The 57,671-nt window shown below is 27.4% G+C and carries 60 protein-coding genes and 1 tRNA gene (1 of these 61 running past the window's edge); 25 read left to right on the top strand and 36 right to left on the bottom strand.

All coding sequences use genetic code 11. The features are described 5' to 3' along the window. From ACD570_RS05290 to pheS, 5 genes are all read right to left on the bottom strand, one after another. Positions 1-611: the beginning of a 30S ribosomal protein S1 gene (locus ACD570_RS05290; protein ID WP_200279316.1), read on the bottom strand. 1,063 nt of this gene lie to the left of the window's left edge; 611 of the gene's 1,674 nt are visible here — the first part of the coding sequence; its start codon is at positions 609-611; the stop codon falls past the left edge of the window. 116 nt (positions 612-727) lie between these two features. Continuing rightward, entirely contained in the window at positions 728-1,558 is an 831-nt protein-coding gene (locus ACD570_RS05295) for a 4-hydroxy-3-methylbut-2-enyl diphosphate reductase (RefSeq protein ID WP_337207538.1), read from the bottom strand. Continuing rightward, entirely contained in the window at positions 1,548-2,831 is a 1,284-nt protein-coding gene (gene aroA / locus ACD570_RS05300) for a 3-phosphoshikimate 1-carboxyvinyltransferase (RefSeq protein ID WP_337197399.1), read from the bottom strand. Before aroA ends, ACD570_RS05295 begins: the two co-directional genes overlap by 11 nt. Next, positions 2,828-5,149 (bottom strand): phenylalanine--tRNA ligase subunit beta, encoded by a 2,322-nt coding sequence (gene pheT / locus ACD570_RS05305; protein WP_337198342.1) that lies wholly within the window; start codon positions 5,147-5,149, stop codon positions 2,828-2,830. The genes aroA and pheT overlap by 4 nt, the downstream gene beginning before the upstream one ends. Then, positions 5,146-6,138: a phenylalanine--tRNA ligase subunit alpha gene (gene pheS / locus ACD570_RS05310; RefSeq protein WP_374262807.1), complete on the bottom strand. Its 993-nt coding sequence runs from the start codon at positions 6,136-6,138 to the stop codon at positions 5,146-5,148. Before pheS ends, pheT begins: the two co-directional genes overlap by 4 nt. Positions 6,139-6,265: 127 nt before the next feature. Between pheS and ACD570_RS05315 the strand changes: the two genes are divergently transcribed. Next, positions 6,266-6,601: a histidine triad nucleotide-binding protein gene (locus ACD570_RS05315; RefSeq protein WP_337207838.1), complete on the top strand. Its 336-nt coding sequence runs from the start codon at positions 6,266-6,268 to the stop codon at positions 6,599-6,601. A gap of 1 nt (position 6,602) precedes the next feature. On the opposite strand, the gene ACD570_RS05320 is transcribed toward ACD570_RS05315, so the two are convergent. Beyond that, positions 6,603-7,172 carry a DJ-1 family glyoxalase III gene (locus ACD570_RS05320; RefSeq protein WP_337204689.1) on the bottom strand — a complete coding sequence of 190 codons (570 nt, stop codon included), beginning with the start codon at positions 7,170-7,172 and terminating at the stop codon, positions 6,603-6,605. A 254-nt stretch (positions 7,173-7,426) separates the two neighbouring features. On the opposite strand from ACD570_RS05320, the gene ACD570_RS05325 reads away from it, so the two are divergent. After that, complete coding sequence (locus ACD570_RS05325) at positions 7,427-8,170, top strand: amino acid ABC transporter permease (protein ID WP_337198344.1); 744 nt, start codon at positions 7,427-7,429, stop codon at positions 8,168-8,170. Next, on the top strand, positions 8,163-8,891 hold the full coding sequence (locus tag ACD570_RS05330; RefSeq protein ID WP_374262815.1) for an amino acid ABC transporter ATP-binding protein: 729 nt from the start codon (positions 8,163-8,165) through the stop codon (positions 8,889-8,891). Before ACD570_RS05325 ends, ACD570_RS05330 begins: the two co-directional genes overlap by 8 nt. A 29-nt stretch (positions 8,892-8,920) precedes the next feature. On the opposite strand, the gene ACD570_RS05335 is transcribed toward ACD570_RS05330, so the two are convergent. The 4 genes from ACD570_RS05335 to ACD570_RS05350 all read right to left on the bottom strand — a co-directional run bounded on the left by ACD570_RS05335 (position 8,921) and on the right by ACD570_RS05350 (position 12,926). Then, the gene (locus ACD570_RS05335; RefSeq protein WP_337204687.1) at positions 8,921-10,387 is read right to left on the bottom strand and encodes an alanine/glycine:cation symporter family protein; all 1,467 of its coding nucleotides are present in this window, start codon (positions 10,385-10,387) and stop codon (positions 8,921-8,923) included. Between the two features lie 100 nt (positions 10,388-10,487). Further along, the gene (locus tag ACD570_RS05340) at positions 10,488-10,955 is read right to left on the bottom strand and encodes a tRNA (cytidine(34)-2'-O)-methyltransferase (protein WP_200279348.1); all 468 of its coding nucleotides are present in this window, start codon (positions 10,953-10,955) and stop codon (positions 10,488-10,490) included. Next, positions 10,955-11,944 carry an alanine racemase gene (locus ACD570_RS05345; RefSeq protein WP_417904202.1) on the bottom strand — a complete coding sequence of 330 codons (990 nt, stop codon included), beginning with the start codon at positions 11,942-11,944 and terminating at the stop codon, positions 10,955-10,957. The genes ACD570_RS05340 and ACD570_RS05345 overlap by 1 nt, the downstream gene beginning before the upstream one ends. A 4-nt stretch (positions 11,945-11,948) precedes the next feature. Then, complete coding sequence (locus ACD570_RS05350) at positions 11,949-12,926, bottom strand: L,D-transpeptidase family protein (RefSeq protein ID WP_200279354.1); 978 nt, start codon at positions 12,924-12,926, stop codon at positions 11,949-11,951. Between the two features lie 206 nt (positions 12,927-13,132). On the opposite strand from ACD570_RS05350, the gene ACD570_RS05355 reads away from it, so the two are divergent. Next, positions 13,133-13,573 (top strand): hypothetical protein, encoded by a 441-nt coding sequence (locus ACD570_RS05355; protein ID WP_239820606.1) that lies wholly within the window; start codon positions 13,133-13,135, stop codon positions 13,571-13,573. A gap of 42 nt (positions 13,574-13,615) precedes the next feature. Here ACD570_RS05355 and ACD570_RS05360 read toward each other — a convergent pair whose 3' ends face one another. Next, positions 13,616-13,912, bottom strand: a complete 297-nt coding sequence (locus ACD570_RS05360) for an HU family DNA-binding protein (RefSeq protein WP_200279360.1) — start codon at positions 13,910-13,912, stop codon at positions 13,616-13,618. Between the two features lie 81 nt (positions 13,913-13,993). Next, positions 13,994-15,841 (bottom strand): invasion protein CiaB, encoded by a 1,848-nt coding sequence (gene ciaB, locus ACD570_RS05365; protein WP_417904203.1) that lies wholly within the window; start codon positions 15,839-15,841, stop codon positions 13,994-13,996. Between the two features lie 62 nt (positions 15,842-15,903). Between ciaB and ACD570_RS05370 the strand changes: the two genes are divergently transcribed. Beyond that, positions 15,904-16,317 (top strand): acyl-CoA thioesterase, encoded by a 414-nt coding sequence (locus ACD570_RS05370; RefSeq protein WP_137624340.1) that lies wholly within the window; start codon positions 15,904-15,906, stop codon positions 16,315-16,317. A gap of 34 nt (positions 16,318-16,351) precedes the next feature. Here ACD570_RS05370 and kcuS read toward each other — a convergent pair whose 3' ends face one another. The 5 genes from kcuS to ACD570_RS05395 all read right to left on the bottom strand — a co-directional run bounded on the left by kcuS (position 16,352) and on the right by ACD570_RS05395 (position 21,244). Then, entirely contained in the window at positions 16,352-16,546 is a 195-nt protein-coding gene (gene kcuS, locus ACD570_RS05375) for a KCU-star family selenoprotein (RefSeq protein WP_200279365.1), read from the bottom strand. Further along, on the bottom strand, positions 16,530-18,683 hold the full coding sequence (locus tag ACD570_RS05380; protein ID WP_337207553.1) for a carbon starvation CstA family protein: 2,154 nt from the start codon (positions 18,681-18,683) through the stop codon (positions 16,530-16,532). Before ACD570_RS05380 ends, kcuS begins: the two co-directional genes overlap by 17 nt. A gap of 144 nt (positions 18,684-18,827) precedes the next feature. Continuing rightward, on the bottom strand, positions 18,828-19,757 hold the full coding sequence (locus tag ACD570_RS05385) for a ribose-phosphate pyrophosphokinase (protein WP_200279368.1): 930 nt from the start codon (positions 19,755-19,757) through the stop codon (positions 18,828-18,830). A 137-nt stretch (positions 19,758-19,894) separates the two neighbouring features. Next, positions 19,895-20,680, bottom strand: a complete 786-nt coding sequence (locus ACD570_RS05390; protein WP_337198348.1) for a CheR family methyltransferase — start codon at positions 20,678-20,680, stop codon at positions 19,895-19,897. A 15-nt stretch (positions 20,681-20,695) separates the two neighbouring features. Further along, positions 20,696-21,244: a CheB methylesterase domain-containing protein gene (locus tag ACD570_RS05395; protein ID WP_200279375.1), complete on the bottom strand. Its 549-nt coding sequence runs from the start codon at positions 21,242-21,244 to the stop codon at positions 20,696-20,698. 192 nt (positions 21,245-21,436) lie between these two features. Here ACD570_RS05395 and rpiB point away from each other — a divergent pair, with 192 nt between their 5' ends. From rpiB to ychF, 6 genes are read left to right on the top strand one after another with little or no spacing between them, the layout of a single operon-like run. After that, on the top strand, positions 21,437-21,871 hold the full coding sequence (gene rpiB / locus ACD570_RS05400; RefSeq protein WP_337197376.1) for a ribose 5-phosphate isomerase B: 435 nt from the start codon (positions 21,437-21,439) through the stop codon (positions 21,869-21,871). Positions 21,872-21,873: 2 nt separating this feature from the next. Beyond that, on the top strand, positions 21,874-22,206 hold the full coding sequence (locus ACD570_RS05405) for a hypothetical protein (protein ID WP_200279381.1): 333 nt from the start codon (positions 21,874-21,876) through the stop codon (positions 22,204-22,206). Then, the gene (gene apt, locus ACD570_RS05410) at positions 22,203-22,751 is read left to right on the top strand and encodes an adenine phosphoribosyltransferase (RefSeq protein WP_337204682.1); all 549 of its coding nucleotides are present in this window, start codon (positions 22,203-22,205) and stop codon (positions 22,749-22,751) included. The genes ACD570_RS05405 and apt overlap by 4 nt, the downstream gene beginning before the upstream one ends. An 8-nt stretch (positions 22,752-22,759) precedes the next feature. After that, positions 22,760-23,458, top strand: coding sequence for a DedA family protein (locus ACD570_RS05415; protein WP_200279387.1), 699 nt, complete (start codon positions 22,760-22,762; stop codon positions 23,456-23,458). Continuing rightward, entirely contained in the window at positions 23,458-24,909 is a 1,452-nt protein-coding gene (locus ACD570_RS05420; RefSeq protein ID WP_417904204.1) for a leucyl aminopeptidase, read from the top strand. Before ACD570_RS05415 ends, ACD570_RS05420 begins: the two co-directional genes overlap by 1 nt. Further along, positions 24,906-26,009 carry a redox-regulated ATPase YchF gene (gene ychF, locus ACD570_RS05425; RefSeq protein ID WP_200279392.1) on the top strand — a complete coding sequence of 368 codons (1,104 nt, stop codon included), beginning with the start codon at positions 24,906-24,908 and terminating at the stop codon, positions 26,007-26,009. Before ACD570_RS05420 ends, ychF begins: the two co-directional genes overlap by 4 nt. Before the next feature lie 15 nt (positions 26,010-26,024). Here the strand turns inward: ychF and pckA are convergent, their stop codons facing one another. The 3 genes from pckA to ACD570_RS05440 form a co-directional block, all read right to left on the bottom strand. Next, positions 26,025-27,599, bottom strand: coding sequence for a phosphoenolpyruvate carboxykinase (ATP) (pckA, locus tag ACD570_RS05430; protein ID WP_417904205.1), 1,575 nt, complete (start codon positions 27,597-27,599; stop codon positions 26,025-26,027). A gap of 10 nt (positions 27,600-27,609) precedes the next feature. Continuing rightward, the gene (locus tag ACD570_RS05435; protein ID WP_337204678.1) at positions 27,610-29,388 is read right to left on the bottom strand and encodes a biotin/lipoyl-containing protein; all 1,779 of its coding nucleotides are present in this window, start codon (positions 29,386-29,388) and stop codon (positions 27,610-27,612) included. A gap of 151 nt (positions 29,389-29,539) precedes the next feature. Further along, complete coding sequence (locus ACD570_RS05440; RefSeq protein WP_337207565.1) at positions 29,540-30,889, bottom strand: sodium-dependent transporter; 1,350 nt, start codon at positions 30,887-30,889, stop codon at positions 29,540-29,542. A gap of 237 nt (positions 30,890-31,126) precedes the next feature. Between ACD570_RS05440 and ACD570_RS05445 the strand changes: the two genes are divergently transcribed. From ACD570_RS05445 to ACD570_RS05460, 4 genes are all read left to right on the top strand, one after another. Continuing rightward, positions 31,127-31,477 (top strand): F0F1 ATP synthase subunit C, encoded by a 351-nt coding sequence (locus ACD570_RS05445; protein WP_200279404.1) that lies wholly within the window; start codon positions 31,127-31,129, stop codon positions 31,475-31,477. A gap of 27 nt (positions 31,478-31,504) precedes the next feature. Next, positions 31,505-31,590: transfer RNA gene (locus ACD570_RS05450), tRNA-Leu, on the top strand. A gap of 808 nt (positions 31,591-32,398) precedes the next feature. After that, complete coding sequence (cmoB, locus tag ACD570_RS05455) at positions 32,399-33,271, top strand: tRNA 5-methoxyuridine(34)/uridine 5-oxyacetic acid(34) synthase CmoB (protein WP_337202616.1); 873 nt, start codon at positions 32,399-32,401, stop codon at positions 33,269-33,271. Between the two features lie 72 nt (positions 33,272-33,343). Beyond that, the gene (locus tag ACD570_RS05460) at positions 33,344-33,922 is read left to right on the top strand and encodes a hypothetical protein (RefSeq protein ID WP_239820594.1); all 579 of its coding nucleotides are present in this window, start codon (positions 33,344-33,346) and stop codon (positions 33,920-33,922) included. On the opposite strand, the gene ACD570_RS05465 is transcribed toward ACD570_RS05460, so the two are convergent. Further along, positions 33,923-34,096: a hypothetical protein gene (locus tag ACD570_RS05465; protein ID WP_337198355.1), complete on the bottom strand. Its 174-nt coding sequence runs from the start codon at positions 34,094-34,096 to the stop codon at positions 33,923-33,925. An 8-nt stretch (positions 34,097-34,104) separates the two neighbouring features. Then, on the bottom strand, positions 34,105-34,632 hold the full coding sequence (locus ACD570_RS05470) for a thermonuclease family protein (protein ID WP_337207570.1): 528 nt from the start codon (positions 34,630-34,632) through the stop codon (positions 34,105-34,107). A gap of 58 nt (positions 34,633-34,690) precedes the next feature. Between ACD570_RS05470 and ACD570_RS05475 the strand changes: the two genes are divergently transcribed. After that, on the top strand, positions 34,691-35,959 hold the full coding sequence (locus ACD570_RS05475; protein ID WP_417904206.1) for a M20/M25/M40 family metallo-hydrolase: 1,269 nt from the start codon (positions 34,691-34,693) through the stop codon (positions 35,957-35,959). 3 nt (positions 35,960-35,962) lie between these two features. Here the strand turns inward: ACD570_RS05475 and ACD570_RS05480 are convergent, their stop codons facing one another. Both ACD570_RS05480 and ACD570_RS05485 read right to left on the bottom strand, forming a co-directional pair. Further along, entirely contained in the window at positions 35,963-37,183 is a 1,221-nt protein-coding gene (locus tag ACD570_RS05480) for an MFS transporter (RefSeq protein WP_417904444.1), read from the bottom strand. 26 nt (positions 37,184-37,209) lie between these two features. Next, positions 37,210-38,046: a cysteine ABC transporter substrate-binding protein gene (locus ACD570_RS05485; protein ID WP_239820590.1), complete on the bottom strand. Its 837-nt coding sequence runs from the start codon at positions 38,044-38,046 to the stop codon at positions 37,210-37,212. 147 nt (positions 38,047-38,193) lie between these two features. Here ACD570_RS05485 and ACD570_RS05490 point away from each other — a divergent pair, with 147 nt between their 5' ends. After that, positions 38,194-39,264 (top strand): JlpA family lipoprotein adhesin, encoded by a 1,071-nt coding sequence (locus ACD570_RS05490; RefSeq protein WP_337207577.1) that lies wholly within the window; start codon positions 38,194-38,196, stop codon positions 39,262-39,264. A 41-nt stretch (positions 39,265-39,305) separates the two neighbouring features. Then, positions 39,306-40,052, top strand: a complete 747-nt coding sequence (locus ACD570_RS05495; protein ID WP_337207579.1) for a YaaA family protein — start codon at positions 39,306-39,308, stop codon at positions 40,050-40,052. Here the strand turns inward: ACD570_RS05495 and ACD570_RS05500 are convergent. From ACD570_RS05500 to pepT, 4 genes are read right to left on the bottom strand one after another with little or no spacing between them, the layout of a single operon-like run. Further along, positions 40,045-41,196 (bottom strand): M20 aminoacylase family protein, encoded by a 1,152-nt coding sequence (locus ACD570_RS05500; protein ID WP_337209360.1) that lies wholly within the window; start codon positions 41,194-41,196, stop codon positions 40,045-40,047. The genes ACD570_RS05495 and ACD570_RS05500 overlap by 8 nt on opposite strands. A gap of 1 nt (position 41,197) precedes the next feature. Further along, positions 41,198-41,524 (bottom strand): hypothetical protein, encoded by a 327-nt coding sequence (locus tag ACD570_RS05505; protein WP_417904451.1) that lies wholly within the window; start codon positions 41,522-41,524, stop codon positions 41,198-41,200. Continuing rightward, on the bottom strand, positions 41,436-42,425 hold the full coding sequence (locus tag ACD570_RS05510; protein ID WP_417904207.1) for a CynX/NimT family MFS transporter: 990 nt from the start codon (positions 42,423-42,425) through the stop codon (positions 41,436-41,438). The genes ACD570_RS05505 and ACD570_RS05510 overlap by 89 nt, the downstream gene beginning before the upstream one ends. A 9-nt stretch (positions 42,426-42,434) precedes the next feature. Continuing rightward, the gene (gene pepT / locus ACD570_RS05515; protein WP_337207581.1) at positions 42,435-43,664 is read right to left on the bottom strand and encodes a peptidase T; all 1,230 of its coding nucleotides are present in this window, start codon (positions 43,662-43,664) and stop codon (positions 42,435-42,437) included. A 245-nt stretch (positions 43,665-43,909) separates the two neighbouring features. Between pepT and ACD570_RS05520 the strand changes: the two genes are divergently transcribed. Next, complete coding sequence (locus ACD570_RS05520) at positions 43,910-44,119, top strand: hypothetical protein (protein ID WP_200283013.1); 210 nt, start codon at positions 43,910-43,912, stop codon at positions 44,117-44,119. Here ACD570_RS05520 and ACD570_RS05525 read toward each other — a convergent pair. The 5 genes from ACD570_RS05525 to hemB all read right to left on the bottom strand — a co-directional run bounded on the left by ACD570_RS05525 (position 44,116) and on the right by hemB (position 48,999). Beyond that, positions 44,116-44,844, bottom strand: a complete 729-nt coding sequence (locus ACD570_RS05525; RefSeq protein ID WP_337207594.1) for a DUF5416 family protein — start codon at positions 44,842-44,844, stop codon at positions 44,116-44,118. The genes ACD570_RS05520 and ACD570_RS05525 overlap by 4 nt on opposite strands. After that, on the bottom strand, positions 44,841-46,106 hold the full coding sequence (locus ACD570_RS05530; protein WP_337207584.1) for a (Fe-S)-binding protein: 1,266 nt from the start codon (positions 46,104-46,106) through the stop codon (positions 44,841-44,843). The genes ACD570_RS05525 and ACD570_RS05530 overlap by 4 nt, the downstream gene beginning before the upstream one ends. Continuing rightward, on the bottom strand, positions 46,103-47,458 hold the full coding sequence (gene hemN / locus ACD570_RS05535) for an oxygen-independent coproporphyrinogen III oxidase (protein WP_200283006.1): 1,356 nt from the start codon (positions 47,456-47,458) through the stop codon (positions 46,103-46,105). Before hemN ends, ACD570_RS05530 begins: the two co-directional genes overlap by 4 nt. Beyond that, a complete protein-coding gene (locus ACD570_RS05540; protein ID WP_200283004.1) occupies positions 47,445-47,936 on the bottom strand; it encodes a DUF2603 domain-containing protein in 492 nt (163 codons plus the stop codon). Before ACD570_RS05540 ends, hemN begins: the two co-directional genes overlap by 14 nt. 79 nt (positions 47,937-48,015) lie before the next feature. Further along, positions 48,016-48,999, bottom strand: a complete 984-nt coding sequence (hemB, locus tag ACD570_RS05545) for a porphobilinogen synthase (protein WP_200283002.1) — start codon at positions 48,997-48,999, stop codon at positions 48,016-48,018. 66 nt (positions 49,000-49,065) lie between these two features. On the opposite strand from hemB, the gene ribA reads away from it, so the two are divergent. Together ribA and rsmG are read left to right on the top strand one after the other, a co-directional pair. Beyond that, positions 49,066-49,626: a GTP cyclohydrolase II gene (gene ribA / locus ACD570_RS05550; protein WP_337207588.1), complete on the top strand. Its 561-nt coding sequence runs from the start codon at positions 49,066-49,068 to the stop codon at positions 49,624-49,626. Then, on the top strand, positions 49,623-50,201 hold the full coding sequence (gene rsmG / locus ACD570_RS05555) for a 16S rRNA (guanine(527)-N(7))-methyltransferase RsmG (protein ID WP_337206985.1): 579 nt from the start codon (positions 49,623-49,625) through the stop codon (positions 50,199-50,201). The genes ribA and rsmG overlap by 4 nt, the downstream gene beginning before the upstream one ends. 14 nt (positions 50,202-50,215) lie before the next feature. On the opposite strand, the gene ACD570_RS05560 is transcribed toward rsmG, so the two are convergent. After that, on the bottom strand, positions 50,216-50,788 hold the full coding sequence (locus ACD570_RS05560) for a hypothetical protein (RefSeq protein ID WP_417904208.1): 573 nt from the start codon (positions 50,786-50,788) through the stop codon (positions 50,216-50,218). 89 nt (positions 50,789-50,877) lie between these two features. Further along, the gene (locus ACD570_RS05565; protein ID WP_337207591.1) at positions 50,878-51,966 is read right to left on the bottom strand and encodes a YeiH family protein; all 1,089 of its coding nucleotides are present in this window, start codon (positions 51,964-51,966) and stop codon (positions 50,878-50,880) included. A 152-nt stretch (positions 51,967-52,118) separates the two neighbouring features. On the opposite strand from ACD570_RS05565, the gene ACD570_RS05570 reads away from it, so the two are divergent. Both ACD570_RS05570 and rpoD read left to right on the top strand, forming a co-directional pair. Then, positions 52,119-53,012 (top strand): LysR family transcriptional regulator, encoded by an 894-nt coding sequence (locus ACD570_RS05570; RefSeq protein ID WP_200282989.1) that lies wholly within the window; start codon positions 52,119-52,121, stop codon positions 53,010-53,012. Positions 53,013-53,087: 75 nt separating this feature from the next. After that, positions 53,088-54,953 carry an RNA polymerase sigma factor RpoD gene (gene rpoD, locus ACD570_RS05575; protein ID WP_200282987.1) on the top strand — a complete coding sequence of 622 codons (1,866 nt, stop codon included), beginning with the start codon at positions 53,088-53,090 and terminating at the stop codon, positions 54,951-54,953. Positions 54,954-54,976: 23 nt separating this feature from the next. Here rpoD and ACD570_RS05580 read toward each other — a convergent pair whose 3' ends face one another. Next, positions 54,977-55,495 (bottom strand): rhomboid family intramembrane serine protease, encoded by a 519-nt coding sequence (locus ACD570_RS05580; protein WP_200282984.1) that lies wholly within the window; start codon positions 55,493-55,495, stop codon positions 54,977-54,979. Positions 55,496-55,597: 102 nt separating this feature from the next. On the opposite strand from ACD570_RS05580, the gene ACD570_RS05585 reads away from it, so the two are divergent. Both ACD570_RS05585 and ACD570_RS05590 read left to right on the top strand, forming a co-directional pair. After that, a complete protein-coding gene (locus ACD570_RS05585; RefSeq protein ID WP_337197334.1) occupies positions 55,598-56,014 on the top strand; it encodes a PepSY-like domain-containing protein in 417 nt (138 codons plus the stop codon). A gap of 218 nt (positions 56,015-56,232) precedes the next feature. Beyond that, positions 56,233-56,574, top strand: coding sequence for an AAA domain-containing protein (locus ACD570_RS05590; RefSeq protein ID WP_417904083.1), 342 nt, complete (start codon positions 56,233-56,235; stop codon positions 56,572-56,574). Positions 56,575-57,671 lie beyond the last annotated feature (1,097 nt).

The following is a 57,671-nucleotide window of genomic DNA, read 5'->3' on the forward strand; positions in this document are numbered from 1 at the left end:
TGTTCTTGAGTGATATTATTGATTAATTCTTTACGTCTTTTTCTTTCATCATCTAGAGTTTTCTTTCTGGAAACGATAATACTTTGCTCTTCATGATCAATCTTAATAATCTTTACTTTAAAAGTTTTACCTAAAACATTATTGTTTTCTTTGAAACCATATTGAGATTTAGGTAAAAAGAACTCAATATCATTATCATCAACAACAATAAGTCCTCCTTTATTTTTTCCAACAACTTTAACATTAAATATATTTTCAGAATCTTCTTCTTTATAATTTTTAATAAATCCAATCACTTTTTCTTTTCTCAAAGCTTTTTTATGAGACAATAAAGACCTTCCACTGTAATAACCCACCACAGCAACTTTAATCTTATCTCCAATTTTAAACAATAACTGTCCATCATTATTTTGAATTTCAGCAATTGGCAAAATTCCTTCAGATTTTTTACCTATATCAATATAAACTTCATCATTTTTAATCTCTACGATCACCCCTTCTGCCATTGCTTCTTCTTTTGATTTATCAAAAGCATCTAAAAGTTGTCCAAAATCTTCTTCTTCAAGAAAATCATCTAAACTACTTTGAACCTTATTGTTCGCCTCAATCATCACTGTCCTTTAAAATAATTTTAAATTTCCTCATTCTAAATATTAAAAATTTAGCTTTTGTTAATTTTTTTAAATTGTAGTTTTATTTAGCTTTTAAAAAAATAAAATATTACGCTTTAATCAACAAAAGTTTTAATTTTAGTAATTACCTTATTTATAATCCAATCTGGAGTGCTAGCACCTGCACTAATTCCACAATGTTTTTTATTTAAAAACCACTCTTTTTTTAATTCTTCTTCTGTTTCGATAAGATAACTATCCTCGCAGTGCATTTTTGCTATTAAAAAAAGTTGCTTGGTGTTAGCCGAATTCTTACCACCCACAACAATGACTACATCACTTTTTACAGAAAGTTCTTTAATAGCATCTTGATTTTTAAATGTTGCATCGCAGATAGTATTAAAAACTCTGACTTCTTTAACTCTTAATATTAAAAAATTAACTATTTCCATAAAATGTTCAGGTTTTTTAGTTGTTTGACTTACTACAGCAATTTTATTTGGTAATTTAATATTTTCAAGCTCTTTTTTACTTAAAACAACATAAGCTTTTGTGCTTACATAACTTTTAACACCTTTAACCTCTGGATGATTTTCATCACCAAAAATAACAACCTCATAGCCTTCATCACTCATGCGTTCGCAAATTTGCTGAGGCTTTGTTACAAAAGGGCATGTTGCATCAAAAATTTCAATATTTCTTTTTTTTAAATCAGCTAAATCTTGTTTTGTAATACCGTGAGTTCTTATAATGGCCTTTTTTTCGTCATTTAATGCATTAATATTTTCTAAAGTTTTAACATTAAAATCTTTTTGCAGACGCAAAATTTCTTCATTATTATGAATTAATGGCCCTATAGTCGCAGCATCTTTAATTTGTTCAGCTTTTTTAATTGCTCTTTTTACCCCAAAGCAAAAACCATAGTTTTTAGCTAATTCAATAATCAATTTTCACCCCTAATCTTTTTAAAATTTCTATAAAATTTGGGAAAGAAGTTTTTATGCAATCAAAATCATCAATTTCCATTCCACAAACCATACCTAAAATAGCAAAACTCATAGCGATACGATGATCATTATAACTTTTTATTTTAGCTTTATTTACCTTTCCACCTTCTATTTTAAATCCATCTTCAAATTCTTCAACTTTAATTCCGCAAAGCTTTAGGTTTGAAACTATAGAGCAAATTCTATCACTTTCTTTAACTCTAAGCTCTTTTGCATTTTTAAGTATAGAAATTCCATCTGCTAAAGCAAAAGCAATAGCTAAAGCAGGAATTTCATCTATAAGCCATGCTATATTTTCTTTAACTTCCACTGCTTTAAGCTTACTAAAACTTGCTCTAATTTCTCCTATACTTTCAAAATGATTTTGGGTAATTTTTATTTCAATTTTAGCTCCCATTTTTTGCAAAACTTTATAAGCTTCTATGCGAGTAGAATTTAATAAAATATTATTTATTCTTATCTTCGAATTAGGAGTAATAAGCGCTGCGAGTATAAAATAAAAAGCTGAAGATGGATCATTAGGAATTTCAAGATCTTGCTCTATTAAAGGCTTTTTTAAATTTGATATTTCGATTTTTAAACCATTCTCACTTATTTTTAAAGGAGCTCCCATGGCTTTTAACATATTTTCACTATGGTTTCTGCTTAAATTTAATTCTTTAAATATAGATTTTCCATTTGTATTTAAAGCTGATAAAATCATAGCTGTTTTAACTTGAGCTGATGAAATTTGACTCTCGTAATTAAAAAAATGTAATTTTTGTCCCTCTATACAAATTGGTGCTAAATTTGCATTCTCTCTGCCATATATTTTTGCTCCAATACTTTTAAGAGGATCGCAAACTCTTTTCATAGGGCGATTATTTAAAGATGAATCTCCGCTTAAAACAAAAAAACCAGAAATTCCAGATAAAAATCCTATCATTAAACGCATAAGAGTTCCAGAATTCCCACAATATAATACATCTTTAGGTGGTACAATTTTTTTAGGCGGAATGATGCTAACATTTGTACCATAAATTTTAACTTCAGCACCTAGCTGTTTTAAAATTTCAAGCGTATGTAAAGTATCTTTGGCTAAAAGATAATTTTTGGCTTTATTTTCTTTATTTGTTAAAAGTGAAAAAATTGCAAAACGATGAGAAATACTTTTATCGGCAGCTATATCTGAAATTTCTATTTCGAAGCTATCAGATAAGGCATGGATTATCATCTTAAATCAAGATCCATTTCTTTTAATTTTTGTACAATCTTATCCATACTTTCTACAATTTGACTATCTTCTAAAGTTTTATTTATATCTCTAAAAACAAAAGCTATAGTTAAACTATAAAAATCTTTAAGATTTTCATCACTATATAAATCAACTAATCTAAAATTTTCAAGAATTTCTAAATTTAATTCTTCTATTGATTTTTTAATATTTTCATACACATATCCTTTTGGTACCAATATACTGAGATCTCTATTTACTGCAGGAAATTTTGAATAATTTTTAGCAACTTTTTTTTCTTCTTTAATAAGCTCTAAATTCAATTCACAAACATAAGTTTTCATTAGATCTTTTTCATTTTCTAATTTCAAATGTAAACGACCGATAAAACCTATACTTACATTATTTATAATCAATTCTGCTTGTTCATAAGGACTTAAGAAATCATAATGAGAGGGCTTAAGTTTAAAATCCCCTATAATATTTTTAATATCCAAAAGAAAATCGTAAAAATTAACCAATCTTGGCTTAGCTTTATTTGCTATTTTAGGCTCTTCTTTATAGCCTGAATGCACAAAAGCGATTTTATTTAATTCTTCAACATCTTTAGAAAAAATAGATCCTGATTCAAAAAGTTTAATAATTTTTTTTGAATTTTTTGTATTTAAGCTAACAGCACTTAAAAGATGATTTAATAAGGTTGTTCTTAGGGTATTTAATTCATTGGTTATCGGATTTAAAAGTTGTATTTTAACAGTATCAAATCCCAAATTTTGAAGTTCTTCACTATTATCTAAAACATAATGCAAACTTTCAAAATAACCATTATTAACAGCATTTTTTCTTAATTCCAAAAGTCTTTTATAAGAAAAATAAGTTGAATTAAGACGATTTTTTCCTAAAAATTCTAAATTTTTAGAAACTATATTGTTAATACCTATCATTCTAACAATTTCTTCACAAATATCTGATAAATTACTTATATCTGGCCTATGCATTGGAACTTCGACATTAATTAATCTATCATCTAAAAGTATTATTTTAAAACCTAATTTTTTTAAAATATTTAAGATATCATCTTTATCAATATCTTGACCAATAATATTATTGATATGATCAATATTCATAGGTATGGTTAAAAGCTCTTTATCAAGTAAGATTTGTTGAGAAGAGCTATATATGCTTAAATTGGGATTTTGTTTAAGGATATTGAGTAAAAAATCCATCCCTAAATGTAATTTAGGCTCACTCCCTCTAAAACTTCTATAAAAAATTTTCTCATCTTGTTCTTTATAATTTGGCTTTGCATTAGCTATTATATTAGGATCTGTATAATTAGCTTCGATAATAACTAACTTTGAAGTCTCTTTACATTTATATTCTTCTTTTTGATAAAATCCGCTAATACTTAAAGTTTCATTTTGGCAAGAAATTTTTGTTTCTCCAGATTTTTCTTTACTAAAATTTAAAGTAACTTCTTCATTTTCCTTTGCAAAAACACTTAAATCATAAGCATTAAATAAAACACCTGTTGAGTGTATGGTGTAATTTAATAAATTTTGTATAGGATTATTTTCTAAATTTTCAATCTGAGCCAAACGTAAAGAAATAATTAAATCTAATTGAAAATTATCCTTAATCTCTATGGCTCTATAATTATAAAAACTATGCAAATCTTTTTGCGCATTAAGACGTAAAACCCTTCCTATGCCTAAAACATTTTCATTCTCTTTAAAAGATTTAAGTTCTTTCAAATTTAAATTAAAAGCTACTGCTAAATCTCGCGCTATTCCATATATGCTAAGGCAATCTCCCCTATTTGGAGTTAATTCAACTTCAATCAATACATCATTAAAAATTTCATAGGAATTTAATTCTTTTCCAAGTTCTAATATACCTATACTATCATCTAAAATTATAATACCTTCATTAATTTTACCAAAACCTAACTCTGAACTTGAACAAAGCATACCATAAGAATCTACACCTCTTAGCTTAGCATCTTTAATTTCCATTCCATTTGGCATGCAAGCACCTCTAAGTGCTACAGCAACATACTGCCCTTGTTCTACATTTTTTGCACCACATACAATCTGTAAAATTTCATTTCCAACATCCACTTGACAAATGCTGAGCTTATCAGAATTTTCATGCTTTATCTTTTCTTTTACAAAACCCACTACAACCTTATCTGGAACTTTTAAATTGCAAACTCTATCAACTTCAATACCTATAGAATTTAATTTATAAACAATTTCTTCAGCAGTTATATCCTCAAGTTCTAACCAATCATTTAACCAACTCTTAGTAATTATCATCTAAATTGCTCCAATAATCTTAAATCACCTTCAAATAAAGATCTCAAATCAGGAATCTGATGCAAAAGCATAGCAAAACGCTCTACTCCAAGACCAAAGGCATAACCACTTACATTTTTATATCCTATAAAATTAAATACATTAGGATCGACAATTCCGCATCCTAAAACCTCTAGCCATCCTGTTTGCTTACATACCCTACAACCATTTCCTTTGCAAAATACACAAGAAATATCTACTTCAGCCGAAGGTTCAGTGAAAGGAAAGAAGCTGGGACGAAAGCGAATTTTCACATCATCAAACATAAAGTGTAAAAACTCTTCTAAAATACTTTTCAAATGTGAAAAACTCACTTTTTGACCTTCTTCTACAACAAGTCCTTCTATTTGATGAAACATTGGAGTATGAGTTATGTCAAAATCTCTTCTAAAAACTGCACCAGGGGCTATCATTCTAATAGGAGGTTTTTGGGTTAACATTGTTCTAATTTGCACTGGTGAAGTTTGAGTCCTTAAAAGTCTTTTATCATCAAAATAAAAAGTATCTTGCATATCTCTAGCAGGGTGAGATTTTGGTAAATTTAAAGCTTCAAAATTATGAAATTCATCCTCAATTAAAGGACCTTTTTCTATACTAAAATTTAAGCTTAAAAAATATTCTATGATTTTATCCATAGTGCTCATTACAGGATGCAAAGCACCTTTTGTTGCATTTTCATCAAAATAATTAAAATCAAGTATATCTTGTTTCATTTTTTCTTCGAGCGCAAGATTCTCTAAAATTTTAAACTTAGCTAAATAGGCTTTATTGAACGCTTCTTTTTCTAAATTTAGGGTAGCTGCCAATTCTTTTTTAGCCTCACCCTCTAAATTTTTAAGTTTTGAAAAACTTTCTGTTAAAATACCCTTTTTGCCAAGAACTGAAATTCTAAGAGCCTCTAAATCATTTAAATTATCACACTCTTCAATTTGTTTAATAAAATTTTGCAATTTTTACCCCAATCAAAGTGAAATTTGATTTTAATTTTATTAAAAAGTATTTTAAAATCAGCATAAAAATTAAACTTTTAAAGATATAATTATAAATTATTAATTATCTAATAATTAAGGATGATGCATGCAAGAAAAAACAATTTTTGAACTCATAGTTGAAGGGGAAATTCCATGCAATAAAGTTCTTGAAAATAATGATTTTCTAGCTTTCCATGATATTGCTCCAAAAGCTCCTATTCACGTGCTTATTATTCCAAAAAAACATTTTAAAAATTTTCAAGAATTTGATCCAGAGCTTATGGCTAGAATGACAAGTTTTATTCAAGAATTAGCTATATTATTAAATATCCATAAGAGCGGATATAAACTAATAACAAATTGTGGAAAAAATAGTGGACAAGAAGTATTTCATTTGCATTTTCATATGCTTGGAGGTTTTACAACCCCACAAAAGCATTAAATTATTTTATCAAAGGCATCAACATTATCTCATATAATTTATTATAAATTTCATCAGAGCATAGATGTTTAGCTAATTCTAATCCAAAAAGAATAGCTGTTGCTGGACCAGCTGAAGTAATAATATTCTTATTCACAACTACGGCTTGATTAACACGGGTACCATTAAGCCCAGATTCACAACCTGGATAACATGTGAATTCACCTTTTAAAACTCCTGCAGCATTTAAAACTATAGCAGATGCGCAAATAGCAGCGATAATATTATTATTGCTATTAAGTTTTTGAATAATATTTAAAACTTCATTTGATTCTTTAAGATTATTCATACCTTCATATCCACCCGCTAAAGCAATAGCATCAAAATCCATATGTACAATATCTTTTAGTAGATAATCAGCTTTGATAATAATTCCATAAGATCCTTTTACAAAAAGATCAGAATTTAAAGAAGCTGTAATCACCTCTAAATTTCCACCTATTTCTTTTGCGCGTCTTAAAACATCAACTATACCTATAAATTCAGTTTCTTCAAAACCCTGTGCCATTGGAACTAAAATTTTTTTACTCATTATTTCTCCTTGTTTTATATTTTTGAAATCTTTTTTCTTTTTCTTTAGCCCTCTCGCTCATTTGATTATTAAAACCTAATATTAAAAAAATCATAAAAAAGACAAAAAAAGCTATAAAAATAAAATCCAAAATTGACATAAATTATAAACCTCCTTTGAAAAATCCTAACATAATTTTATAAATATTTAAAGAAAAATCAAAGATAATTTCATAAAATTCAAGTTTTTAAGATTATTTTAAAAGGTAGTTAATTTTGAATCAAAAAAATATCAGAATTTTTGTATTTCTTGTCATTATAATTTTATGGGCTTATTTTTCTTTTCCAATTGAAATTCTACAAATTAAAAATTCTAATGGAGAAATAAGCTATGGTTATACAGCAAATGCTAATGCATATTTAAAAAGTTATGGTGTTACTCTTTTACTTACCGTTTGTGCTCTTTTTATTGGCATAATTGTTGGTTTTGGTTTAGCTATTTTAAGATTTTTCAATATCAAAGCTTTAAATTTTATAATTGATGAATATATTGATATTATTCGCGGAACGCCTGTTATTTTACAACTTATGATTTTCTCTTTTGTAATTCTAACTTTTATAGATAATTTATATGCAGCTATTTTTGCTTTAGGATTGAACAGTTCTGCTTATATTGCAGAAATAGTTAGAAGTGGAATTAATAGTATAGATAAAGGTCAAATGGAAGCTGCTCGCGCCATGGGGCTTGATTATCAAACTTCAATGAAAGAGATTATCCTCCCACAGGCCATAAAAAATATTTCACCTGCTTTGGTAAATGAATTTATCTCTTTATTTAAAGAAACTTCTGTGGTTGGTTTTATTAGTGTTATTGATATTACTATGCAAAGTCAAAGCTTACAAGCGATTTTTTACAATCCAAAGCCTATAATATTTACAGGATTAATTTATTACATAAGTGTTAAAATTTTTAGTTATTTTGCTAAAAAACTTGAAACTAGGATAAATCAAAATGATTAAAATAAAAAATCTATATAAAAAATATGGCAATTTAGAAGTTTTAAAAAATATTAATGCCGAAATTTCACAAGGTGATATTATAGCTATTATAGGACCAAGTGGCGGAGGAAAAAGTACTTTTTTGCGTTGTATAAATCGACTAGAATTAGCTGACAGTGGAGAAATTTTTATCAAGGGTGAAAATATACTAGATCCTAAAACAGATATTAACAAAATACGCCAAAAAGTCAGTATGGTTTTTCAACATTTTAATCTTTTTGCCAATAAGACTATTATGCAAAATTTATGTTTAGCTCCTGTAAAAACTAAAATTTTAAATCAAAATGAAGCTATTGAGAAAGCTAGAAATTTGCTTAAAAAAGTTGGACTTACAAATAAAGAAGATGCTATGCCCCATCAACTTTCAGGAGGACAAAAGCAACGCATAGCTATTGCTAGAAGTTTAATGATGAATCCAGATATAATTTTATTTGATGAGCCTACTTCGGCACTCGATCCTGAAATAATAGGGGAAGTTTTAAGCATCATGAAAGAACTTGCCAAAGAAGGTTTAACCATGCTCGTAGTTACCCATGAAATGGGTTTTGCTAAAAATGTTGCCAATAGAATTTTCTTTATGGATAAAGGAAATATAGCAATTGACAATACTCCTCAAGAAGTCTTTGAGTGTCCAAAAAACGAAAGATTAAAAGAATTTTTAAATAAGATTTTAAATCACTAAGTCAAATCAGTCTTGATTTTCAAGACTGATTAATTCCAACATTCTGCATTTTTTATATTTAATTTCGAAGCACTAAAATGAGGATCTTTCTTTGTTTTTTGCTGGATGTTAAAATCTTTTAATGTTTTATTTACAATACCACCTAAAAGCAATAAAGAAATAATATTTGTTGTTGCCATAAAAGCCATAGTAAGATCTGCTAAGCTCCAAGCAAGTTTTAAATTCATTTGCGATCCTATAAATATCATAGCTACTGCACTTATCCTAAATAAATTCATAATTAACTTAGAATTGGTCAAATATTTTACATTAGTTTGTGCATAATAATAATTTCCAATTAATGATGTAATAGCAAAAAGAACAATGGCAATAGTAACAAAATGAATTCCAAATCCTCCATAATATTCTCTCATAGCTTCTTGCACCAATGGCATACCATCTCCGATATTGCTTCCGTGAAAATTTAAATAAGCCATAGAAAAAAGCACCAAAAATCCAGAACTAGTACAAACAACAACATCAATTAATACTGAAAAAGATTGAATAATTCCTTGTTTAACAGGATGGCTAGTAAGAGCTGCGGCTGCAGCATTCGGAGCAGATCCCATTCCTGCTTCATTTGAAAAAAGTCCTCTTTTAATCCCTATTACTAAAACAGAACCAGCAAAGCCGCCAAAAATTGCTTTAAAATCAAAAGCACTTTCTAAAACCATATGAATTACAGAAGGAATTTTACCAAAATTGATTAAAACAGCAATAATTGCAAGCAAAATATAAGCCATAGCCATAAAAGGAACAATTAAAGAGCTTATTTTACCAATTTTTGTATGATGAGAAAAAAACATCCATGATCCAAAAATTGTCAAAATAATACCAATAATAATAGGCCAATAACTTGAAGCAAATCCTATTGATGAATTTGGATTAAACATATCATAATATATTTTAAATGCAGATGTCATTGTTTGACTTTGTAAACCATTAAAGCCATAAGCATAAGTGATAATTAATATAAAAGCAAAAAAAGATCCAAAAAAATGCGAACCCAAAGCCTTTCTTATATAATAAGCTGGACCGCCTTTAAAACCGCCTGTTTCATCTTTGGATTTATAAATTTGTGCTAAAGTACTCTCTGCAAACGCCGAAGCTCCGCCAAAAAATGCCATAATCCACATCCAAAATAAAGCTCCAGCACCTCCCGTTGTAAGCGCATATGAAATGCCTGCAATATTTCCTATTCCCACTCTAGAAGCTGTTGATATCATCAAAGCTTGAAAAGGTGAAATATGTTCTTTAGAGCTTTCACTATTTCTTTCTGTTAAAATTGAAAATACAGATTTAAGCATACGAAATTGCACAAAACCTGTCAAAAAACTATAATAAATTCCACAAACAATAAGTAAAATAACCATTATTGTATCTGTATAAGGAGTAATATATCCCAAATAATTGATAATTTTTTCGCTAAATGAAATATTTAAATTTTGTTCTCCCATGTATATCCTTTCATCTTGATTTCAATTTACTTTAACATATTTTTTATGAAAAACATATTTACTTATAAAAAATATAATGAAAAAATATAAATTTGTTACCTTAGGAAATAAAATATTTAAAATTTTGTCTTAAAGCCTCATAAGAAACAATTCCGACACTAGTAGCTAGATTTAAACTTCTTCCGCAAGATTTCATTGGAATAGTAATGGCATTTTGCCAATTAATTTGCATAAGCTCCATAGGCAAACCGTAGCTTTCACTGCCAAAAAATAAAAAATCATTTTCTTTAAATTTGACCTCAAAATAAGGTTTTTTACTCTTTGTTGTGGCAAAAAAGAAACGATCCTTAAATTTTAAATTTTTCTCTAAAAAAAGTTCCAAATTTTCCCAAACTATAGGCTCTAATTTTTCCCAATAATCAAGTCCTGCCCTACGAACAGCTTTTTGAGAAATATCAAAAACAATTGGTTTAATAATATGAAGCTTAAAGCCTGCATTAAAACACATTCTTCCTATACTCCCTGTATTTTGAGGAATTCTAGGATTAACTAAAACTATATTAAACATTAGACTAAAATCCTTGGAATATTTGGATGAAGCTTAACTAAAATCTCATATGAAATTGTATTAAAAAAATCAGCCCAAAGATTAGCATCATTAAATACACAAATTTCTTCGCCACAATCTTCACAAGAAAAGCTATCCATTGAAATTTTGCCTAAAATATTTTTATGATTTGCCAAAGCCAAATCACCTTTTCCATTGTAACGAAATAACCCATCAGCATAACCTAAATCATAAGTAGCAATTTTTATTTTTTCATAAGCGCTAAAAGATCTACCATACCCTACGCTTTGACCAGATTCCAAAATTCTTTCGCTTAATTTATGGGCATAAAGACTTAAGATTTTTTCTAATTTTTCATCTCCATAGCCAAATTGAGCAATCCCTATTCTAAATAACTCATCTTTAGGAATATCTTGAGCTCTAAACAAGGCTGCTGAATTAAAAGAATGAAAAATTAAATGATCATATTTTTTTTGCGCTAAAATTTTAGCTTGATGAAATTTTTGTTTTTGAATAAAAAAACTTCCATCTAGTTCATCAGCACTTGAAAAATGCGTAAATATTCCCTCTAAAATTAAACCTGCCTTGTCAATTTTAAAAAAAGCATCTTCTATATTTTCTACAAAAACACCATTTCTATGCATTCCCGTATCTATTTTAAGATGAATTTTTGTACCAGTTTTATATTCTTTAACCTTAGAAATTTCATTTAAAGCATATATAAACTGAGGATTTTCATTTCCATTAGGTTTATGTGAAAGTATTAAAATATTTTTAAAGAATTCTTGAATTTCATAAGCTTCTTTTTCATTTTTAACTGCAACAAAATTAATACCAAATTTTTTAGGTATAGGAGCTAATATCTTAGCTCCATGTCCATAGGCATTATCCTTAAAAACGCAAATAATTTTCGAAGGATTCCCTGCTTTTTCAATAATTTGTTTTAAATTATTTTCATATGATTTTTGATTCAATTTAATAACAGACATAAAATCATTGCTCTGCTAAAATTTTCATTTTTCCTTTATCATTTAATTTAACATATAAAGTTTTATTTCCTTTAAATTGATAATTTTTTGTATAGTAATCTTCGTAAAAAGAAATTCTATAGATAACTTCATTATTTAAATTTGGATAAGGGCTAATATTGATATCTGAAAATTTTATCTTTTTGTTTTCTTTACGAGAAAAAATAGCTTTTTTCATAGAAGCAAATTGTTCAAATTTCATTTTATCAAAACGTTTAAATTCATTTTGATCGTAAAATTCTAAATAAGAATCTATATTATTATTTGTCCAAGCAAATTTCCAAGCAAAAAGATCTGCAAATAAAGAAGCAATTTCTTCTTTATTTGCCCTAACTTTATCCTTTTCTTCGGTCATTACAAATACTTTTCTATCTTGAACTATCTTTGCAAATTTTTCAAGGTTTTCATTAAATAAAGCTATACATCCTTTTGTTTTAAATTCATCGATTCTAGTGCCATCAAGAGGATAGCCATGTATCCAAATTCCTCCACCAGTTTTCCCCTGTACTTTGTCTAACAAATTTGGATAAGTTGTTGCAAAGGCAAAAGGACCGTAGTAAGGATCCCCTGGATTAAATTTTTGTCCTAATTCATAAAAACCTATAGGAGTTTTCAAATCTCCCTCAACCTTTTTATCCCCCATTAAACCTGTAATGATTGATTTTTGCTCAAAATCTTTTTTAATTTTTCCATTATCATAGGAATATACTCGAAGAATTTTATCAGTTTTATTTGTAAGAACAATATCAACTTTGCTACTATAATACCCAAGAGAGACATTTTTGTCCGCTATTTCAGATAACCAGAAATTTTTATCCATTAGCTCTTTTTCAATCTCTACTCCAACAGCCTCTAACCCCTGATCTAAATAAATCTTAACCAAATCAGATGCTCTGGTTATAGACACTCCTATAAAAAATAAAATGAGAAATCTTTTAAACAATATATCTTCCTTAAAAAATTTATAATTTTAAATTAATAATTTTATCTTTTGCTTACTAGAATTTTTAAACTGAGATTATATTATCTTTTTCTTAAAAAATAATAATTGCTAAAATTACAAACTATAAATATTTTTAAAAATAATTTATTTATATTAAATATAATTCCAAAAAATATTTTATTTTAATTTTCGTAGGATGTATTTTCATGAAAAAATTATTTTTTATTGCGATTTTTGCTTTAATACTTTCAGTATTCTATTTTTTACTTAATCAAAATATTTCAAAAAAAGAACCTCATATAAATACTTTAAAGCCTTTAGCTTGTGATTTAAATTTTAAAGATTGCGCTTATCAATTCAAGGGAAAACAGATTCTTATTTCTTTAGATCCCAAACCTATCAAATCTTTACAAAATACAAAATTACTCATTAAAAACCTTGGAATGTATAAAAACTTAGAATTAAAAATTTATGGATTAAATATGTTTATGGGAGAAATCAAACCAAAAATTTACCAAATCAATAAAACAGACTATGAAAGCCAATTTATACTTTCTTCTTGCTTTATGCATACGATGCGCTTTAGGGCAGAATTACTAGAAAATAATAAAAGCATATTTTATTTTGATTTTGATTTAAAAAGATAAAAAAATAAAAAATTAGTAAAGGTCAGTTTTCTGACCTTTATATTATTTCTTTTTTTTGCCGCTAGCTTTAGCAACAGCTTCTTTAAGGTTTTTGCCTACTTTAAATTTAGCAACTTTAGTTGCAGGAACTTTAATAGTTTTTCCAGTACTTGGAACTCTAGCTTCTCTAGCAGCTCTTTCAGCTGTTGAAAAAGTACCAAAACCTATAAAACTAATGCTATCGCCTTTTGCCAATACATCAGTAATTGTAGCAATAACTGCATCAGTAGCAGCTGTAGCATCTTTTTTTGTTAGCCCAGCAGTTTGAGCAACTTGAGAAATAAAATCTGCTTTAGTCATAAAAGCTCCTTTTTTTATTTATTAAAACGCTTAATTCTAGCATATTACAAAAACAATATCAAGAATTAAAATACTTTTTTTTTATTTTTTTTGTATTTTTTTGGCTTTATAAAGCTCAAATTCACCGCTATCATCAATTTCATTACCAATTTTTTCATAAAGTTTATAATAATATTTTACAAAATCTTTACACTCTTCCTCTATAGGCATAAAAACTTTATCTTCCAATAAGCAAAAATGATTTAAAAATTCTTTTGCATCTAATTTCAAAGCATAATGTTTAGTTAAATCATAATAAGTATTTAAAGCAAGTAATTTAAATTTTTCATAAAATTCTAGATTAAAGTTAATTTTTAATCTATTATCTTTAAAATTTAAAACTCCACTTTTAAAAAGCAAAGAAAGATGTATCAATCCTTCCGTATAATAAGGTTGCACTTCATCAACTTTTTGCCAAGCTATTAAAGAAACTGCTCTTTTGATTAACTCATGAAAAACAGGTAATCTAAGCTCTTTATCTTCATGAAAGAAAAAATTTATCAATCCTCCCATTGTCGCTTTATATTCTTCTATATTTTTAAAAAAACCACTTTGATTCATCTTTTTTTCACTATCACTAGCAATAAAAAAGATATGACCAAATTCATGACCTATGGTTGAAATTTCATAAACACGCTTCCAAATATTCTCTTTAAAAAAAAGAATTTCTCGACCATAATCTAAAAAATCTTTCTCAAAAACCTCACTTGCAATTTTCATAAAAGGTTTGCTTAGGGTATTTTCATAAACAAAATTTAAAAATGCAAAAATTTTCTTTCCTGCTATATTGCTTACAAATTCATCATTTGGAACAACTTGTGCAGAAAATAAACCCTTAAGCTCAGCTCCATAAAAAATCATAGGCATACAAACATAAAGTTGTGTTTTATCTATATTATTAAGTACTTCTTTTTTTAAATTTTCATCTTCGATATTTATATCTTTATATACTTTTATAAAACTTTGTTTGATTTCATCACTAAATTTTAAAGCATTAAAATTGCTTTCATCTTCTAATCTTATATCCCATTCTAAAGCAACGGCATGCGTATAGTGATCTTCATAATACTCCAAAGGATGTCCAACTTGTAAAGGCGATTTAACCTTCATCCAAGCGAGTTCTGCTTCTTGCCACGATCCAACAATTTTGTTCTCATCCTTTTGACAAAAAGCATTTTTTAATTTTTCAAAATACTCTATATAGGCCATTTCATCTTTTTCTTTGGCAACATTTTTTAATTTTTCTATCATTTTTTCAAAAGCAAATTCAAGCTTTAAAGTTTCATTTTCAAAAAATCTTGCATAAGGAACAAATTTCCATAAATTTCCTATTCGTACAAGCACCCCATAGCTTCTTTCGCAAATTTCTCCTTGAGGTGTTATTTGATATAATTTATTTTTACGTAAAAAATCAATAGCATCGTCAAGATTTTGAAACTGGGAAGCTAAAATTTTATTGTTTTTTTCTATAATTTCTTTAGTCCAAGAAATTTCATAGGAATTTATAATCACCCCTATTTCATGAACTCCTTGAATTAAAATTTCATAGAAATTATTTAATAATCTTTTGCTTATAATCTCATCAATAAGCTCTTGATGTTCTTTTTCATAAAATTTTCTAACCTCTTCATAAAATTTATGTTTTAATTCTATAATTTTATCTTCTTTAAAAAAATTCTTCTTCCATTCTTGCACTAAATTTTCTTCTTTTAAATCAACCAATCGTCTAAGAATAGCAACCAAACTACTTTTTTCTTTTTTTAATTCACTAAGTTTAAGCAAATATTCACAATATTCGCCCCATGATTCTAAATCTAAAAAATCATAAAAATGGTTAATATTTTCCTTACGTTTTTTTACAAGCTTTGCTACTTCTTTGAAATTATTCATTTTTTATTTCCTTTCTTTACTTTCTTGAATTATAATTTATTATTTAAAATAAGGAGTAAAAAATGAAAGATATGGGTGAACCAAAACTTAAAATCGTTGCCATGCCAAAGGATACAAATTCAGCAGGTAATATTTTTGGTGGCTGGATCTTATCACAAATTGATACAGCGGGCGTAATAGCGGCAAGAGAACTTTCTCCAGAAAGAGTTGTAACTATTTCTATGGAACAAGTTGTTTTTAAACAACCTGTATTTGTTGGAGATATTATCTCTTGTTATGCAAAAGTAGTAAAAGTTGGGACAACCTCAATACGTGTTGAAGTTGAAGTTATCGCACAAAGAGTAGATGAGTTTGGTTCAACTATATGTGTAAATGTAACATCTGCTACTGTTACTTATGTTAGCGTTGATAGACGAGGAAATAAAAAACCTATCAGTGAAGAACTAAAAAGAATTCACGGCTTTTTAAATGCCTAATTTTGTAAGATAAAAACTTTATCCTAAGAGATTATCAGCATTTATTTAAACCGCCGCTATTATATTTTTTCTCTAAACAATCTCTAAAAAACTCCCCTCTTGTTTTGGGAGTTTTTTCTGGATGTGATTTTTCCATATGCTCTAAATATTTATCATAACTTGAAAGTCCCACTAAAGGATGAAAAAACCTTTCAGTTTTTTCATAAATTTTTTTAAATTTGCTTAGCATTTAAAGAGTTAAGATCTACATAAGGACTTTCTTTTAATGGAATTTTAATTTTGCCTATACAAATTCCTATACAAGAAACTATAACAAGCAAGGTTGTAAGCATAAAGAATATACATAAGACAGCATCTAAAACATTTCCAAACCAAGAATGAGATAAATTAGAAATTTGCTGTTCTTTTTCTTGTATTTGTTTTTCAAATTTTATTTGGTCTTCTTGACTTGATTGCTGTTTTTGAGACTTAATTGATGCAATTTCATCTTCTAATTTTTTAATAGCTTTTTTATTCATTTGAGCTGTGGCAACATGACTAACAGTATTTTGAATTTTTGCTCCTTCTTCATAAGGTAATATCTTTTGGATACCTCCATAAAGAGTGGCAATTAGTACAAAAATTGCTGGAACCAAAGTAACCCAGAGAAATTTCTTTTTACCCATTTTTGCAAGAATAGCACTCACCAAAAGCAAGGACATTCCAGCTAACATTTGATTGCTCACTCCAAAAAGTGGCCATAAGGTATAAATTCCTCCATTAGGATCTATAGCTCCTTGATATAAAAAATATCCCCAACAAGAAACACTGATAATAGTAGCCAATAAACCTGCCCAAACATTATGTATATTACCTAAGGGCTTATAAACATTGCCTAATATATCTTGAATCATAAATTTAGAAGTTCTAGTTCCTGCATCAACAGCTGTTAAAATAAATAAAGCCTCAAATAATATTGCAAAATGATACCAAAAACCCATAAATTCAACACCACCAAAAATTTTATGCAAGATTAAAGTTACTCCTAATGCAAATGTTGGCGCCCCACCTGTTCTTGACAATATAGTTTGCTCTCCTATATCTTTAGTTAATTGTGTAATTTCTTCTGGAGTTACCAAAAAACCCCATTCACTAATTACTTTAGCCGCATGAACCAAATCAGTACCAATTAAAGCAGAAGAAGAATTAACTGCAAAATAAATTCCAGGATGTAAGATGCAAGCACAAATTAAAGCCATAATAGCAACACCACTTTCAGCAAGCATAGCCCCATATCCTACAAATAAAGCATGCTCTTCATTTTCTAACATTTTTGGACTTGTACCACTTGAAATTAGAGCATGAAAACCACTTATAGCTCCGCATGCTATAGTAATAAATAAAAATGGAAAAATAGAACCCGCAAAAACAGGACCAGTTCCATCAAGATATTGATAATTAATTTTTGGCATTAAAAAATCAGGTGCAACAAATAAAATAGCAAAAGCCATTACAACAATAACACCCATTTTTAAAAAAGTTGCAAGATAATCTCTTGGAGCCAAGAAAAACCAAACTGGCAACAATGAGGAAATAAAACCATATCCCATAATCATAAATGCCAATGTAGGCTGATCAAAGGTGAAAAAATGTGCTAAAGTTGGATTAAGAGATACATCATGGCCATAGTGAATAGAAAGCAGTAATAAAATAAATCCAATAATCGAAGCCTCTCCTACTCTTCCTGGACGAATAAACCGCATATAAATTCCCATAAATATTGCTATAGGAATAGTCATTGCTATAGTAAACAATCCCCAAGGAGAATTAGCTAAAGATTTCACAACAACCATAGCTAAAATAGCAATAATAATGATCATAATTCCAAAAATAGCAAGCATAGCAACTCCGCCTGTAAATCCTCCCATTTCATCTTTGATCATTTCTCCAAGACTACGTCCTTTTCTACGCATAGAAATAAAAAGAACTAAAAAATCATGCACAGCCCCAGCCAAAACTCCACCAACTAAAATCCAAATCATAGATGGTAAATAGCCCATTTGAGCAGCTAAAACAGGACCTACTAAAGGACCAGCTCCAGCAATTGCAGCAAATTGATGACTAAATAAAACAATTTTGTTTGTTGGAACAAAATTTTGTCCATCATTTTCTATTTTAGCTGGAGTAGCTCGATTTTTATCAAGTCCAATAACTTTAAAAGCGATAAAACGCCCATAAATTCTATATCCAATCACATAAATACAGATAGCCGAAACAACCAAATAGATAGCTGAAACTTTTTCACCATTTTGCAAAGCCAAATAGCAAAAACAAGCAGCACCCAATAAGGCGACAAAAAACCATAAAATTTTTTTCAACACTCTCACTCCTTTTTAAAATAAAATATAAATTATAATAAATAAAATATTAATTTTTTTTAAATTAATAGAAACATGAGAAATAATTTTTATATTTAATATAGTAATTTTATAAAGAAAGCCTATAGATTTAAATCTATAGGAAAAAAATTTTTAGAGGAATAGAGAATTTACACTTTCATTATGATAAACTCGACGTATCACTTCAGCAAAAATTGGTGCTACACTTAAAACTTTAATATTTGGGAGTTCTTTTCTTAAAGGAATTGTATCTGTCACTACGAGTTCATCTAAAACACCATTTTCAATTCTATCATAGGCAGGACCACTTAAAACCGCATGGGTACAGCAAGCCATTACTGATTTAGCTCCTTTATCTTTTAAAACCTCTGCTGCTTTTACTATTGTTCCAGCAGTATCTATAATATCATCTACTAAAACAACTTCCTTATCTTTTACATCACCGATGATATTCATCACTTCGCTTTCATTAGCTCTTTCTCTTCTTTTATCAACTATAACTATATCAAGACCTAAATGCTTAGCTACACTTCTTGCTCTAGCAATTCCTCCAATATCAGGACTTGCAATAATAGCATTTTTAAAATTTTTACTTTTAATGTAATTATTAAAAACAATACTTCCATAAAGATTATCCACTGGAATATCAAAAAAACCTTGAATTTGTCCAGCATGTAAATCTATAGTTGCAACTCGATTAATTCCCGCAGTTTGAATCAAATTTGCAACCAATTTGGCAGTAATTGGAACTCTAGGATTAGCTTTTCTATCTTGCCTTGCATAACCAAAATATGGAACAATAGCCGTGATAGAATTTGCACTTGAACGCTTTAGAGCATCAGTTAAAATCAAAAGTTCCATAAGGTTGTCATTAGTTGGGACACAAGTGCTTTGTATTATAAAAACATCTTTTCCTCGAACGCTTTCATCAATTTGCACACTAATTTCACCATCGCTAAAACGTTTAATACCTGCATCACTTAAAGGTAAAGAAAGATATTTTGAAATTTGCCTTGCAAATTCTACATTCGCCGAACCTGAAAAAATTTTATAACCTCTCATGAAATAACCTTAATACTTTCTAAGATAATAATCAAAAAATTGATTTTAATAAAACAAACGTTAAAAAATCCTAATATAATTTAGAAAAATTAATATTTTTACTTTATAAAATACTAAAAAATAATCAAATATTAATTTTAAATTTTTTCATAATAAGTTCCATGTGATGAAAAAACTTTTCTAAAAAAAGGATTTTCAGGAACCAAGTCTGCATTTCCAATATATAATCTCCCTCTATCGGACAAAATCTTATAGAAACGCTCCATAAGTTTAATCTTTGAGTCATAGTCAAAATAAATTATCATATTTCTTGAGACTATAATATCAAACTTGTTTAATCTTAAAAATTTATCCTCAAAAACATTACAAAGTTCGAAATTACATCTACACAATTCTTGTTTATTTATAGTAAAAATTTCTTGAGTATTGTTAAAAAATCGCCTTTTTTCGCTCTCGCTTAAACGATGTAGCGTTCTTCCTTGATATTGACCTATTTTAGCTTTTTCAATAACATTTGAATTAATATCAATCCCAGTAATGGTTAAATCTTTTATAAAATTCTGAGCTGCTAATATAGCTATAGAATAAACTTCTTCTCCACTAGAACAAGGTGCACTTAAAATATTAACATGCTTCTCAAGACTTTTTATATAAAAAATAATTTCTTTAAGTTGCGCTAACTCTCTTAAAAAATAAGTTTCACCTATGGTAACAAAATCTAAAGTATCCTGTTTAAGTTGTCTATTAATTTTAAGTTTGCTTAAAAATTCAGCAAAAGTTTTTGATCGAGTCCCTAAAACAAATTTAGACAATTTTAAAGCTAAAATATTTCTTTTTTCATTTAAATCAATACCACTAATTTCATTAATAATATGTATAAATTCATTTAATTCTAATTCTGTAGGATTAATTTTTTCTTCCATAATTAAAAACCACCCTCATTCTATAAAATTTATAATTTCTTGTTTAATTTCTTTTAAGCTCATGGGTCTTAAATTTGGATTCATATCTTTTGCTTTTTTAGGCATACCATAAACAACACTATCTGCTTGATTTTCACATAAACATTTTACCCCAACTTTATATAACTCAAACAAACCTTTAGCACCATCATCACCCATTCCGGTCAAAATAATCGCAAGAATTTTATTAGTTTTAACCAAAGGAATTGCAGAATGAAATAATAAATCAACATTGGGTTTAAAACTAGTTGCAACATCTTTCCAATTTGCCACAAGACTTAAATTTCCTGACAAAGTGGTATTTTTTTGACAAATATAAATTTTATTTGTTAAAACTTCTTTATCATTTAAAGAAGACACTTTGCTCAAAGCTTCTTTATCAAATTGATTTACAAATGATGGAATAAAACTGGCGCTCATATGCTGTGCTATCACCACAGTTGTATTTTTGATATCTACATCATTTAAAAGAAACTTTAATTGATTAGGACCACCGGTAGAAGATCCTATAAGTATAAGCTTCATTTATTTCCTTAAAAATTTTTAATTATGTTATAAATTGATTAAAAAATTTATTTTATAATTTTAGCATATTTTTAAAAAAATAAAAACTTAGTCTTATAAGAATTTATCTTAAAAAGCTATTTTTATATTTTATTATGTTAATATTATTTATACAATAATATAAAATATTACTAAAAATATTGGGTTTGTATTATGCTGAAAGAAAAAATTTATATTGCAAGTGATCATGCTGGTTTTAATCTTAAACAAAAAATCTGCACCTATCTTAAAGAAAAAAATATAATCTTTGAAGATCTAGGAACTAATAATGCTCAAAGTTGTGACTATCCAGACTTTGCGCATTTATTAGCTTCCAAAATAAACTCGAACTGCTTTGGGATATTAATTTGTGGAACAGGTATTGGAATTTCTATAGCAGCTAACAAACATAAAAATATTCGTTGTGCCTTATGCCATGAAGGACTAAGCGCAAAATTATCAAGGCAACACAATGATGCAAATGTATTAGCTTTAGGTGGAAGATTAATTGGAATTGAAATGGCTATTAATATTATAGAAAATTTTATTCAAACTCCGTTTGATGGAGATAGACATATAAGAAGAATTCAAAAAATCGAGGTAGATTAATAATGTTTGCAAATTGGTTTATTTTAACTATTCTCATATGTGCAACGCTTTATCTTGTTGTAATGTTACTTTATTATAAAACTTTATTAAGTAAAGAAAAAAATTCCAAAGATTTTATAAAAACCAATCTTGATGATACAGAGATTATCATTAGAAAGCTCCAAATTCAACTCCAACGTAGTTTAGGTAATATTGACATATTAACAGAAGAATTAAATAAAATTAAAACTGACTTAAGTTCTTTAAGGACAAGAAATTCTCAATATCGTTTAGAAAATGATAAATTAAGACAAAGAATAAAAGAATTAGAAGCAAAAATTGAGGCATTATTATGAAAAAACTTACAGAAGAAGGAAAAAAAATTTTATCCGAAAGCATACGAGTTGTTCCAAATTTTCCAAAAGAAGGAATTATTTTTAGAGATATCACTACTTTATTAAATAATAAAAAGGTTTTGTCTTTTTTACTTGATCATTTAAGCGAACGCTATAAAGATATGAAATTGGATTTTATAGCTGGAACCGAAAGCCGTGGTTTTATTTTTGCAGCAATGCTTTGTGCAAAACTTGATCTACCTTTTGTACCAATCCGAAAACCTAATAAACTTCCATCGTCTGTTTTTACCTGCGAATATGAATTAGAATATGGTACAGATAAAGTACAAATTCATCAAGATGCTTTTAGGGATATAAAAAATGCAAAAGTTTTACTTATGGATGATCTAATTGCTACTGGAGGTACAGCTATTGCTTCTTTAGAGTTAATAAAACAAGCAGGTGGCGAGTGTATAGAATCTTGCTTTTTAATCAATTTAAAAAATTTAGGCGGAATGAAAAAATTAGAAAAATATTGTGCAGCCTATAGTGTATTGGATTTTTAGGGGAACAAATGAAAAAATGGTTTAAAATCTTTGCTTTTGCAATTTTAATTGTTATTATAGCTTATATAATTTATAACTTTACTAAAAATGACTTCTCTTTAGAAGATTTTATTATAAAAATTTGGGATAAACACGTCGAAACTTGGGGTTATTTAATACTTTTTTGCTGGAGTATTTTAGAAGGAGAAATCGGACTTATTTTAGCTGGAGTCGCAGCACATGATGGAAAAATGAATGTAGCTTTAGCTATTTTTGTAGCAGGACTTGGCGGATTTGTTGGCGATCAAATTTATTTTTATATTGGAAGATATAATAAAAAATATATTCAAAAAAAACTTCGATCCCAAAGAAGAAAATTTGCAGTGGCACATCTTCTTTTGCAACGTTTTGGTTGGCCTATTATTTTTATACAACGCTATATGTATGGATTTAGAACAATAATTCCTATGAGTATAGGTATAACTAGATACAATAGCAAAAAATTTGCTCTGATAAATCTTTTAAGTGCTTGGGTTTGGGCTACTATTACCATACTTTTAGCATGGTATTTTGGTAGCTTAATCCAAACCTTTCTTCATTGGTCAAAAGAATGGATTAAAGAATATTGGTATCTTGCTGCTATTATTGTTATTGGCTTTTTACTAGGGATCATTTTTATTTTCAAACGCATAGAAAAAGCGATATTGAAAGAAAGGAGAAAAAAATAATGCAATTTATTTTTGAAGACAAAAAACTAAATTCTATTAAAGCTGATTTTGAAGTAGTCTTTATTCAAAATAAAAATTTAGAAAATTATAGTGAAGAGAAAAAATTTTTCGAATTAAATAACTTTAAAGGCGAAGGTGTATTACTAGATATAAGAAATCATAAACTTTTTATAGAATTAAAAAGTTTATCTTATGAAGATATTAGATTATGCTTTTTTAATATTTATAAAAATTTAGAAAAATTAAATATTAAAAGTATTAAACTACCTAGTATTCTTGGAGATTGTACCGTAAGAAGTTTTTGCTCTTTAGCAGAAGGTATACTCTTTGGAACTTACAATTTTGATAAATATAAAAAAGAAAAACAAACAAGCACGCTTGAAAAAATATTTATTTCAAGTCAAGAATTAAATGGAAAAAAAATTAATTCAAATGAAGCTAAAATAGGCCTAGAACGTGGACAAATCTTAGCTAATGCTACTAATTTTACAAAAGATATAGTCAACGAAATTCCTGAAATTTACACACCTCTAAAAATGGCTGAAGATGCACAAAAATTAGCAAAAGAACATAAAAATATAACTTGCAAGATTTATGATGAAAAATTTCTTATAAAAGAAAAAATGAATGCTTTTTTAGCTGTAAATAAAGCTTCAAATCTTCCCCCTCATCTAATTCACTTAAGCTATAAGGCTAAAAATTCCAAAAAAAGAATTGTCTTTGTAGGAAAAGGTCTTACTTACGATAGCGGTGGTTTAAGTCTCAAACCTTCTGATTACATGGTAACAATGAAAGCTGATAAAAGTGGTGCAGCTGCTGCAATGGGAATTATCAAAGCAGTATCAGAACTTAATTTAGATCTAGAAATTCATTGCATTTTAGGCGCTACAGAAAATATGATAGGCGGAAATGCTTATAAACCAGATGATGTATTAATTTCTCGAGAAGGGATTAGTATAGAAGTAAGAAATACTGACGCTGAAGGTCGTTTAGTATTGGCTGATTGTCTTTCATATGCACAAGATTTAAAACCTGATCTTTTAATTGATATGGCCACTCTAACAGGAGCTTGTGTAGTAGGTCTTGGAGAATTTACCAGTGGTATTATGGGTAACAATGAGGAATTACAAAATGAATTTTACCAAAGCTCTAAAAAAAGTGGGGAATATGCAACAATTTTACATTTTAATCCTTATCTTAAAGATCTTATCAAATCCAATATAGCTGATGTTTGCAATATTTCATCAAGTCGTTATGGCGGTGCAATAACAGCAGGACTTTTTTTAGATAAATTTATACGACAAGAATACAAAGATAAATGGTTGCATCTTGATATAGCAGGACCTGCTTACATAGAAAAAAACTGGGGATATTCAAATTTTGGCGCTAGCGGTGCGGGTGTTAGAATGTGTGTTAATTTTTTAATTCACCTTTTAAGGAAAAATAAATGAGTCTTTCAGTTGGAATAGTAGGACTTCCAAATGTTGGAAAATCAACAACTTTCAATGCTTTAACAAAAGCACAAAATGCTCAAAGTGCTAATTATCCTTTTTGCACAATAGAGCCCAATAAAGCAATGGTAGAAGTTCCAGATATCAGACTTAATAAACTTGCAGAGATTGTAAATCCGGAAAGAATTATGCATTCTTTGATTGAATTTGTAGATATAGCAGGACTTGTAAAAGGAGCTAGCAAAGGGGAAGGCTTAGGAAATAAATTTCTTTCTAATATACGCGAAACTGAAATGATTTTACATATAGTGCGTTGTTTTGATGAAGAAAATATAACTCATGTTGAAGGCAAAGTAGATCCTATAAGAGATATAGAAATTATTAATACCGAACTTATTTTAGCAGATATTGAACAGCTTAATAAAAAAATAGAAAAACTTACCAAAGAAGTTAAGTCAAATCAAAAAGGAGCAAAAGAAAATTTAGAACTTGCTAATTTATTATTAGAACACCTCAATAAAGGTTTACCGGCTAGTTCTTATCTCGATAAAGAAAATGAAGTTTATAAAAATTTGATTAAAGAATTAAGATTGCTCTCGGCAAAAGAAGTAATTTACGGAGCTAATGTTGACGAAGAAGGGATTAATGAAGATAATCAATATGTGAAAAATTTAAAAGAATACGCAAAAAAAAATAATCACGAAGTGATAAAACTTTGTGCGAAAATTGAAGAGGAATTAGTCGGCATTAGCGATGAAGAAAGTTATGAATTGCTAAACTCTTTAGGAGTTAAAGAAAGTGGACTTGATCAAATTATACGCACAGCCTTTTCTAAACTTGGACTTATTAGTTATTTTACAGCTGGAACTATTGAAGTACGTTCTTGGACAATAAAAAAAGGTTGGAAAGCTCCAAAAGCAGCAAGTGTTATCCATAATGATTTTGAAAAAGGCTTTATAAAAGCAGAGGTCATTTCTTATCAAGACTATATAGAGTATGGTGGAGAAACAAAGGTAAAAGAAGCTGGAAAATTAAGACTTGAAGGAAAAGATTATATTGTAAACGATGGAGATATAATGCATTTTAGGTTTAATGTTTAGATTTTCATCTAAACATTAAATTTTTGGACCAAATTTACTAAATTCTAAACCTTCTTTAACATCTTCATAGCGTTTAAAATTTTCTATAAACATTTTTGCAAGTTTATTTCTTTTTAAACAATATTCTTCTCGATTTTTCCAAGTATTAATAGGATTTAAAAGCAAACTTTCAACTCCTATAATGTTTTTAGGAATAGCCAGATTAAATACTTCAAAATTTTCAAATTCACAATCATTAATACTCCCATTTAAAATCGCATTTATGCAAGATCTAGTAGCCTTAATACTCATTCTTTGTCCAATTCCATAACTTCCACCAGTCCAACCAGTATTGACTAAAAAAACATTTACTCCATGTTGATCAATTTTTTCTCCGAGTAATCTTGCATAAACAGTTGGATGAAGTGGCATAAAAGGCTCTCCAAAACAAGCCGAAAATGTAGCTTGAGGTTCAGTTACACCACGCTCCGTTCCAGCTACTTTCGCAGTATATCCACTTAAAAAATAATACATTGCTTGTTCTTTGCTTAATTTACTAATAGGAGGTAAGACCCCAAAAGCATCTGCGCTTAGAAAAATAATATTTTTTGGATGTCCAGCTTTTAAAGTTGGTTCATGATTTTTAATATGATCAATTGGATAAGACACTCTTGTATTTTCAGTTTTTGTTGCGTCACTATAATCTACACTTTTATCTTCGTTTAAAACTACATTTTCTAAAAGTGCATTTCTTTTTATAGCGGCATAAATTTCTGGCTCATTTTTAGGATCAAGATTAATTGTCTTTGCATAGCATCCTCCTTCAAAATTAAATACACCCTCATCATCCCATCCATGTTCATCATCTCCAATTAATTTTCTATTAGGATCAGTTGATAAAGTAGTTTTTCCAGTTCCGCTCAATCCAAAAAATAGCGCCACATCTCCTTTTTCACCAACATTAGCGCTACAATGCATTGAAAGTTTATTTTCAAGAGGTAACCAATAATTCATCATTGAAAAAATACCTTTTTTCATTTCTCCACCATACCAAGTTCCACCAATAACAGCAATATTTTCCTCTATGTTAAATAAAACAAAAACTTCAGAATTTAACCCATCTTTTTTAAATTCATCATTGTGGCACTTACAAGCATTATAAACAATAAATTCTGGATTAAAATTTTCTAATTCTGCTTGACTTGGCTCAATAAACATATTCTTTACAAAATGTGCTTGCCATGCTACCTCAGTTACAAATCTCACAGCTTTACGACTTTTTAAGGAAGCTCCACAAAAAACATCTTGTATATAAATATCTTTTCCATCTAATTGATTTTTAGCTTTATTTAAAAGTTTTTCAAATAAATCTTTATTTATAGCTTGATTTGTCTTACCCCAAGCTATAAATTGACTCGAAGGCTCTTGCTTAACAAAATATTTATCTCTTGGACTTCTACCGGTAAAAATACCTGTATCAACACTAAAAGCACCGCTTTGAGTACATTGTCCTTCTTGATTGGTATTTTCATGCTTAAATAGCTCTTCATAACTTAAATTGTGATAAATTTTACCTATATTTTTTAAACCTAAATTTTCTATTTTTCTCATTTTTTATCCTTTAATTATTTTTATAGGTTGCAATGATTTGGCCTTCACTAACACTATCGCCTACTTTTACATTAATCTTCTCAATTACTCCATCTTTTGGCGCATTAACTTCAATTTCCATTTTCATAGCTTCCAAGATAGCCACGACTTGACCACTTTTAACTTCAGAATTCTCGTTAATATGTATTTTAAAAAGTGATCCTGAAATTGGAGCTTGAATTCCTTGAATAGAATTAGCATTTTGAATATTATTTTCTACTTTCTCTATATTTTTAATTTCAATTTTATCATCAAATCCAGAATTCACTTCAACAAAATATTTATTTCCATTAACCTTTACTGTAAAATGATTTTCATCTATATTTTGCTTAGATGCTGCTAAATCGTTTTTACGTATATTGATTTTAGCTTCTCCTTTTAAAAAGCTTATTCCTTTTTCCTTGCAAGTTGCTACAATAAAAATATTTTCTTCATTTATTTCAATATTTTCTTTTTCTAACAAACTTTTAATATAAGATATTTTTTTCGTTTCATCTTTATCTGCCAAATCGATTGCTAATTCTTCTGTTGGCTCTAACTTAAGCTGCTCTGCTGCAAGTTTTACAACTTCATCATTTGGTTTTACAGGTGTTTTTCCAAAATAACCAAGAACCATTTTACCATAGCCTTCGGCAATTTTTTTCCAAGGACCAAATATCACATTATTAAAAGCTTGTTGAAAATAAAATTGAGAAACTGGGGTAACTGATGTTCCAAATCCACCTTTTTCAACAACCTCACGCATCGCATTAATTACTTCTGGAAAACGATCTAAAATATTATTATCTCTCATCATTTGTGTATTAGAAGTTAAAGCACCTCCTGGCATAGGCGAAAAAGGAATTAAAGGGTTAACCCTACTCGCCTCAGGAGGTAAAAAATAATCCTTAAGGCATTCTTTTAAAGTTTCTTCGTATACTAAAATTTTTTCTTCATTCAAACCGCCTAAATCATAATTTTTTCCCTTAAGCGCGTGCATCATGGTTAAAATATCAGGCTGTGAAGTTCCTCCACTAACAGGAGCTGCAGCCAAATCAATACCATCAACACCTGCTTCTAAAGCTGCTAAATAGCAAGCTACACTTACTCCTGCTGTTTCATGAGTATGAAGTCTCACATGAGTATTTGAAGGCAAAACTCTTTTTGCCATTTTGATAGTTTCATAAATTTTATTAGGATTTGAAGTTCCACTTGCATCCTTAAAGCAAATACTATGAAAAGGTATTTCTGAAAGTAAAATTTCTTTTAAAATTTTCTCATAAAATGATACATCATGAGCTCCATAACAATGCGGAGGCAAATCCATCAAAGTGATACAAATTTCATGTTTTAATCCATATTTAACAATACATTCTGCACTAAATTTAAGATTATTAATATCATTTAAAGCATCAAAATTCCGAATAGTTGTTGTTCCGTGTTTTGCAAAAAGTTTTGCATGTAATTCAACAAGCTCTCTACTTCCAGTATCCAAAGCAATAGTATTAATCCCTCTTGCTAAGGTTTGCAAATTAGCATCTTTGCCTACAATTGAACGAAATTTATCCATCATATCAAAGGCATTTTCATTAAGATAAAAATATAAACTTTGAAATCTAGCTCCTCCGCCAAATTCAAAATGATTAATCCCTGCTTCTTTTGCAGCCTCTAAAGCAGGTAAAAAGTCCTTTGTTAAAATTCTAGCTCCATAAACTGATTGAAAGCCATCTCTAAAACTTGTATCCATCACATCTATAAATTTTTTAGCCATGCTTTTTCCTTAGCATTAATATCAAAGTATTATACAAAGAAAATAATAACATTTCATACATAATAAACAATAATCAAACAAAAATTATATTAATGTGAAAAATAGGCAAAAGATTGAAGAAAAATTATTGGGCAAATATCACCCAATAAATTTAAAATTTTATATAAAATTCTAAGAGTTTTGTTATTAAAACTACAAAAACTGCTAAAGGCGATATAAATCTTATAAAAACATACCAAATTTTAAAAAATACGCCTCCCATATAAGGTTTAAATAAAATTTCTAAAGTTTCTCTTTTTATCACAAAACCAACAAAAATTGCAATTAAAATTCCGCCTAATGGCATAATAATCTTACTAGAAAAGCTATCTAATAAATCAAAAAAACTCATTCCTAAAATTTTAAACTGTGTAGCATCTAAAGAAGATAAAATACATAAAATACCCAAAATATATACAAAAATACCTATCAAAATTAAAGCTTTTTTGCGACTTATTTTAAAAGTATTGATCAAATAAAAAGTTGAAGGTTCGATCATAGAAACAGCTGAAGTAATACCTGCAAACACTAAAGAAACAAAAAAAGCAGCCCCGAAAATATGACCAATTAAACCAAGTTTTTCAAATAAAGTAGCCAAAGAAACGAAAACAAAACCTGGGCCCTGCTGATTAGGATCGTAACCAAATTCAAAAATAAAAGTAAAAACAACAAGACCCATTAAAAGACCTGCTAAAAGATTAATAAAAATAATATTTAAAGTACTTGTAATAAAATTAGTTCGATCAGGCAAACTTGCTGAATAAGTGATAATAGTTCCAACCCCTAAGGATAAACTGAAAAAAGCAAGTCCTAAAGCTTCAAGAATATTTGAAATATTAATTTTATGAAAATCCGGAATGAAAAGAAATTTTAAAGCCAAGATAAATCCATCTTTACTCATTGCATAAATTAGCATTAAAATTAACAAAATAAACAAAGAAGGCATCATCCATACATTTAATCTTTCAATGCCGTTTTTAATTCCCTTAGAAACAATGTAAAAAATAACAAAAAATACCAAAGTAAAGCAAACAAATTGACTTAAAAAATCATGAGCTGTAAGATTTTCAAATTCAATTTTACTTATTTCTAAATTATTTGGTAGTTTTCCAATCACACTTAAATAAGCATATTTTACCACCCATCCAATCACTAAAGCATAAAAAGATACAATTAAAATTGATCCTATCATAGTAAAACCTACAAAAGACCAAGCCTTTTTATATTTAGGTGCTAATTTTTTATAAGCATTTACTGGATCTTTTTCGCTAATTTTACCAATGCTTAATTCAGCTAAAAAAATAACAAAACCAACCCCTAAGGTTAAAATAATGTAAAGCAAAATAAATGCAGATCCTCCACTTTGTCCTACGAGAGTTGGAAATTTCCATGCATTTCCTAAACCTACAGCTGAACCTGCAACAGCTAAAATAAAACCTATTTTTGAAAATTTAGAACTCAAAATACAACCTTAAAATATATTTTAAAACGTTTATTAAAGCAAAAAAAGTTTTAATTTTTTATGAAAGATTGCAAAATTAACAATATATTTCAATAAAAATAAAGATAAAACATAGTAACATTTCGGAGTTAATTTTAAATCTTTTAATTTAAATATCAAGTAGGGATACGCAAGCCGAAAGTATTTAATATTAAAGGTTTAGGATAGAAATTTTTATTAACACAAAGGTATTTTATTATGAAAAAAATATTTTTTCTGCTTTTAGCTTTTTCAGCAGTGGCTTTTGCAGCTGAAACAAATAATTTAGTAGAACAAGAAGCTATGAACACTTGGATTAAAGCTTTTTCAGTATTAGCTGCTGGTTTGGGATTAGGAGTTGCGGCACTCGGTGGTGCTATCGGTATGGGAAGTACAGCTGCAGCAACTATAGCAGGAACAGCTAGAAATCCTGGACTTGGACCAAAATTAATGACTACAATGTTCATTGCTTTAGCTATGATTGAAGCACAAGTGATTTATGCGCTTGTTATTGCTCTTATAGCACTTTATGCAAACCCTTTTATAAAATTTATTCCTGCTGCATCTTAAAGATAAAGTCCTATTTTGGACTTTTATGCGGTTATGGTGGAACTGGTAGACACGCCATCTTGAGGGGGTGGTGCGCTCAGCGTGTGCGAGTTCAAATCTCGCTAACCGCACCATTAATACTATACAACTCTATAAATTATTTCAATTATTAAACCAATTAAAATATTTATAAAAATTTTTAATAAAGTTTTTTCCCAAAAATTTATATTTTTTAAATTTGCCAACCTTTTATTCTTAAACCAAAAAGTCTAGAAAATATTGATTAATATTTTACACTTTATATTAATAGTAAAGTTAATAATTTTTTATAGATATAATCTCATATTTAAATAATTTAAAAAAATAAAAGCAATCGATTAAAGTTTATAATAAAAAATGAATTTAAAATCGCGAAAATAAAATTTACCCATATGAATTGTTTTATATATAAATATTTTATAATTAAAAAATAAAAAAAACAAAATATATTTTCAAGATATAATCTCTACCGTAATTACACATTTTAATCAGGATTTTTATAAGATAAATTATAATTAAACTCTACTTTCTCCTATTACTTTTTGCTAGTTCTAGTAGTAACAAACTGCTTTTCTATAGCTCACCAAAGCTTTTAAAAGTTCTATTTTACAACTACTTACATTAATACATTTAGCATTATCAAATTCATAATTACATCTTCTAATTTTGCAATAAAAATACTCAGATTCACTCAACTTAAAGTCAAATCTAGCTGCATTCTTAATTTATTAGAATTTTATTTTAGTGATTTAGTTTTAAATAATTTTGAATTTTTCACAAATTAAACATAAAATTATTCTAATTTTCTAACTTTATTAATTTCATAAGAATTTTTATAAATATCTTTTTGTTATAATTTTATTTTGCATAATTAAAAAAAATATATTCTCTAAAAAGGCCCCGATGAAAAATATTTTAGAAAATCAATTATTAAAACATCCTTTATATCTTAAAATTCAAAAATTAAAAGAATTAAATAATGAAAATAAACTCTATTTAAAAGATAGTGTGATTTTAAATACAAATAACATTCAAAAAGATGAAATTTTAGAACTTGCAAAAGAGTTAAAACCATGGAGAAAGGGTCCTTTCCAAATAAATGATCTTTTTATTGACACCGAATGGAAAAGTTATATTAAATTTAATATCTTAAAACCTTTTATGAATGAAATTTCAGGAAAAACAGTAGCAGATATTGGGTGCAACAATGGTTATTATATGTTTAAAATGCTCGAATTTAACCCAGCATTATTAGTAGGTTTTGATCCCTCTATAAAATATCGACTACAATTTGAACTCATCAATGCCTTAGCTAAAACTTCAATAAAATATGAGCTTTTAGGTGTCGAAGATCTTCCAAATTATCCACTTAAGTTTGATGTGATTTTTTGCCTTGGAGTTATTTATCATAGAAGCGATCCAATTAAAATGTTAAAAGAATTAAAGTCAGGACTCAATAAAAATGGGGTAGTTTTTTTAGACACTATGTATATAGAAGATGAAAGAGAAATTGCACTTGTTCCAAATAAAACCTATTCAAAAATTCCAAATATTTATTTTATTCCAAGCATAAGTGCTTTAAAAAATTGGTGCGAAAGAGCGGGCTTTAAAGATTTTCAAATTTTAAGCACAAAAAAAACTGATGAAAATGAGCAAAGAAAAACAGAATGGATTGACTCTTACTCATTAAATAATTTTTTAGATCCAAATAATAAAAATCTTACTGTAGAAGGTTATGAAGCCCCAAAAAGAGTTTATGTAAAAATAAAGATATAAATTATTTTTATTTTTTGCCGATTTTCATTTTTGAATTTATAGATAAAATATTTATCAAAAAAAAGGTAACAAATGGCAAAAAAAGACAATTTTGAAGACTATGTACAACTTGAAGAATATGTCTCGCAGGAAAATTTATCCAAAGTAAGATCTGAACTTATAACCTGTTTAGAACTCAATACTTCAGTAGCGGGCACCATTATCGAAATTGATAAAAATTTTGCCAAATCTATTTTAATTACAACAAATGATATGGTAGTTGATGAACATGGATTAATTTTTGATGCTTTTATATTTGCCGCCGCTAATTATGTTGCGCAAGCTGCAATTAATAAAGAATTTTCTGTCGTTATAGGATCAAAATGTTTTTTTTATGCTCCATTAAAAATAGGAGACGTTCTTCAGCTTGAAGCCCATGCCTTATTTGATGAAACATCTAAAAAAAGAGATGTAAGGGTGATTGGATATACAAAAGATATAAAAATGTTTGAAGGTACAATACAAATTGTAACTACGGATGAACACATTTTTAATTTAAAACGTCCACCAGTTAATTCAGTTAAAGATACACAACAAGAAGAAAAATCAAACACATCTGGTGTTAATCCTGATGCAATGGCAGCAACAATTTTAGCCTCAATGGGAAAATAATTAAGGAGTCATTTTAATATCAATCCAATTATTAGGACAGTCTTTATGATACATTCCGCTTGCATCATAATATTCCTTACAATCGTCATAAAAACGATTTGAAATACCTCTTTCATTAATAAAACATCCAGAAAATCCTAAAAGTGATATTATAACCAGTATATATTTTTTCATAACTACTCTCAAAATCTATTTTGTTTGCGCCATTTATAAGGCTCAATAGGATTTTTTTCTTTCCAAAGTCCTAATTTATATTTTTGAGCTTTTTTTTGCTCTTTAATATATACATTTGTATAATAAGTATCAGCCCAAGCATAGCCTTTACTTACCATCCAACAATTTATATCTACATTATTAAACTTGACAACAGCAACAATTCTACCATAAATATCTTTATTTTTATAAAAAATTTCCACTTCTTTATTTTTTAAAATTTGATTTAAATTATTTTTAGCTTCTTTTCCGAAATTTTGTTTGATTTCAGGCGCATCTATACCAAAAAACCTTACTTTACTTGTTTTATTGGAATTAAGAATTTCTATAGTATCGCCATCAATTACCCTAACAACTTTAGCTTTAAAACTTGGTGTTTTTGCCATATAATTTTGAATAAATATAATCGCAAGGGAAAAAATCAAAATTGCTAAGAGTTTTTTAGGATCGCTTAAAATACTTCTTAAATTTAAGATTTTATTGTAATTTATTCTCAATTTTATCCTTATTTTTTTAAAAAATATGCCATAATTTTAACAAAGAAAAGGAGAGAAAATGCAAAAAGTTATAGATAATTTTAAAGATTTATGCAAAATTCCGCATTGTAGCTATGAGACTGAAGAAATGAAAGAATTTTTAATTAATTATTCTAAAGATAAAAATTTTGTAGTTAATGTAGACGAAGCTGGAAATATTCACGCTATTAAAGGTAATCCTAAAATTTGTTTACAAAGCCATTACGATATGGTATGCATGGGAGATGCGCCTAAAGTGGATGTTTATGAAGAAAATGGATATTTAAAAGCTAAAAATTCAAGTCTAGGTGCAGATAATGGCATAGGAATAGCAATCATGATGAGCGCGATGAATCAATTTGAAAATCTAGAATGTCTTTTTACTAATAATGAAGAAGTTGGTCTTATGGGGGTTAATTCTTTAGAGCATACTATACAATCAAAGATGCTTTTAAATTTAGATCACGAAAGTGATAATGAGATTATGATAGGTTGTGCCGGTGGTGTTGATATAGAATCGATTTTACATTATAAAAATATAAAAAGTAAAGGCAAAATTTATGAATTGCAAGCACAAAATTTTAAAGGTGGTCATTCAGGAATTAATATCATAAATAATGAAAAAAGCTCTATTAAAGAAATGGCAAAATTTATAAAACAAAATCATGGAAAAATTATATTTTTTGAAGGTGGGGAAAGAGTTAATTCTATACCAAAACATGCCAAAGCTCTAGTATGTTTTGAAAATGAAGTCAAGGGAAATGAATGGATAAAATGTGAATTTAAAGGTGAAAAAGAATTTGAATTTTGCGATCAAAGTGATAAACTTTTAGATACTATCAATAGTTTTTCTCATGGAGTTAGAGCCTATAATGAAACCTTAGGAATAGTTCAAACTAGTATCAATCTTGCAACCTTAAAAATGCAAAACAATCAAATAGAATTTGCACTTTTTGCAAGATCTAATACTTTAGATGATTTAAAACAAATTGAATTTGAAACCTTAGAATTTTTTCAAGCTTTTGGTTATCAAAGTAAAAGCTTTAATTTTTATCCACCTTGGGAAGGCAAACCTAATGTTCTAAGCGACTTAGTTTTTAAAGCTTTAAAAAAAGTATCTCCAGAGGCTAAAATTTCAGCTATTCATGCGGGGCTTGAATGCGGGATCATAGAAAAAAAACAAAAATTATTATGCGCCTCTATAGGCCCAAACATTTATAATCCTCACTCTACCGATGAACGTTGTGAAATAGCTTCTGTAGAAAAAATTTCTAAAGTTGTTTTTGAAGTTTTGCAAAATCTTAATTAATTTTTAATTTTCTTTGTATGTTTTTTTCAATAAAAACATACAAAACAAGGAACACATTCCTACAAAAACAAAATAAAATCCTAAATATTTTTTATATAAAAAATCAATTATAAAAGGTATAAGAAAAGCTAAAAAAGCATAAGAAATATTATAAGCAAAACTTAATCCACTTAATTTAATTTCATTTTTAAAGATTTGAGTCATGAAAACAGGTGCAAAGGTAATAATACCTTGCGAAAAACAAACGATTAGAAAATACCATAAAAATTGCCGGTTATAAAAACTAAATAAAATTCCAAAAAACATTAAACTTATGCTAAAAAAAGAACAAATTTTATAGCTCCCCCATTTACTAGCTAAAAATCCTTGAACTATAGATCCTAAAATCACGGCTAAAATTCCAAAATTTTGCATCCATAAACTTTGAGATGAGTCAAAATTAAATATTGATGAAAAATATTTTGGCAAAATCATTAAAGTTGCAATGCCACTTGTTAAAACTATAGTCATTAAAAAACAGATAAACATACTCATTTTATGCGTTTTTAAAGCATGTTTTAATGGAAAATTTACAAGTTGTTTTCGAAGCTTTAATTTTAAAAATTCTGGAGTTTCATCTATTTTTTTTCTTAATGATAAAATAAAAATTCCAAATATTCCAGCCAAAATAAAGGGAAGTCTCCATGCATATTGCTCCACTTGTTCCTTAGAAAAATAATTATCTAAAATTAAAACTGTAAAATTTCCCAATAATAAACCTAAAGTTAAAGCAGCAGAAGCAAAACCAAGAAAAATAGGAATTTTATTTCCTTTTACAAATTCACTAATATAAACCCAAGCGCCACTTACCTCAACTCCTATAGCTAAACCTTGCAAAATACGAATTAAAAACAAGGCAAAAGTAGAATACAATCCTATCATTTCATAAGTAGGCAAAAAAGCTAAAAAAAAACTAGGTGCAACCATAAAAAAAATAGACAGATAAAAGATATTTTTACGACCGTATCTATCTCCAAAATGTGCCATTATTATAGCCCCAAATGGACGAACTAAGTAAGCTATTCCAAAAGAAATATAGGTATTTATTTGAGTCCAAAAAAAATTATTTTGCGGAAAAAAAATCTTAGAAAAAATATCTAAAAAAAACACAAAAAGAACAAAATCATAAAATTCTAATGCTCCACCTAAAGACGCATAAGCAATATTTTTATATTTTTTTTGCATATTTTTATACAATAAAGGAGAAACCTTTATTGTATTTTACCGCCTTCAATAACCACATCATCAGCTTGAACATCATCTCCAAAATGCTGCTTTAATGTTTCATCATAAGCTTTGTGAAAGAAATGTTCCCCACCTAATTTAATAATTAAATTATCGATAAATTGCTTAAGTTCTTTATCACCTTTTTTAACCGCAGGAGCTATAACATCTTTATTTCCCAATTCTTTGATGGCCATTTTAAATTGAGGGTGATCTTTTACCCAAGCAAAAAGTAAAGTATTATCATGGCTTAAAGCATCTCCTCTTTTGTCCATTAAAGCTGCAAAAGTTTCAGTATTTTGATCGTATTTTAAGGTTTTTATATTAGGATAATTTTTTGAAAAATATGCATCCGCTGTTGTGCCTTTATTTATAAGCAAGATTTTATCTTTTAAATCCTCTATACTATGAATTGTACTATCTTTTGGAGCAACAACCCCTAAAGCTACTTTCATATAAGGTAAACAAAAATCTACCTGCTCTGCTCTTTCTGGGGTTTGAGTAAAATTAGCTAAAATAATATCAACCTTATTTGATTTTAAAAACTCTACCCTATTAGCAGCTTCAACAAGCACAAATTGAACTTTATTTTCATCTCCTAAAAGTTCTTTTGCTATGCGTTTTGCCAAATAAACATCATAACCTTGATTTTTACCTTTTTCATCTACATAACCAAAAGGAGGTTTATCTCCAAACACACCTATTCTTACAATTCCATTTTGCTTAATTTTTTCAAGAGAATTAATCTGTTTTGAATTTTCTCCACAAGCACTTAAAAATATAGCTATTATAGCTGTAAAAATACTCAAGAATATTTTTTTCATTTATTATCTCCATAATCATTTAATTAAGAAAAATTATAACAAATTATTATACTTAAAAATTTTTAATTTTTTATTCTGTTTTTTACATGAAATCTAAAAGTTTATTGTTATAATTTTATTTTAAAAAAAATAAAAATAAGGAAAATTATGAAAAAAAATCTCATGCTTGGTGCAAGTTTAGCTTTATTTGTGGCATGTAGTGATAATTCACTAGATCAATCTATCGTAAAAAAATATGAAAATACCTTAAATACACAAATTAAAGAGGAACAAAATTTAACTAAAGACTTTTTTAAATTCAATGATTTTAAATGCCAAAGCGATGGCAATTTTATAAAGTGCATGAGCCCTAATTTAGAAGTTTTTGATCCTAATCATAAAAAAATATTTGAAATTGAAAATATAGAATATAAATCCAATGAAATTTATACAGGAGATAAAAAAGAACTTATTTCTTTTCAAGAATTATTAAATTTTTTACTTTCTAAAAATGAAAAATTGCAAGATGAAATTACCTTAAAAAACTTAAAATTAAGCGATGAAATAATTGATCAAATAAACAAAATACATTTAAATAAAAATCAAAAAATAAATGATTATCTTAAAGAACTAATTTCCAATCCTTTTACAATATCATTTAAAAATTTAAATTCTAAAAAGAATGATGAAAATTATAATTATCTTTTCAGTTTTAATATCCAAGGTAATAATCAACTCAATTTCAACCTTAATATTAATCTAGATTATAAATCTAAATTCTTAGATATATTGGATTCTCTAGGGCTTAAGTACGATACAAATTCGCTTTCAATTAAAAATATTGATGAAAATAACACAAGTATTGATAATTTTAAATCTATGCTTCCTCAAATACAAGAAAATATTATTATTCACGATGCAAAACTCACGTTGTCTTTGGATACAAAAGAAGTTTTTAAAGACTATATTGAAATGGCTAATTCTATACTTAAAATAGCTAAAGATCAAAGTAAAGATGAAAAACAAACTTTAATAATTGACAAAACCTTGCAGGCACTCGAAAAAATTACTCAAGATCCAACTTATAAACTTAATATAGAAGTATTTTTTAAAGATATTCCTTTAAGCACATATCCTCAAGAACAAGCAAAGGTTATAAAAAAAATAACTATCAATGGAATAGACTTTACCGACTTAACAATGATGTTTAATAATTCTATTTATGGATTACCATATTAAAATGGAGAAAAACTCCATTTTAATGTTCTAAAAGGATTATTATGAAAATTTTATTTTCCCCGAGTGAAGGAAAAGATGAAAATTGTACGCAAAAACCGATTAATGAAAATTCATTCATATTTAAAGAATTATTTGCTTATAGAATGCAAGCTCTAGATAAATATGAAAAATATATTCAAGATTGCAATTTAGAGGATTTAAAAGAACTTTTTGGCATAAAAAATGAGAATGAAATAAACAAATTCAAACACAATTTAAGAAAAGCTTCCACTCAAAGTGCCATAACACTTTATAATGGTGTGAGTTACGAATATCTGAAATTTAATTCTTTAAATCTTGAAAGCCAAAACTATATCTTAGAAAATACCCTTATATTTTCCAATCTTTTTGGAGTTGTAAAGGCTAGCGATACTCTTCCTTTTTACAAATTTAAACAAGGCAAAAAACTTGGAAATTTTAATATAGAAAAATTTTATAAAGAGTATTTTAGCAATGCTTTAGATGAGTATTTAAAAAATGAAGAAATTCTTGATTTAAGAGCAGGATTTTATGATAAATTTTACATTCCTAAAAAGAAATTTTTTACCTATAAATTTATAAAAAATGGAAAAGTAGTTAGTCATTTTGCAAAAGCTTATAGAGGAATTTTACTTGCTTTGTGCGCAAATATAAAAGCTAAAAAAAATCAAGAAGTATTAGATAATCTTCCATCAAACCTTAAACTCAAAGAAATTCAAATTAAAGGCTTGAAAGAAGAAATTATACTTGAAATATTAGATTCTATTTGAGATATTTTAAAACTAAACTAGCATAATAACTTGCCGCTCTAGGCAAAAGTTCATCGTTAAAGATATAATGAGAATTATGTAAATATATGTCATTTTCATTTTCTAAAAAGGCATAAGCACATTTTCTCATTTCGCAAAAAAATCCAAAATCTTCACTTCCCATTAAAGGTTGATGGTTAAATTCACAATTTTCTTCACCAAAAATTTCTTTAGCAACTTCTGATGCAAATTCCACCGCCTCATCATTGTTAATCGTTATAGGGGCTATAATTTCTTTTGAAATTTTAATTTCTACGTCATTTGCATCTGCTATTCCTTGACAAATTTTATGAAGTTTTTCTTCTGTTAGTTTTCTAGTTTCATTATCAAGCGATCTAATGCTAACTTTTAAAACAGCATTATCTGGAATAATATTAAAAGCATAGCCCGAATTAAAGGCGCCTATACTTACAACAGCTGAATTTTGCGGAGCAACATTTCTAGATACTATACTTTGTAAAGCTATTACTAATAAAGAAGCTACATAAATAGGATCTTTAGTTTTTTCTGGGGCACTACCATGTCCTCCTTTGCCAATAACCTCCAATGTATAGCTATCAGAAGAAGCCATCATTGCACCTTTTTTTAAATAAAATTTTTTTGATGAACCAAAGGGCATATTATGCCATCCAAAAATAAAGTCACTATCAAATTTTTCAAACAAGCCATCTTTTATCATTTCATTTGCACCTCCCAAACCTTCTTCAGCAGGCTGAAAATAAAGATTTAAAGTTCCATTAAATTCTTGTTTAGCTAAATATTTTGCAGCAAGCAACAAAGAGCTTGTGTGCCCATCATGGCCACAAGCATGCATTATATTTTCTTTTTTACTTTTATAATCAACTTGGGCACATTCTTGCATAGGTAAAGCATCCATATCCGCACGAAGTCCAATTTTTTTATCACTATTCCCTTTTTTAAGAACTCCAACAACTCCTGTTTTTCCAATGCTTTCATAAACTTCATAACCAAAATCTTTTAATTTTTTAGCCACCAATCTTGCGGTTTGGATTTCATCAAATCCTAATTCTGGATTTTCATGAATTTGATGACGAATTTTTACAAATTCATCTTTTAAATCTACAATTTCTGGTATTAATTTCATTTTATTTTCCTCCTTCTATAAAATGATCTTTTTTAGGAAAAACAAACAACGATGCAACAGCTGAAACCAAAATCAAAATAAACATATAAGTAAAACCTATAGTAAAACTTTTAGTTTTATCTACACTAAATGATACAATTTCAAGATTTAACGATAAAATGATAAAAGTTATTGTCCAAAAAGTACTCATAATATAAGCACTACGGTGCGGATTTGTATCTTTTAATTCCGAAGGAAGATTAAAGAAAAAAGGCCACCATAGAGAAAAAAATAAACCTGATAAAACAGCAAAAATTTCTACCATAATCCATTTTTTTAAAAAAAGCATTACAAATTCCGCTTAAAAGCATACACAAACTTCCAACTAGAAGCATCTTTTTAAAAGAATAGCCTTTTCTTTTAAAATAAATTCCTATAAAAGGTCCAAAAATAATAGCTACATTTGCTAAAACAGGAATTTCTTTCTTAGCTACTTCAGCTAATTCTTTAGTAAAGCCTGCATACTCCACATAAAATGTAGGTAAAAATGTAAAAATAGAATTTAAAAACAAAATCGGCCCCATATAAAAGATAATCATACCCCAAGTTAAAGGCGATTTAATAGCTGATAACAACTCTTTTTTATTGTCTATTTTTTCTTGTTTTTCATCTATCTTTTTATCTTTTCCTATAAAAATCCAAAGAATAATTAATACCAAATTAATCCACGCATAAAAAGACAAAGAATAACGCCAATTTCCAAAATAATTTGAAATACTTTCGGCAAAAAGAATTCCGATGATATAGCCAACTATATTTGAATTTGTATTAATACTAATCATAAAATGCAAACTTTTCTTTTCAAACCATTGTTGAGTAATAGGAACCAAACATACTAATGCACAAGCTGAACCAAGCCCCATTAAAAAACGTACTATTAAAATTCCCAGATAGCTTTCTATAAAAGCTAAAAACACACTTGAACTCATCAAAAGGCAACCTAAAAAATATCCTTTCTTAAGTCCGAATTTATAAATTAAAAAAGCTGTAAAAGAAGCACCAAAAATTTTTGCGACAACAACAATACTTGTAATTAAAGTTGCTTTTTGATTATCTAATCCCAAATCCGCTTTTATAAGAGGCATCAAAGATCCAGTAGAAGCCCAAGAAGCACTAAAAACAGCATAAACACTAAATATAATAAAAGCAACGCCTATACGCTGCATATTAAATAAAAATGAATTTTGCACAAATACTCCTTATTTTGTTGATGCAATTTTTATAATATTTTTTGCCACCTCAAAACTTTGATAAAAAGATTTTAAAGGTAAAAATTCGAACGCGGAATGAAAATTATGCGCCCCAGTAAAAAAATTTGGCATAAATAAACCTTTTAAAGCTAAAGCGCTCCCATCAGTTCCTCCTCTCATGGGAAAAGTTTTTGGTTTTATATTACATTCATTAAAAGCTTGATGCAAAATTTCTAAGCCTATTTTATTATATTCATTCATGCTATCTTTTAAATTAGAATACACATCCTCGATTTTTAAAGTTATAATTGATTTTTTATACCGTTTTTGCATGAAATTAACCACTTCTTTAATATATTGTTTTTTTTCTTCATATTTTTGTTTATTATGATCTCTAATATTTAAATATAAACTTGCTTTTATTTGATCAGAATGAAATTCTTGCACCCAAATATAACCTTCATCATTTTCTGTATTTTCTGGAGTTTGTAATCTGTCAAAACAATTAGCTATATCTATTCCTATTAAAGTAGGATTTAAAAGCACTCCTTTAGCACTCATAGGATGAGCACTCACTCCTTGTATTTCTATAAAAGCCGATCCTGCATTAAAAGTTTCAAATACTAATTCTCCAAGCTCACAGCAATCAATCGTGAAAGCAAAATCAGGCTTAAAATATTTAAGATCAAGCATTTTAGATCCTCTAAGCCCTATTTCTTCATCAGGAACAAAACTTACATAAACGTCTCCATGTTCACACTTTTCATGGACTAAATAATGCAGCAAAGTCATGATAGTTGAAATTGCCGCTTTATTATCAGCTCCTAAAACACTAGTTCCATCTGAGAATATGATCTCTTCATCCATATATTTTAAAAGTTCAGGATAATCTTTAGGATCGCATATGATATTTTTCTCTTTATTTAAACATAAAGGCTTGCCTTCAAATTTTAAAATTTGAGGTTTTATAATATCACTAAGACCAACATCTACAGTATCTAAATGAGCACAAAAACCCACGCTTTTTTTCTTTGAATTTCCTTTGAGTCTTGCAGTTAATATAGCATTATCTTGCAATAAAATATCACTAAGTCCCAAATTTTCAAGCTCTTTTTTTAATAAAAGTGCTAAATCATATTGTCCTTTCGAGCTAGGTAAATTTTGAACCTTTGCATTGCTTTGAGAAGGTATAGCTAGATAATTAAAAAAATTATCAATTTGAAGTTGTTTATAATTCATATTTTATCCTTAAATACAGAAATTTTAACAATAACAAATTTCAATCTTTGCACAAGATTTTTTATTGAAGAAAGAAATAAAGAAATATTTTCTAAAAGAAAATTCATCAAAAATCCTTAATCTTTGATTAAAATAATTATATAATAGTCAATTCTTAATTTTAAATAAAATTATTTATTTTTTAAAGAAAATCATTTTTTTTTAAGAAAAATGTTATAGTATTACACACAAAAAAAGGAGTAAAGATGCAGCATTTATTATTTGTTTTTTTAATTATTGTATTTTTATTTGCAATTTTTATTATCATTATGCGTTATGAAAGAAAGATCAATCTCTTAAATCAAAATATTCAAAATATCAAAGAAGATATTGTAGAGCTTAAAGAAACTGCAAAAAAAAATAGAACTTTAATTGAAAAAAATCGCTCAAATATAGAAAATATTACAAACAATTAAACAAAAGAAACACTTAGTTTATAAATCATATTATGATTAAATGTCAAGGAAAAAGTTTTATAAGTGCTTTTTTTGTTTTTATTTTTATAAATAAAACTCTTTAAAAAACGACATAAAGAAACACTTGACATTTTTCCTTGTAAAATCACATACATAGCATTTTGAGAAATTCCATATTTATAACTTGCACCACTTGGAAAAACCTCGAGATTAAAATTTAAGCTATCATAGTAACTATCATAATTCATAATTTCAAGTTTAACAAAACTAATTTCTTTTTCCTCAAATTCTAAATTTTTAAAAATTTCAAGTTCATCTTCTTTAGAGATCTCCATAATGTCACTTTGAATATTATTTTCATTTTTAATGATAAAATTGGAATTTTTAAAGATTCTAGAAAATGTTTTTGAGGACTGAAATTTTTGACTTGATTCTTGGGTTATATTTTCTTTTAGTATAGACTCAATTTCATCTTTATCTTTTTCTTGTTTAAAAAAATTCTCCACAATAATAATATCTTCGCCAACATCAACCTCTAAATGTTTTATAATTTCATCAAAAGAAAAATTTTCATCACTAAATTCCAAAATACTAACATTTTTAGTAATAAAATCTATTCCATCTCTATTAGGAATTTTATCTTTAATCAAAAATGCTTCACTGCAAAAACTAGATTTTTCAATCTCATATTCATTACTTTTTCCCATAAAAACAATTTTCATTATAAAACCTCAGCAATAAGCTCTAAAGGATGTGCAAAAACTACTTTACTTGATTTTTGTTCCAAATTATTAGAAATTTGCATTCTGCAAGCTGAACATTCAGCACTTACAAAATGAGCCATAGTCTGATCAATCATTTTTACTTTTTTTTCACCTACACTTAAAGCTTTATCATAATGTTTCATTTGCATACTTGCCCCACCAAAACCACAACAAGTATTAGAATCTTGCATTTCTATATAAGTATAATTGGTTTTTAATAATTCTCTTGGTTCCTTAAAAATTCCTTGCATCTTTCTTGCATGACAAGGATCATGATAAGTAATACTATATTTTTTTTGTTTTTTATTTTTTAAAAGTTCTTTCAAAGAAGTAAATTGATATAAATATTGGCTTGCTATATAAATTTTAGAAGAAATTTTTTTAGCACGATTAGCCCAATCTCTCTCATTTTGCATAATAAAAAAACGTTCATAATCAATTTTTAACATAGCAGAACAAGTAGCTTCAGGAATAATTATCGCATTAAGTTTTTCTAATTTTTTCTCAAAATATTCTATATTTTTTTTAGCTAAAATTTCAACACTCTTAAAATCCCCAGAAAAAAAATGCGCCACTCCACAACAAGCTTGTTTTTTCATCAAATCAACATTAATATTTAACTCTTTTAAAATTTTTAATGTAGAAAAACCTGTTTGTGTATAACAATAATTTGTTAAGCAGCCCACATATAATCCTATAGTCTTTTTTCCACCATTATCTATAAAATCAGGATTTAAATTTAAAAAACTTTTTTTATGAAAACTTGATAAAAATCGACCTTTTTTTATAAAAGGCATTGAAAATTTAGCCCTCATACCTAAATTTTTTTCAAATTCTTTATTTTGAATATGAAAAGCACAACTTTGAAAAATATAACCTAATTTTGCCAATATATCAAGCCATTTGCGATTTTTCAAACATGAAAGTATGATTTTTTTATACCAAGGCATACCAAACTCTTTTACTATGTCAAAACGCATTTTTTCTATAGCATTATCAATACTTAATTCACTCGGACAAATCTCTACACAATGGTTGCATAAAAAACAAGATTCAAAAACATTTTCAAGTTCTTTATTAAGTTGTAATTTTCCTTCTTTATAAGCTGCTATAAGATCCAAAAAGCCTCTTGGATTTGTAACTTCATCACGATTGATATCATAAATAGTACAACTAGGTATGCATTTACCACATTTTACGCAAATATCTGAAATATTATTCATACTGTTTTAGAAAAAACTTTCTTTTCTTCACTAATATTTTTCATATAAGCATCAAAACACATAGCAATATTACGTATCAATAAAACTCCTGTTTCATTAACTTTAATATCATTCTCACTTATATTTAAAAAATCTTCGTATTCTTTTAAAGCTTTTAAATCTTCTTTAAAATATTCTTTAAATTTTATATTAAATTCTTCTTCTACTTTTTTTATGTCAAGTCTAAAATTAGCCATCAAATTCATAATTACATATTTTCTAAGCTCATCATCAAAAGTTAATTTTACACCTCTTTCAAAAGGTAGCCTTCCATCATCTATAGCCTTTTCATAGCTTAACATATCTTTAAAATTTTGGGCATAATGCTTTTTTCCCTCGCCAATACTAGTAAGTCCTATACCGATCAAATCTGCACCACCTTTAGTAGTATAACCTTGAAAATTTCTATGCAAAGTACCGTTTTCTAAAGCTTTAAAAAGTTCATCTTCTTCTTTAGCAAAATGATCCATTCCTATCATTTTATAACCATTTTGACTTAAAAATTTTTCACAAAATTCTAAAATTTGAAGTTTTATATCTGGACTTGGTAAGGTATTTTCATCAAATTTCCTCATATTTTTCTTAAGCCAAGGAACATGAGCATAATTAAAAATAGCTAAACGATCCGGATTTAAAATTAAAATTTTTTCTAAAGTTTGAGTAAAACTTTCTAAAGTTTGATAAGGCAAACCATAGATTAAATCCATATTAACAGATTTTATACCCCTATCTCTTACTAATTTTAAAGCATTTTTAGTCAAGTCAAATGGTTGAATTCTATGAATTTCTTTTTGCACTTTCTCATCAAAATCTTGCACCCCAAAACTAATGCGATTAAAACCATACTTAGTTAAAACATCAGCTTGTTCTTCATTTAAAAAACGAGGATCAATCTCACAACTTATTTCAGCATCTAAAGTAAAATTTTCAAAAATAGATTTTATTTTTAAAATAAGCTTCTCTAGTTGCTTAGCACTAAAAAAAGTTGGAGTTCCTCCACCAAAATGCATTTGCACTACTTCTCTTTTTGTATTGACTATAGAACTTAAAATATCAAGTTCTCTAAGGATATAATTTAAATATCTCTCCTTGCTTTCTTCTTTTGCAGTATAAATCACATTGCATCCACAAAAATAACAGGCGCTTCTGCAAAAAGGCAAATGAAAATAAAGCGATAAAGATCTATTTTGTTGTTTTAAAATTTCTAAATATTCTGTATATTTAAAATCAGTATTAAACTCTACAGCCGTAGGATAAGATGTGTAGCGAGGTCCAGCTTTGGAGTATTTTACAAAAGCTTTATAATTTCTCATTGTTTTTAACCCTTTCAACCATAGCTTCCATATCGACAAATAAATTAGGATGTTCTTTTTTTATATCTATAATAAGCTTTTCTAGATCTATATTAAATTCCATTAAACCTTCTTTGACACGCTTTTTAATTTCATCCATAGCAACTACCCAAGCATCATTAAAATCTATAGGAATTTGTTGATAAATTGCTTTTTCTAGTTTTAATTCAAAATTTTCTTTTTGAGTTTGCTTTAAACTTTCTAAAATATTTTTTAAACTGCTTAAAGAAATCATGGTATGAATTTCATCATTTTCATCCACTATAAACCAAGGTTCAGGAGAATTAAAATTACCATTTTTAAGCACTAAACATGCTTCATTTTCTTTTTCTGTTTGTTTCATTTCAAAAATAGCTCTATCTTCTTTTTTCATACCTAAATTTTGACTAAATTCATCAATACGTTTTAAACAATTGCTATATTTTTCAAGTTCTTTCATTAAAAAACTCCTTTTATTTTTCTTCTTTATCTTACAAAATTAAATTTTATATATTTTTATTTTATTAATTTTATAAAATTTAGCTTTCATTTTTTAGCATTATAGCTAACTCTTTAGCATGATAAGTAATAATAAGTTTTGCACCTGCTCTTTTAAATGCTATCATTGTCTCATATAAAACCTTTTCATAATCAATTACACCTGCTTTTTCTGCAGCTTTTAACATAGCATATTCGCCACTAACATTGTAAACACATAAAGGCAAATTTGAATGAAGTGAAATTTCTTTTACTATATCAAGATAGGCAAGAGCTGGTTTAACCATTAAAATATCAGCCCCTTGTTTTTCATCCTCTAAACTTTCCTCTAGAGCTTCTTTGGCGTTAGCAAAATCCATTTGATAGCTTTTTCTATCGCCATAACTAGGAGCTGATTCTGCCACATCTCGAAATGGTCCATAATAGCTTGAAGCAAATTTGGTAGAATATGCCATAATAGGCAAATTTTCAAAACCTTCTTGATCAAGTGCTTGACGCAAAGTTTCAATTATACCATCCATCATTCCACTTGGTGCTATCATATCAACTCCTGCTCTAGCATGAATTAAAGCTTGTTTAGCTGAAATTTTTAAAGTTGCGTCATTATCCACACTTTTAGTTTTTGAGCTAATAATACCACAATGCCCATGATCTGTATATTCACAAAAACAAAGATCGCTAATGATAAAAAGATTAGGAAATTCTTTCTTAATTTCTCTTATACTTCGCGCAATTAAACCTTCATCATCAAGCGCATCGCTTCCACAACTATCTTTTTTATCATTTTCAAGAACTCCAAAAAGTATAATCGCTTTTATTCCAAGATCAAGAATAATTTTACATTCTTTTAAAATTTCATCCAAACTCATTTGAAATACATTTGGCATAGATGGAATTTCTTTTTTTATGTTCTTACCATTAACAACGAAAAGAGGATATATTAAATCATTAATACTTAAAAAATTTTCTCTCACCATTGATCTTAAATTTTCATTCATTCTAAGTCTTCGAAAGCGTTTAAACATTTTTTGTCCTTTTTATGCTAGAATTATTTTAAAATTTTAACATAAATTTATACACGAAAGCGACTAATGACTATAAAAATTTCAGAAATAGCTAATTTACCTAGTAAATGGGGAAATTTTAAAATACAAAGTTTTAAAGAAAATGATAAAGAACACCTATGTATCTTTAAAGATGAACCTAAGGATATATTAAATCTTAGAATTCATTCAGAGTGTTTAACAGGAGATGCCTTAGGAAGTTTAAAATGTGATTGTGGCGAACAATTAGAATTTTCTTTAAAATACATTGAGCAAAATGGTGGCATGATTATATATCTTAGACAAGAAGGCAGAGGAATTGGACTTTTTAATAAAGTAAATGCCTATGCTTTACAAGATAAAGGTTTAAATACTATAGAAGCTAATCATAAACTTGGATTCAAAGCTGATGAAAGAACTTATGAAATAGTAAATTTTATACTTAAGCATTATAAAATTTCTAAAATAAATTTACTTACAAACAATCCGGAAAAATTAGAAAGTCTCAAGGATAAAATTTTAATACGAGTACCTGTGCTTATTAATCCAAATCGTTTTAATAAAAATTATCTAGATATCAAACAATCTCAAATGGGACATTTGCTTTGAATTTGGATTTTTTATACCCTATTTTAGAAAATTTTAATCAAAAAGATTTTGAAGAAAAGATAAAAATTTATCAAAAAAATTTGATCAATTTTAATAAAGTTCATAATCTAACTCAAATTCAAAATATCGAAGAAAATATTATAGATAGTATAAAAATTCTTCATTTTTTTGATTTTACAAAGGCAAAAAATATAGTTGATATAGGTAGTGGAGCTGGATTTCCTGCTATTTTTTTAGCTTTTTTACTTAAAAGTAATTTTTATCTTTTTGAGCCAAATCCTAAAAAAGCTGCTTTTTTAAGAACAATAAAAATAGAGTGCGATTTATCTTATTTAAATATTTGCAAAGAAAAGGCTCAGGAAAATAAAAATAATATTAAGGCTGATGTTATTACCTCTAGGGCCTTAATGGATGTAAAACCTTTAATGCAAATTTGCAAAGATCTAAGTTCTAAAAAAACCATTTTTATTCTATGGAAAGGTAGTGAAATTTATAAAGAACTCAAAGATTTAGAAAATAAAAAATATAAAATTTTTGAAAACGGGTTTAGAAGATATTGTATTTTAAGTAGTTAAAAAGCTACTTAAAATTATTTTACTATATCTGCACTAAAAGTAAGATCTACTAAAGGCCAAGAAATTCCTCCGTGTCCAGGAGCTGCATCACTTAGAGCTTTTAAAGCTTCTGAGCTATTTTTAAATGCATGCAAATCAAGTTGTCCCTTAGCAACAAATTTATCATTATCTATAGTATAACTTAAAGGAACTATTATACTTTTTTTATTCATGGTAATTTTAGCAGAAATAAGACCTTTATTATTTCCAGCAACAATATCTTCAAACATTACTTTAATATCTGACTTATCTAAGAATTTTGGGAAAAATACTTTAGTAATATTATGAGTAATTACATCATTTCCCTCCCCCATAAATGCACTACTTGGCTTAATCACAGCCTTTGCACCTTTTAAATATCCTACCAAATCTTTAGCTTTTTTGGAAAAATAATATTTTACATCCTTAAATTCTCCACTAACTCCAACCATATCTTTGGTTTTGTAACCTTCAAAATCAACTTTTAAACTATCTTGCTTAAAAGAAAACGCGCTTAAATTTGAAGCAAGCAATAAAGAAACTGCCGCACTAAGTAAAATCTTTTTCATTTTGTTTCCTTTATAATGAATTTTAAAATGACTTTACATTATAATACATATTTTTAAATAAAAAATATTTTCTTTTAAAAATATTTTTATTACCAAAGAATTCCTTTAAACAATAAAGTTAAAAAATATCCTCCTATTAATAAAGCTATCCCTAAAAACAAAGCTAAACCGAAAACTCTAGCACCGCTTTTTAAAAATTTTTTAAAATCTATTTGCAAACCTAAAGCTGCCATAGCAAAAACAATACAAATAGTGCAAAGATTTCTTCCAACATTTACAATAATACTAGTTTCAATCCCTAAAAAGCTTTCTTTATTAGCTAAATAAGTATTAAAAACTATCATTGCTAAAAAAGCAAAAGCAAAATAAGGGATAGTAAGAGTTTTAGCAGTTTTTCCATGACTTGAATGTTGATTTTTTGCAACAAAGTAAGTCACTATAAGTAAAAATGGAACAAGTAAAATAACTCTCATCATTTTAATAATAATTGCAATATTTGCAGCTTTTTGATCAAAATTAGCCATATCTTTTGCCATATCTGCAGCTCCTGCAACATTGGCTACTTCATGCAAAATTGCTCCCATATAAACCCCCATGGCATTTTGATCAAAACCAGGAATAAGATCAAAAGCAAAGCCAAAAGGACATAAGAACATAAAAATCAGTCCGAAAATAACTACAGTTCCTACAGCCAAAATACCTTTAAAAGGATCACTTTTTAAACTTGATTCTAAGGCTAATACAGCTGCTGCTCCACAAATAGCGCTACCAGCACCTACAAGCATAGAGGTTTCTTTATCAAGTCTAAATATTTTTGTTCCAACAATAACAGAGGTAATAAAAATAAAAGTTACCACAATAGCAGAAAGAATAAATCCATTAAAACCTACACTTAAAAGTTCAGTCAATGTAATATTAAAACCATATAAAACTATACCTAATCTTAAAAGCTTTTTAGCACTAAAATGAACTCCAGCTTGAAAGGTATGTTGATACTTAAAAAACCAAGGAGAGAGTAAAACCCCAATAATAATAGCAAATGCAGTAGCAGCAAGATGGGTAGCATCTTTAATACTTTGAATATTCGAAAGATACATAGAACAAGCTACGATACATGCTGTAAAAATCAAGCCTTTAATATTGGATTTAATTATACTCTTAAGATGTTTTGTATTCATTAATATTTCCTTTCTAATAAAATATAAAATATTACTTTAATTAATATTTTATTGAAATTATAATTATTTTTATAATATAATAAAAATATATTATTTCAATTTTTATGATAAAATATTTTAATGAAAACTAGTAAAAGGCTAAATCAATGACGATGAAAATTAAAGATATGGAAATTTTTTTAGATCTTTTAAATACAAAAAGTCCTACTTATACAGCTAGCAATTTTGGCGTGACACAATCTAGTATTTCAATTATAATTAAAAATATTGAGCATAGTTTAGGAGGAGTTTTATTTGAAAGATTGGGTAAAAAGTTATTACCTACCCCTAAAGCTTTATTTTTAGGAAAAATTTGGATGAGATTAGTTCAAGAATACCATAAAAGCTTAAAAGATTTGCATAATGAAAATATACTTTTAGGAGATATAAAAATTGCAGCTACTCAAAGCATTGTCGAGCATTTTCTTGGTACTATTTTATTTGAATTTAAATCAGCTTTTCCGCAAATTAAAATACATTTTCAAACAGAGAATTCAAAAGAATGTCTTAATTTATTAAAAAATGGTCATATAGAATTTGCCTTAATTGAAACAGAATTGAATCCGACTTTATTGGAATATGAAGATTTGGATATGCAGTTTTGGAAAAAAGATGAACTCATTGTTGCAAGTAGTGATAAAAAACTTAGCAAAAAGGAATTTTTTATTGACGAATTATTGGATGAAAAATGGATCTTAAGAGAAATGGGGTCTGGTCTTAGAGATAAATTTTTAAATGAAATTGGCTCTACTGCCAAAAAATTAAAAATATTTTTAGAAATCGATAGGATGACTGCTATTAAAGAAATTGTTTTACAAAAAGGAGCAATTTCTGTTTTTTCAAAAAAAAGTATAGAAAGAGAATTAGAAAGTAAAATTTTATATGAAGTAAAAATCAAAAATATCAATTTTGAGCGTAAATTTTACACCCTAAAAAGAAAAAATTATAATTTTAATCGAGCTTTAGAGAAGTTTGAATTTTTTCTAAAAAATTACAAAATTCAATAAAAAAATTATAAAAAAGTTAAGCATTATTGTGGTAAAATCAAAGGTTATAATCAAAAGTTTTAAGGAAAAATTCAAATGAATGCTAAAACTCAAAATTTAGAACTTGAAGAATTATTTAAAGAAAATGAAGAAGACTATATCACTTATGAAAAGTTAGTCAAATATCTAGATAAACAACCTACTAGCACTACTGTTAAAAAAATCGCCGCTCTAATGAAAAAACACAAAGTGCAATTATTTTCAGCTGCGGAAATTGCACAAATGAAAAATATTGAAGATGCTAAAAGACTACAAGAAGAAAAACAAAAACTTCAAGATACTAGCCTTGAAAACGAATTTGATCTAGCTAATGAAAATGATTTGCTTGAATGGAGTAGATCTGATTCTCCCGTGCGTATGTATTTAAGAGAGATGGGACAAATTGCACTTTTAAGCAAAGATGAAGAAGTTGAAATTTCAAAAAAAATTGAACTTGGTGAAGATATTATTATTGATGCCTTTTGTTCTGTGCCTTATCTTATAGATTTTATTTTGGATTATCGCGAACCTTTAATTAATAGAGAAAGAAGAGTTAAAGAACTCTTTAAAAGTTTTGATGATGAAGAAAAAAACGGAGATAAACTTGATGATATTGATGAAGAAGAATTAGAAAATGAAGAAGAATTAGAAAATGAAGAAGATACCTCGAAAAAAAACAATAAAAAAGAAGACGAAAGAACCTTAAAAGTTATAGAAAAATTTAAAGCTCTTGAAAAGGCAAAAAAAGATTGGTTAAAAGTTTCCAAAGATAAAGAAAGCGGCGATGAACTTTTAGATAAATTAGGAATTGCATTTAAGAAAAATATCTTGAAAGAAAAATTAATGGATTTAGGACCAACTTCTAAATTAATTAGCGAAATAGTCAAATCAATAGAAACAGCACTCAAGAGTGATGAAGAATTTGATAAAGAACTCAAACGTCTTGAATACCGTTTACCTATGTTTTCAGAAGAATTAAAAAATCGTCACGCCGATATACTTAAAGATATCACAAAACTTAGCAAAGAAGAAATTACAGAAAGAGCTCTTGAAGCTACTATGGTAAGTACTTATATGGAAATTAAAAAACTTTTTCAAACAAAAGAAGCAAGTAAAAAAAGTTTTGATTTAGAAAAAGAACGTCTCAAAGAAATCGTAGAACAAATTAAACGAGGTAAAAAAATATCAGATGAAGCAAAAACTAGAATGGCAAAATCAAATTTACGTTTAGTTGTAAGCATAGCGAAACGTTATACTAATCGTGGATTACCATTTTTAGATCTTATTCAAGAAGGCAATATAGGTCTTATGAAAGCTGTTGATAAATTTGAATATAAACGAGGATATAAATTTTCAACTTATGCGACTTGGTGGATACGCCAGGCTATTTCAAGAGCAATTGCTGATCAAGCAAGAACAATAAGAATTCCTATTCATATGATAGAAACAATCAATCAAATCAACAAAATTATACGAGAACATTTGCAAAAAGATGGTAAAGAACCTGATGTAAATGTTATAGCTAAAGAAGTTGGTTTAAATGTTGATAAAGTAAAGCAAGTTATAAAAATCACCAAAGAACCTATTTCTTTAGAAGCACCAATTGGTAGTGATGATGATGGTAAATTTGGAGACTTTGTAGAAGATAGAAATTCTCTTTCCCCTATAGATCATATACTCAAAGATGATTTAAAAGAACAAATAGATGAAGTTTTGGATCAACTCAATGAAAGAGAAAAAACCGTTATTAGAATGCGTTTTGGTTTAATGGAAGATGAAAGCGACAGAACCTTAGAAGAAATAGGAAAAGAACTTAATGTTACACGGGAAAGAGTACGCCAAATAGAAAGCTCAGCTATAAAAAAATTAAAACACCCTAAAGTAGGTAGAAAATTAAAAAACTATATAGAGGGTTGGAAGTAAAATTTTCAAACTTTACTTCCAATTTAAAGGCATCTTTTTTTCATACTCATTATTTTTGCTAAAATAAAACCACAAATAAAACCAAATATATGCCCATACCAAGCTATATTTACTCCCATCATTAAGGGAATAAAACTCATAAGTAAAATTGCAATAATAATTCCTAAAGTGCTCTTTCTATCTAAAAAAGCAAAATAGCCCATTAAAACACAAATTGCCCCGCTAGCACCTATAAGATTAACACTAGAATCAAAAAAATAAATATATACAGCACTTAAAAGTGAACAAAGTATGCCACCAACAAAATAAATCAATAAAAAATATACCTTTCCTAAATATTTTTCCAATATACTACCAAATTGAAAAAGTACAATCATATTAAGAATAAGATGAGTTAATCCTGCGTGTAAAAACATGGAGCTTAAAATTTGCCAATAATTACCCTTAAAAAATAAAATATTTAGTCCAAATAAACCATAAGTACTATAAGGTGTGATAAAATATATTATAATATTTAAAAAAATTAAAAATAAAGTGATCAAATTTAAAACCTTTGTTTAAAAATTGTAATATTTTCTTTAAATTCACATAAAATTCACATAAAATTAATTAGAATAATAAGAATTACATTTTAGGAAATTAACTTGAAATTATTTTTTTTAATCTTTATTTGCATTTTTTTTACCCACTTAAACGCTGATATTATTATATCTCCAGATAATCTGCCTGACAATATCAAGACTTTTATTAAAAAAAATTTTAATGCTTCCATAGGTATAGTCCAAAAAGATAGAAATTCTTATGAAGTTTATCTTAGCAATGGCTTAGAACTTGAGTTTGAATCTGATGGAACTTGGAAAGAAATAGAAAGCAAATTAGATCCTTTTGATTTTAATTTTCTTCCTTCTAATATTATTGATATTATAAAAAATAAATTTCCAAATATTAAAGCTAGGGAAATTGAGAGGAAAATCAATTATTACAAAATAAAACTTAGTAATGGAATAAAAATTTATATCGATTTTAATGGCACAATTTTACACAAAGGTTCAGACTACTAAATGAAATGTTTTTAAACACTTCATTTTTCTTCATTAAATAGGACTTTTAATAAGAAATGCTGCAAATTTATTAATATAAAATTAGTAGATTTTGGCTTCAGGGAAAAATCAAAAAAAATCTTGAATTACAAAATACTTGGTTTGATATCAAAGAAGAACAATGGGAAGGTAATTGCAACAAAAAAGAAATAGAATTCTTATATACACTTTTAGATGAAATAAATCAACATAATATGGACATTGGAATTATTACTCCATTTGTAGATATCAGACAAAATTTAACTGATATAACTGAAAAATATAAAAATTTAAAACATAGTAAAATCGGTACTATTCATACAATGCAAGGAAAAGAAGCAGATATAATCATACTTATTTTGGGTGGCAATAATGAAAATGCAAGAAAATGGGTATCATCTAAGCCAAATTTAATTAATGTCGCATTAACTAGAGCAAAAAATATTATTTTTATAATAGGAAACAAAGAAAACTACATCGAGCTTGATTATTTTAATCATTTAAAAAATATAAATACAATCACACCAAATTTATTTGATTAAATTTGAAATTAAATAATTTAGCAAAATGTTTTTTAAAATTTAACTAAAACCCCAAACTAAAATTTTTAATAATTCTTTAAAAATTTTAGTTAAAATGAGCACAATTAAAAGCCTAATCTCTATTAAAAAATAAAATGCTTTTTTATTTTTTAATACAAGCTTAAAACTTTGAAATAAAACTAACCAAATCAAAGCAAAAACCCATACGAATAAAAACTAAAAAGATAAATATTTTTCTAATTATAAAACTTTAAAAACCATAGTTACAACTCAATATAATAATATTTTTAAGAATAAAACTTTAAAAAGAACTATTAATTAAAAACATAAAATCAACTTTAACCTATAACAATAAAAACCTATATTATAAACCAAAAACTTTTTATTGTTTAAAAAGTATAACCTTAACTAGACAACCGATCTTAAGAGCAACTACTATTAATCAACTAACTTTTAAACAAACTATAAAATAAATTCCAAAAAAACACTAAAACATTTCTCATAAATCATTGAATAAACTCAAACTCTAAACTAAAATCCTTTTAAATAAATTAAAGCCTAAATAAAAGATATGAAAAATAAAGTATAAATTCTTTTGTAAATAATATAATGGATAGACTTAATAATCTTATAGGACAAACTAGGGTTTAGGTTAAATTTTAAAAACTATTTTTTACAAACACCTATCTTATTAAATCATTAAATAAACTAAAATCCTAAACTAAAAACTCCTATATACAATCAATTCACAAACTAAAACAACAAAAGCTAAAACATACAAAGTATTCAAATAAAAAAATAAAAGGCTAATTTAACAAGATCCATAAAACTCATTTTAATAAGACTAACCCTAAAAAGCTTAACTATACAAGACTAACTTAACGATAACAACCAAGAAAAACAAAAACTAATCAAACATTAGCTAAAGAAACAAGATAAAGCTACACAAGCAAATACAAACCTTAAACTAAATTCTTTTATTAAATAACCAAATCAAAGATATAAAAAATAAGAGATTAAACTAAATCAATCAAACATTAGTTAAAAACTATAATCTAAATTAAGACACAAATAAAAACCTTAAACCAATTAATAAC

This window comes from Campylobacter sp. LH-2024, from assembly GCF_048270605.1.
Lineage (GTDB): Bacteria > Campylobacterota > Campylobacteria > Campylobacterales > Campylobacteraceae > Campylobacter_D > Campylobacter_D molothri.

What these genes read in the sequence shown, in the direction of transcription:
- aroA (WP_337197399.1), bottom strand. Translation starts at nt 2,831, where the DNA reads ATGATAATCCATGCCTTATCTGATAGCTTCGAAATAGAAATTTCAGAT.
- pheT (WP_337198342.1), bottom strand. Translation starts at nt 5,149, where the DNA reads ATGATAATTACTAAGAGTTGGTTAAATGATTGGTTAGAACTTGAGGAT.
- ACD570_RS05315 (WP_337207838.1), top strand. Translation starts at nt 6,266, where the DNA reads ATGCAAGAAAAAACAATTTTTGAACTCATAGTTGAAGGGGAAATTCCA.
- ACD570_RS05320 (WP_337204689.1), bottom strand. Translation starts at nt 7,172, where the DNA reads ATGAGTAAAAAAATTTTAGTTCCAATGGCACAGGGTTTTGAAGAAACT.
- ACD570_RS05330 (WP_374262815.1), top strand. Translation starts at nt 8,163, where the DNA reads ATGATTAAAATAAAAAATCTATATAAAAAATATGGCAATTTAGAAGTT.
- ACD570_RS05335 (WP_337204687.1), bottom strand. Translation starts at nt 10,387, where the DNA reads ATGGGAGAACAAAATTTAAATATTTCATTTAGCGAAAAAATTATCAAT.
- ACD570_RS05340 (WP_200279348.1), bottom strand. Translation starts at nt 10,955, where the DNA reads ATGTTTAATATAGTTTTAGTTAATCCTAGAATTCCTCAAAATACAGGG.
- ACD570_RS05345 (WP_417904202.1), bottom strand. Translation starts at nt 11,944, where the DNA reads ATGTCTGTTATTAAATTGAATCAAAAATCATATGAAAATAATTTAAAA.
- ACD570_RS05355 (WP_239820606.1), top strand. Translation starts at nt 13,133, where the DNA reads ATGAAAAAATTATTTTTTATTGCGATTTTTGCTTTAATACTTTCAGTA.
- ACD570_RS05360 (WP_200279360.1), bottom strand. Translation starts at nt 13,912, where the DNA reads ATGACTAAAGCAGATTTTATTTCTCAAGTTGCTCAAACTGCTGGGCTA.
- ciaB (WP_417904203.1), bottom strand. Translation starts at nt 15,841, where the DNA reads ATGAATAATTTCAAAGAAGTAGCAAAGCTTGTAAAAAAACGTAAGGAA.
- ACD570_RS05370 (WP_137624340.1), top strand. Translation starts at nt 15,904, where the DNA reads ATGAAAGATATGGGTGAACCAAAACTTAAAATCGTTGCCATGCCAAAG.
- kcuS (WP_200279365.1), bottom strand. Translation starts at nt 16,546, where the DNA reads ATGCTAAGCAAATTTAAAAAAATTTATGAAAAAACTGAAAGGTTTTTT.
- ACD570_RS05385 (WP_200279368.1), bottom strand. Translation starts at nt 19,757, where the DNA reads ATGAGAGGTTATAAAATTTTTTCAGGTTCGGCGAATGTAGAATTTGCA.
- ACD570_RS05390 (WP_337198348.1), bottom strand. Translation starts at nt 20,680, where the DNA reads ATGGAAGAAAAAATTAATCCTACAGAATTAGAATTAAATGAATTTATA.
- ACD570_RS05395 (WP_200279375.1), bottom strand. Translation starts at nt 21,244, where the DNA reads ATGAAGCTTATACTTATAGGATCTTCTACCGGTGGTCCTAATCAATTA.
- rpiB (WP_337197376.1), top strand. Translation starts at nt 21,437, where the DNA reads ATGCTGAAAGAAAAAATTTATATTGCAAGTGATCATGCTGGTTTTAAT.
- ACD570_RS05405 (WP_200279381.1), top strand. Translation starts at nt 21,874, where the DNA reads ATGTTTGCAAATTGGTTTATTTTAACTATTCTCATATGTGCAACGCTT.
- apt (WP_337204682.1), top strand. Translation starts at nt 22,203, where the DNA reads ATGAAAAAACTTACAGAAGAAGGAAAAAAAATTTTATCCGAAAGCATA.
- ACD570_RS05415 (WP_200279387.1), top strand. Translation starts at nt 22,760, where the DNA reads ATGAAAAAATGGTTTAAAATCTTTGCTTTTGCAATTTTAATTGTTATT.
- ACD570_RS05420 (WP_417904204.1), top strand. Translation starts at nt 23,458, where the DNA reads ATGCAATTTATTTTTGAAGACAAAAAACTAAATTCTATTAAAGCTGAT.
- ychF (WP_200279392.1), top strand. Translation starts at nt 24,906, where the DNA reads ATGAGTCTTTCAGTTGGAATAGTAGGACTTCCAAATGTTGGAAAATCA.
- pckA (WP_417904205.1), bottom strand. Translation starts at nt 27,599, where the DNA reads ATGAGAAAAATAGAAAATTTAGGTTTAAAAAATATAGGTAAAATTTAT.
- ACD570_RS05435 (WP_337204678.1), bottom strand. Translation starts at nt 29,388, where the DNA reads ATGGCTAAAAAATTTATAGATGTGATGGATACAAGTTTTAGAGATGGC.
- ACD570_RS05445 (WP_200279404.1), top strand. Translation starts at nt 31,127, where the DNA reads ATGAAAAAAATATTTTTTCTGCTTTTAGCTTTTTCAGCAGTGGCTTTT.
- cmoB (WP_337202616.1), top strand. Translation starts at nt 32,399, where the DNA reads ATGAAAAATATTTTAGAAAATCAATTATTAAAACATCCTTTATATCTT.
- ACD570_RS05460 (WP_239820594.1), top strand. Translation starts at nt 33,344, where the DNA reads ATGGCAAAAAAAGACAATTTTGAAGACTATGTACAACTTGAAGAATAT.
- ACD570_RS05465 (WP_337198355.1), bottom strand. Translation starts at nt 34,096, where the DNA reads ATGAAAAAATATATACTGGTTATAATATCACTTTTAGGATTTTCTGGA.
- ACD570_RS05475 (WP_417904206.1), top strand. Translation starts at nt 34,691, where the DNA reads ATGCAAAAAGTTATAGATAATTTTAAAGATTTATGCAAAATTCCGCAT.
- ACD570_RS05480 (WP_417904444.1), bottom strand. Translation starts at nt 37,183, where the DNA reads ATGCAAAAAAAATATAAAAATATTGCTTATGCGTCTTTAGGTGGAGCA.
- ACD570_RS05485 (WP_239820590.1), bottom strand. Translation starts at nt 38,046, where the DNA reads ATGAAAAAAATATTCTTGAGTATTTTTACAGCTATAATAGCTATATTT.
- ACD570_RS05490 (WP_337207577.1), top strand. Translation starts at nt 38,194, where the DNA reads ATGAAAAAAAATCTCATGCTTGGTGCAAGTTTAGCTTTATTTGTGGCA.
- ACD570_RS05495 (WP_337207579.1), top strand. Translation starts at nt 39,306, where the DNA reads ATGAAAATTTTATTTTCCCCGAGTGAAGGAAAAGATGAAAATTGTACG.
- ACD570_RS05500 (WP_337209360.1), bottom strand. Translation starts at nt 41,196, where the DNA reads ATGAAATTAATACCAGAAATTGTAGATTTAAAAGATGAATTTGTAAAA.
- ACD570_RS05505 (WP_417904451.1), bottom strand. Translation starts at nt 41,524, where the DNA reads ATGCTTTTTTTAAAAAAATGGATTATGGTAGAAATTTTTGCTGTTTTA.
- pepT (WP_337207581.1), bottom strand. Translation starts at nt 43,664, where the DNA reads ATGAATTATAAACAACTTCAAATTGATAATTTTTTTAATTATCTAGCT.
- ACD570_RS05520 (WP_200283013.1), top strand. Translation starts at nt 43,910, where the DNA reads ATGCAGCATTTATTATTTGTTTTTTTAATTATTGTATTTTTATTTGCA.
- ACD570_RS05530 (WP_337207584.1), bottom strand. Translation starts at nt 46,106, where the DNA reads ATGAATAATATTTCAGATATTTGCGTAAAATGTGGTAAATGCATACCT.
- hemN (WP_200283006.1), bottom strand. Translation starts at nt 47,458, where the DNA reads ATGAGAAATTATAAAGCTTTTGTAAAATACTCCAAAGCTGGACCTCGC.
- ACD570_RS05540 (WP_200283004.1), bottom strand. Translation starts at nt 47,936, where the DNA reads ATGAAAGAACTTGAAAAATATAGCAATTGTTTAAAACGTATTGATGAA.
- hemB (WP_200283002.1), bottom strand. Translation starts at nt 48,999, where the DNA reads ATGTTTAAACGCTTTCGAAGACTTAGAATGAATGAAAATTTAAGATCA.
- ribA (WP_337207588.1), top strand. Translation starts at nt 49,066, where the DNA reads ATGACTATAAAAATTTCAGAAATAGCTAATTTACCTAGTAAATGGGGA.
- ACD570_RS05560 (WP_417904208.1), bottom strand. Translation starts at nt 50,788, where the DNA reads ATGAAAAAGATTTTACTTAGTGCGGCAGTTTCTTTATTGCTTGCTTCA.
- ACD570_RS05565 (WP_337207591.1), bottom strand. Translation starts at nt 51,966, where the DNA reads ATGAATACAAAACATCTTAAGAGTATAATTAAATCCAATATTAAAGGC.
- ACD570_RS05570 (WP_200282989.1), top strand. Translation starts at nt 52,119, where the DNA reads ATGAAAATTAAAGATATGGAAATTTTTTTAGATCTTTTAAATACAAAA.
- rpoD (WP_200282987.1), top strand. Translation starts at nt 53,088, where the DNA reads ATGAATGCTAAAACTCAAAATTTAGAACTTGAAGAATTATTTAAAGAA.